56 protein-coding genes, 1 riboswitch and 1 other annotated feature are annotated in these 57,671 nt (G+C 28.2%); of the genes, 5 read left to right on the forward strand and 51 right to left on the reverse strand.

The annotated features are described in order from the left end of the window. Positions 1–56: 56 nt before the first annotated feature. The 17 genes from ABCM86_RS09960 to ABCM86_RS10040 form a co-directional block, all read right to left on the reverse strand. Entirely contained in the window at positions 57–1,124 is a 1,068-nt protein-coding gene (locus ABCM86_RS09960) for a P-loop NTPase fold protein (protein ID WP_343003933.1), read from the reverse strand. Between the two features lie 383 nt (positions 1,125–1,507). Beyond that, positions 1,508–1,996, reverse strand: coding sequence for a 2-amino-4-hydroxy-6-hydroxymethyldihydropteridine diphosphokinase (gene folK / locus ABCM86_RS09965; protein WP_343003934.1), 489 nt, complete (start codon positions 1,994–1,996; stop codon positions 1,508–1,510). Further along, positions 1,989–2,354, reverse strand: a complete 366-nt coding sequence (gene folB / locus ABCM86_RS09970; RefSeq protein WP_195929574.1) for a dihydroneopterin aldolase — start codon at positions 2,352–2,354, stop codon at positions 1,989–1,991. The genes folK and folB overlap by 8 nt, the downstream gene beginning before the upstream one ends. A 31-nt stretch (positions 2,355–2,385) precedes the next feature. Further along, on the reverse strand, positions 2,386–3,180 hold the full coding sequence (folP, locus tag ABCM86_RS09975; protein WP_195929573.1) for a dihydropteroate synthase: 795 nt from the start codon (positions 3,178–3,180) through the stop codon (positions 2,386–2,388). A gap of 163 nt (positions 3,181–3,343) precedes the next feature. After that, positions 3,344–3,910: a GTP cyclohydrolase I FolE gene (gene folE / locus ABCM86_RS09980; protein WP_195929572.1), complete on the reverse strand. Its 567-nt coding sequence runs from the start codon at positions 3,908–3,910 to the stop codon at positions 3,344–3,346. Positions 3,911–3,937: 27 nt separating this feature from the next. Further along, positions 3,938–4,591 carry a hypothetical protein gene (locus ABCM86_RS09985; protein WP_295575409.1) on the reverse strand — a complete coding sequence of 218 codons (654 nt, stop codon included), beginning with the start codon at positions 4,589–4,591 and terminating at the stop codon, positions 3,938–3,940. 14 nt (positions 4,592–4,605) lie between these two features. After that, the gene (locus ABCM86_RS09990; RefSeq protein ID WP_343003935.1) at positions 4,606–5,343 is read right to left on the reverse strand and encodes an aminotransferase class IV; all 738 of its coding nucleotides are present in this window, start codon (positions 5,341–5,343) and stop codon (positions 4,606–4,608) included. Continuing rightward, a complete protein-coding gene (pabB, locus tag ABCM86_RS09995; RefSeq protein WP_295762658.1) occupies positions 5,333–6,682 on the reverse strand; it encodes an aminodeoxychorismate synthase component I in 1,350 nt (449 codons plus the stop codon). Before pabB ends, ABCM86_RS09990 begins: the two co-directional genes overlap by 11 nt. Next, complete coding sequence (locus tag ABCM86_RS10000; protein WP_295762661.1) at positions 6,675–7,283, reverse strand: aminodeoxychorismate/anthranilate synthase component II; 609 nt, start codon at positions 7,281–7,283, stop codon at positions 6,675–6,677. Before ABCM86_RS10000 ends, pabB begins: the two co-directional genes overlap by 8 nt. Positions 7,284–7,511: 228 nt before the next feature. Then, a complete protein-coding gene (locus tag ABCM86_RS10005) occupies positions 7,512–8,261 on the reverse strand; it encodes a TIM barrel protein (protein ID WP_295575405.1) in 750 nt (249 codons plus the stop codon). Positions 8,262–8,429: 168 nt separating this feature from the next. Next, complete coding sequence (locus ABCM86_RS10010) at positions 8,430–9,047, reverse strand: sugar O-acetyltransferase (protein ID WP_195931072.1); 618 nt, start codon at positions 9,045–9,047, stop codon at positions 8,430–8,432. A 25-nt stretch (positions 9,048–9,072) separates the two neighbouring features. Then, complete coding sequence (locus tag ABCM86_RS10015; protein WP_343003936.1) at positions 9,073–10,035, reverse strand: carbohydrate kinase; 963 nt, start codon at positions 10,033–10,035, stop codon at positions 9,073–9,075. 21 nt (positions 10,036–10,056) lie between these two features. Continuing rightward, the gene (locus tag ABCM86_RS10020; protein ID WP_195931070.1) at positions 10,057–11,406 is read right to left on the reverse strand and encodes a glycoside hydrolase family 32 protein; all 1,350 of its coding nucleotides are present in this window, start codon (positions 11,404–11,406) and stop codon (positions 10,057–10,059) included. Next, on the reverse strand, positions 11,406–12,527 hold the full coding sequence (gene ugpC / locus ABCM86_RS10025; RefSeq protein WP_195931069.1) for a sn-glycerol-3-phosphate ABC transporter ATP-binding protein UgpC: 1,122 nt from the start codon (positions 12,525–12,527) through the stop codon (positions 11,406–11,408). The genes ABCM86_RS10020 and ugpC overlap by 1 nt, the downstream gene beginning before the upstream one ends. 3 nt (positions 12,528–12,530) lie before the next feature. Beyond that, positions 12,531–13,382, reverse strand: coding sequence for a carbohydrate ABC transporter permease (locus ABCM86_RS10030; protein WP_195931068.1), 852 nt, complete (start codon positions 13,380–13,382; stop codon positions 12,531–12,533). Between the two features lie 3 nt (positions 13,383–13,385). Further along, the gene (locus ABCM86_RS10035; protein WP_195931067.1) at positions 13,386–14,270 is read right to left on the reverse strand and encodes a sugar ABC transporter permease; all 885 of its coding nucleotides are present in this window, start codon (positions 14,268–14,270) and stop codon (positions 13,386–13,388) included. A gap of 5 nt (positions 14,271–14,275) precedes the next feature. Then, entirely contained in the window at positions 14,276–15,583 is a 1,308-nt protein-coding gene (locus ABCM86_RS10040) for a sugar ABC transporter substrate-binding protein (RefSeq protein ID WP_343003937.1), read from the reverse strand. A 200-nt stretch (positions 15,584–15,783) separates the two neighbouring features. Between ABCM86_RS10040 and ABCM86_RS10045 the strand changes: the two genes are divergently transcribed. Next, complete coding sequence (locus tag ABCM86_RS10045; RefSeq protein ID WP_343003938.1) at positions 15,784–16,806, forward strand: LacI family DNA-binding transcriptional regulator; 1,023 nt, start codon at positions 15,784–15,786, stop codon at positions 16,804–16,806. Between the two features lie 123 nt (positions 16,807–16,929). Here the strand turns inward: ABCM86_RS10045 and ABCM86_RS10050 are convergent, their stop codons facing one another. The 12 genes from ABCM86_RS10050 to ABCM86_RS10105 form a co-directional block, all read right to left on the reverse strand. Then, a complete protein-coding gene (locus tag ABCM86_RS10050) occupies positions 16,930–18,198 on the reverse strand; it encodes a dicarboxylate/amino acid:cation symporter (RefSeq protein ID WP_343003939.1) in 1,269 nt (422 codons plus the stop codon). A 374-nt stretch (positions 18,199–18,572) separates the two neighbouring features. Beyond that, complete coding sequence (locus ABCM86_RS10055; protein ID WP_195931870.1) at positions 18,573–19,571, reverse strand: isocitrate dehydrogenase (NAD(+)); 999 nt, start codon at positions 19,569–19,571, stop codon at positions 18,573–18,575. 36 nt (positions 19,572–19,607) lie between these two features. Beyond that, positions 19,608–20,765, reverse strand: coding sequence for a homocitrate synthase (gene nifV, locus ABCM86_RS10060; RefSeq protein WP_195931869.1), 1,158 nt, complete (start codon positions 20,763–20,765; stop codon positions 19,608–19,610). Between the two features lie 420 nt (positions 20,766–21,185). Next, entirely contained in the window at positions 21,186–22,211 is a 1,026-nt protein-coding gene (argF, locus tag ABCM86_RS10065; RefSeq protein ID WP_195931137.1) for an ornithine carbamoyltransferase, read from the reverse strand. A 148-nt stretch (positions 22,212–22,359) separates the two neighbouring features. Further along, positions 22,360–22,569: a binding site (T-box leader), on the reverse strand. Positions 22,570–22,821: 252 nt separating this feature from the next. Continuing rightward, the gene (locus ABCM86_RS10070; RefSeq protein WP_195931138.1) at positions 22,822–23,697 is read right to left on the reverse strand and encodes a MurR/RpiR family transcriptional regulator; all 876 of its coding nucleotides are present in this window, start codon (positions 23,695–23,697) and stop codon (positions 22,822–22,824) included. A gap of 96 nt (positions 23,698–23,793) precedes the next feature. Beyond that, a complete protein-coding gene (locus ABCM86_RS10075) occupies positions 23,794–24,366 on the reverse strand; it encodes a class I SAM-dependent methyltransferase (RefSeq protein WP_195931139.1) in 573 nt (190 codons plus the stop codon). Positions 24,367–24,380: 14 nt separating this feature from the next. Next, positions 24,381–25,094, reverse strand: a complete 714-nt coding sequence (locus ABCM86_RS10080; RefSeq protein ID WP_343003940.1) for a pseudouridine synthase — start codon at positions 25,092–25,094, stop codon at positions 24,381–24,383. Between the two features lie 157 nt (positions 25,095–25,251). Beyond that, entirely contained in the window at positions 25,252–25,821 is a 570-nt protein-coding gene (locus ABCM86_RS10085; RefSeq protein WP_343003941.1) for a hypothetical protein, read from the reverse strand. Positions 25,822–25,949: 128 nt separating this feature from the next. Continuing rightward, a complete protein-coding gene (gene lysA, locus ABCM86_RS10090) occupies positions 25,950–27,248 on the reverse strand; it encodes a diaminopimelate decarboxylase (RefSeq protein WP_195931142.1) in 1,299 nt (432 codons plus the stop codon). A gap of 56 nt (positions 27,249–27,304) precedes the next feature. After that, positions 27,305–28,498, reverse strand: a complete 1,194-nt coding sequence (locus tag ABCM86_RS10095) for an aspartate kinase (protein WP_195931143.1) — start codon at positions 28,496–28,498, stop codon at positions 27,305–27,307. Positions 28,499–28,572: 74 nt separating this feature from the next. Next, positions 28,573–28,741, reverse strand: a riboswitch (Lysine riboswitch). A 109-nt stretch (positions 28,742–28,850) separates the two neighbouring features. Further along, on the reverse strand, positions 28,851–29,462 hold the full coding sequence (locus tag ABCM86_RS10100) for a hypothetical protein (RefSeq protein WP_195931144.1): 612 nt from the start codon (positions 29,460–29,462) through the stop codon (positions 28,851–28,853). 179 nt (positions 29,463–29,641) lie between these two features. Continuing rightward, complete coding sequence (locus ABCM86_RS10105; RefSeq protein WP_295733683.1) at positions 29,642–31,339, reverse strand: hypothetical protein; 1,698 nt, start codon at positions 31,337–31,339, stop codon at positions 29,642–29,644. Positions 31,340–31,746: 407 nt separating this feature from the next. Between ABCM86_RS10105 and ABCM86_RS10110 the strand changes: the two genes are divergently transcribed. Beyond that, complete coding sequence (locus ABCM86_RS10110) at positions 31,747–33,414, forward strand: glutamine--tRNA ligase/YqeY domain fusion protein (protein ID WP_195930287.1); 1,668 nt, start codon at positions 31,747–31,749, stop codon at positions 33,412–33,414. 100 nt (positions 33,415–33,514) lie between these two features. Here ABCM86_RS10110 and ABCM86_RS10115 read toward each other — a convergent pair whose 3' ends face one another. From ABCM86_RS10115 to ABCM86_RS10130, 4 genes are all read right to left on the reverse strand, one after another. Beyond that, the gene (locus ABCM86_RS10115; RefSeq protein ID WP_307994148.1) at positions 33,515–34,402 is read right to left on the reverse strand and encodes a YegS/Rv2252/BmrU family lipid kinase; all 888 of its coding nucleotides are present in this window, start codon (positions 34,400–34,402) and stop codon (positions 33,515–33,517) included. Between the two features lie 101 nt (positions 34,403–34,503). Further along, positions 34,504–35,766, reverse strand: coding sequence for a 4Fe-4S dicluster domain-containing protein (locus ABCM86_RS10120; protein ID WP_343003942.1), 1,263 nt, complete (start codon positions 35,764–35,766; stop codon positions 34,504–34,506). A gap of 16 nt (positions 35,767–35,782) precedes the next feature. After that, positions 35,783–36,781, reverse strand: a complete 999-nt coding sequence (locus ABCM86_RS10125) for a homoserine dehydrogenase (protein WP_195930272.1) — start codon at positions 36,779–36,781, stop codon at positions 35,783–35,785. 167 nt (positions 36,782–36,948) lie between these two features. Further along, positions 36,949–37,101: a hypothetical protein gene (locus tag ABCM86_RS10130; RefSeq protein WP_295762700.1), complete on the reverse strand. Its 153-nt coding sequence runs from the start codon at positions 37,099–37,101 to the stop codon at positions 36,949–36,951. A 715-nt stretch (positions 37,102–37,816) separates the two neighbouring features. On the opposite strand from ABCM86_RS10130, the gene ABCM86_RS10135 reads away from it, so the two are divergent. Further along, positions 37,817–38,266, forward strand: a complete 450-nt coding sequence (locus ABCM86_RS10135) for a staygreen family protein (RefSeq protein ID WP_307994152.1) — start codon at positions 37,817–37,819, stop codon at positions 38,264–38,266. A 140-nt stretch (positions 38,267–38,406) separates the two neighbouring features. Here ABCM86_RS10135 and ABCM86_RS10140 read toward each other — a convergent pair whose 3' ends face one another. The 5 genes from ABCM86_RS10140 to ABCM86_RS10160 all read right to left on the reverse strand — a co-directional run bounded on the left by ABCM86_RS10140 (position 38,407) and on the right by ABCM86_RS10160 (position 42,602). After that, positions 38,407–39,240, reverse strand: coding sequence for a hypothetical protein (locus ABCM86_RS10140; protein ID WP_343003943.1), 834 nt, complete (start codon positions 39,238–39,240; stop codon positions 38,407–38,409). Positions 39,241–39,336: 96 nt separating this feature from the next. Further along, positions 39,337–39,459 (reverse strand): hypothetical protein, encoded by a 123-nt coding sequence (locus ABCM86_RS10145; RefSeq protein WP_343003944.1) that lies wholly within the window; start codon positions 39,457–39,459, stop codon positions 39,337–39,339. Positions 39,460–39,563: 104 nt separating this feature from the next. Next, positions 39,564–41,180, reverse strand: a complete 1,617-nt coding sequence (locus tag ABCM86_RS10150; protein WP_195930264.1) for an ATP-binding cassette domain-containing protein — start codon at positions 41,178–41,180, stop codon at positions 39,564–39,566. 158 nt (positions 41,181–41,338) lie between these two features. Further along, a complete protein-coding gene (locus tag ABCM86_RS10155) occupies positions 41,339–42,064 on the reverse strand; it encodes a hypothetical protein (protein ID WP_195930263.1) in 726 nt (241 codons plus the stop codon). Positions 42,065–42,068: 4 nt separating this feature from the next. Next, on the reverse strand, positions 42,069–42,602 hold the full coding sequence (locus ABCM86_RS10160; RefSeq protein WP_195930262.1) for a QueT transporter family protein: 534 nt from the start codon (positions 42,600–42,602) through the stop codon (positions 42,069–42,071). 188 nt (positions 42,603–42,790) lie between these two features. On the opposite strand from ABCM86_RS10160, the gene nhaA reads away from it, so the two are divergent. Together nhaA and metA are read left to right on the forward strand one after the other, a co-directional pair. Beyond that, positions 42,791–43,972 carry a Na+/H+ antiporter NhaA gene (gene nhaA / locus ABCM86_RS10165; protein WP_195930261.1) on the forward strand — a complete coding sequence of 394 codons (1,182 nt, stop codon included), beginning with the start codon at positions 42,791–42,793 and terminating at the stop codon, positions 43,970–43,972. A gap of 222 nt (positions 43,973–44,194) precedes the next feature. Next, on the forward strand, positions 44,195–45,154 hold the full coding sequence (metA, locus tag ABCM86_RS10170; RefSeq protein ID WP_195930260.1) for a homoserine O-succinyltransferase: 960 nt from the start codon (positions 44,195–44,197) through the stop codon (positions 45,152–45,154). Between the two features lie 91 nt (positions 45,155–45,245). Here the strand turns inward: metA and ABCM86_RS10175 are convergent, their stop codons facing one another. The 13 genes from ABCM86_RS10175 to ABCM86_RS10235 all read right to left on the reverse strand — a co-directional run bounded on the left by ABCM86_RS10175 (position 45,246) and on the right by ABCM86_RS10235 (position 57,397). After that, positions 45,246–45,839, reverse strand: a complete 594-nt coding sequence (locus ABCM86_RS10175; RefSeq protein WP_343003945.1) for an isoprenylcysteine carboxylmethyltransferase family protein — start codon at positions 45,837–45,839, stop codon at positions 45,246–45,248. Between the two features lie 276 nt (positions 45,840–46,115). Next, a complete protein-coding gene (locus tag ABCM86_RS10180; protein ID WP_343003946.1) occupies positions 46,116–46,508 on the reverse strand; it encodes a pyridoxamine 5'-phosphate oxidase family protein in 393 nt (130 codons plus the stop codon). 233 nt (positions 46,509–46,741) lie between these two features. Next, positions 46,742–47,698, reverse strand: a complete 957-nt coding sequence (locus ABCM86_RS10185; protein ID WP_343003947.1) for a hypothetical protein — start codon at positions 47,696–47,698, stop codon at positions 46,742–46,744. A 414-nt stretch (positions 47,699–48,112) separates the two neighbouring features. Next, positions 48,113–48,610, reverse strand: coding sequence for a dCMP deaminase family protein (locus ABCM86_RS10190; protein WP_195929763.1), 498 nt, complete (start codon positions 48,608–48,610; stop codon positions 48,113–48,115). A 174-nt stretch (positions 48,611–48,784) separates the two neighbouring features. Beyond that, the gene (locus tag ABCM86_RS10195; RefSeq protein ID WP_343003948.1) at positions 48,785–49,648 is read right to left on the reverse strand and encodes a YitT family protein; all 864 of its coding nucleotides are present in this window, start codon (positions 49,646–49,648) and stop codon (positions 48,785–48,787) included. 83 nt (positions 49,649–49,731) lie between these two features. Further along, positions 49,732–50,466 carry a hypothetical protein gene (locus tag ABCM86_RS10200; RefSeq protein ID WP_195929761.1) on the reverse strand — a complete coding sequence of 245 codons (735 nt, stop codon included), beginning with the start codon at positions 50,464–50,466 and terminating at the stop codon, positions 49,732–49,734. A gap of 183 nt (positions 50,467–50,649) precedes the next feature. Continuing rightward, positions 50,650–51,279, reverse strand: a complete 630-nt coding sequence (locus ABCM86_RS10205; protein WP_343003949.1) for a DUF3793 family protein — start codon at positions 51,277–51,279, stop codon at positions 50,650–50,652. 369 nt (positions 51,280–51,648) lie between these two features. Next, positions 51,649–52,587 (reverse strand): L-lactate dehydrogenase, encoded by a 939-nt coding sequence (locus tag ABCM86_RS10210; RefSeq protein WP_295677222.1) that lies wholly within the window; start codon positions 52,585–52,587, stop codon positions 51,649–51,651. 90 nt (positions 52,588–52,677) lie between these two features. Further along, on the reverse strand, positions 52,678–53,313 hold the full coding sequence (locus ABCM86_RS10215) for a YARHG domain-containing protein (RefSeq protein ID WP_295734990.1): 636 nt from the start codon (positions 53,311–53,313) through the stop codon (positions 52,678–52,680). 29 nt (positions 53,314–53,342) lie between these two features. Continuing rightward, positions 53,343–53,588 (reverse strand): zinc-ribbon domain-containing protein, encoded by a 246-nt coding sequence (locus ABCM86_RS10220; RefSeq protein WP_295778929.1) that lies wholly within the window; start codon positions 53,586–53,588, stop codon positions 53,343–53,345. 143 nt (positions 53,589–53,731) lie between these two features. Then, positions 53,732–54,601 carry a methionyl aminopeptidase gene (locus tag ABCM86_RS10225; RefSeq protein WP_195929757.1) on the reverse strand — a complete coding sequence of 290 codons (870 nt, stop codon included), beginning with the start codon at positions 54,599–54,601 and terminating at the stop codon, positions 53,732–53,734. Between the two features lie 11 nt (positions 54,602–54,612). After that, positions 54,613–55,839: a U32 family peptidase gene (locus tag ABCM86_RS10230; protein WP_343003951.1), complete on the reverse strand. Its 1,227-nt coding sequence runs from the start codon at positions 55,837–55,839 to the stop codon at positions 54,613–54,615. A 190-nt stretch (positions 55,840–56,029) separates the two neighbouring features. Then, positions 56,030–57,397 (reverse strand): NCS2 family permease, encoded by a 1,368-nt coding sequence (locus tag ABCM86_RS10235; protein ID WP_343003952.1) that lies wholly within the window; start codon positions 57,395–57,397, stop codon positions 56,030–56,032. Between the last annotated feature and the right edge of the window lie 274 nt (positions 57,398–57,671).

Raw genomic sequence — 57,671 nt, forward strand, 5'->3', positions numbered from 1 at the left:
TGTAACATGAACATAAACTTATGAGCTATTTTTTTATCCATTTTTAAGTGTTGCACTTAATATGATAATTCATCTTTTAAAATACTATTATTGTAAATAATACCTTTATCATCTATTAAACTAAATACTGCATTGAAATACCCTTCAATACTACTATCAGAACCTATATCTATACCTTGCTGTATAAATTGATTTTCTAAGTTACTAGCAAAATACTTTATTAGTCCTTCTTTTGTATCTGTTATCATTGGTTGTATATCAAGAATAATATAATCATTCTTCAACTCTTCCTTCAACACATTTGTAAAACTTGTTTTTCCTTCTCCCCATTTCCCAGAAATTGAAACAGCAAAGGGCTCTTTTATTTTATTTTTATAATCCCTAAAATATTTCAGTACATAATCTAATTCTTTTCTTCTTGTTTCAAACAATTGACCTCTTTTTACTATTTCTTTATCACTCAAGTCATCTATTTCAGAATTATCTTGTACCTTTAGTTTTAAATCCTTATGTAATAAATAACATACAATTAAACAAAGTACTAAAATGTTTAAAATACCTTTATCCCATAATTTATTTTCTAAACAATTAAACCCATAATAAATCACTATAAATAGCAAAATAGAATAAAAAATATATCCTTTTATACTAAATGATTCTTTTAAACCTTCATACTTATTGTCAATAATACATTTATAATCTAAAAGTTTACATACCATAAATACAATTATAGCTAAAATTATTTGTAAACTACTCTTCTCTAAAATTATAGCTAAATACATGTATATATTACTTAAAATTATAAAATATTTTATATAACTATTTAAACTTTTATCAATTAAGTATTTATCTATCAAACAAATTAACAATAACACTATAACTATAGATAAAAAATTATTATAAATAACCTCTATTATATTTATAACTTCATTGCTACTACTTATATTGATAACATTATGTATTATTATAGCAATACTAATATTTATTATTAATACTTTTAATATGTCTCCTGTATATTTTTTTAAAAATTTAAACTCTATTCCAATTACTCTGTTAATGAACAATACTATACAAATTGATATTATAAAATTCATAATAAAATTATTCTCAAGTAGATTACTCATAAATATTTTCCCCCTTAATATAAAACTATCCACAAGTCTATTTGTAGAGAGTTTTTAAAATTATATTCTAATATTTTCTAACACTTTATATTAAGTTATAACTCATAAGTTTTAGTATTAAGTTATATCTTACAGAGTCAATTATTTTTTTTGTTACTTATAAGTTCTATTTTTTATATTGTATGTATAAATGAGTTAAAGTTTTTAATAATATATATCTTCAATAATATTATCTAATTATTTATGTTTTCTTTATTTATTATATCATTTTTACATAAAAATAAAAATCTATGCAAAATATAATTCTTTTCTACTTTATAAAAATAGAGCCATTTATAATACAAAAAGATGCCTAGAAAATCAATTCCAGACATCTTTCCATATTACAATCTAAATTTCTTAACCTCGTCTCTTTCTTCCTGACTTAAATGTTCTAAATAAGCTTCTATAGTCTTACCATCTATACTAAGTTCTTTATTTAAATCCATAAGCGGAACAAGAACGAATGCTCTTTCTTTTATTCTTGGATGTGGTATTAGAAGTTTTTCGTCATCTGACACTATATCGTCGTAGAAAAGCACATCTACGTCTATTGTTCTAGGACCCCATCTTATAACTCTTACACGATCTAATTTATTTTCTATTTCTTGGCATAGACTTAGAAGGTCGTATGGAGCTAGGTTTGTTTCTATTTCGACACACATATTTAAAAAATCAGCTTGTTCTGTATATCCCCACGCTTTAGTTTCGTAAAGGTTTGATTTTTTAAGAGATATTATATTTTCGTTTTGCTCTAATAAATCGCATGCCTTATTTAGATAGTCAAGTCTATCTCCCATATTTGTCCCAAGTCCTAAGTAAGCTCTATTCATCTTTTGCCCTTTTTATCTCGACACCGAAGTAATCGTATATTCCAGGTACTGGAGCTTCTGGCTTTTTAACTCTGACCATTATTCCTTTTAAAAGGTCGAATTTATTTAAAACTTCTTCTGCTATATTTTCTGCTAATGCTTCTAATAAATTAAATCGTTTATTTTCTACTATTTCTTTTACTAATTCATAAACATCTGCATAGCTTACAGATTTGTTCATATCGTCAGTTTGACCAGCTTCTCTTGTATCTAGGTAAAGCTCCATATCTATAAAGAACTTTTGTCCTAAAGTAGCTTCTTCTTTTAAAACACCGTGATACCCGTAAAATCCTAAGTTATTCATCAATATTTTATCCATATTACACCTCGCTAATTATATTGATTGTTTGTTATTTTCTATACATTGCATCAGCTACCATTGCAGCTTCTTTGTTTTCTTTTACATCATGAACTCTTACTATATCAACACCATCTCTAACACCAAGCACAGTAGTCGCTACAGTTGCGTTTACTCTTTCTTTTGGAGTAGAACCTTCTAGTATCTTTCCTAAAACTGATTTTCTAGATGTTCCAAGTAATATTGGATATCCTAAATCTCTAAGTTCACCTAATCTATTTAAAACTTCTATATTTTGTTCATAAGTTTTACCAAATCCTATACCTGGATCTAGTACTATTTTTTCTTTTTTGACACCTGCTTCAAGCGCCATGTCTATGCTTTTTTGTAAAAACTCTTTTATTGATTCTATTATGTCTTTGTCGTATGTTGTTCCTTCTTGATTGTGCATTATACAAACTTCACCGTCGTATTTTGCAACTACGTCTGCCATTTTACCATCGTAAGTTAAGCCCCAAACGTCGTTTACCATGTCTACACCTAGTTTTAAAGCTTCTTCTGCAACTTCACTTTTATAAGTGTCTATTGATATTGGAACGTCTATCTCTTCTTTTAGTCTCTTTATAACTGGAACTATTCTAGATATTTCTTCTTCTGCTGATACAAATTTGTGACCCGGTCTTGTAGATTCTCCGCCTAAATCTATCATATCTGCACCTAAATTAATCATTTCTTTTGCGTGATTTACAGCTATGTCTACGTTTGTAAAATCTCCACCATCAGAAAAACTGTCTGGTGTTACATTTAATATTCCCATTATATATGTTTTTTTCCCGTAATCTAACATTTTTTTCTCCTCTTAAAAATTTCTATATATTTAATTGTAGTATTTTTCAAGTTAAATAGTATTATATAATTTAAAATTTCTATATATAATTTTATCTAAACTGCATTAAAAGTTATACCCACTAAAAAATAGTGAATATAACTTTTAAAAATGTAGTATTATCTTATAAGTTTATTAAAGCCATAGCTTCACTTCTAGCTAGTGCATCATTTTCAAATACACCTCTAACAGCAGAAGTTACAGTTTTTGAACCTGGTTTTTTAACTCCACGCATAGTCATACACATATGCTCAGCTTCTACAACTACCATAACTCCATAAGGTCTTAATTCTTCCATTATTATGTTTGCTGTATCTTTAGTTATTCTTTCTTGTAATTGTGGTCTTTTTGCTATTGTCTCTATAACTCTAGCTAATTTAGATAAACCAGTTAATCTTCCGTCTTTTGGTATATAAACCACGTGAGCTTTTCCGAAGAATGGTACTAAGTGATGTTCACAACTTGAATAGAATGGTATATCTTTTACTACAACCATTTCTTCATGTTTTTCATCTGCAAATAATACTTTTAGATGCTCTCTTGGATCTTGATGTAATCCACAGAATATTTCTTCGTACATTCTAGCAACTCTGTCAGGAGTCCCTACTAAGCCCTCTCTGTCTGGATCTTCTCCTATTGCCTCTAATATATCTCTAACTGCTTTTCTTATTTTTGCTTGATCTACTGCCATACTTCTACCTCCAAATTTCTAAGGGCATTATTTTATATACTTATATATTTTTAATAGCACTTCATATTTGTTAAAAGATTCATTTTTTAATATATCGTATATATTTTTATCATCTTTTTTTATGCTTTTTAATAATTTTTTGTCCTTAGGTACCCATTTATCATTTTTAATATAATACATTCTTATTAAATCTCTAAGAGCTATATTTATAAAAAAGTCGTATTCAAATTCTTCAAATTCGTCTTTTGATTCTAGTTTTTTAATTTCCGATTTAATTTCTAGCATCTTATCTCTTTTTTCTTCTTCACAAATCTTATCAGGACCGTTATCATAAATAGTTTTGCATTTTTGTAGTGTTTCTTTTGCAAAACCACAAGTATCATAAATTATCTTTCCATCATTTATTTTTAAAAAGAAGTATTCTTTAGTTTCTATAAAATGTTTGCACCCTTTTATAGATATGTAATTTAAATCAAACTCTATAGAAGAGATTTCTTTATTTATACGAATTTGGTTTTCATCTTGCTCTTTTGTAAATATAAAAAGATCTATATCATTTATTTTTATATCTTTTTCAAAATCTAAATCTTTACTAGAACCTACAAGAACTATACCTAACGTATTTTCGTCTTTTTTTATCAAATCTATTTCTCTATTGAATATCTCGCTTAGTTTTGACATAGACTCACTTCCTTTTATAGATTCTTTTGTAATTTTTTTATTAAGTCGTAATTTTTATCGTAATTTACATCACATATATTTGTAACTGGCATAATTCCCATTAAGCTATTTGTCACAAATACGGCATCGTATTCATCTATACATGAAATATTTATATCGCACTCTACTAAGTTTATATCTAAGTTTTTACAAATACTCTTAACATTAGACTTCATTATCCCATTTAAAATTGGAGATGAACTCTTTGGTGTATATATAGTATTTGATTTTATAAAGAATATATTACTCATTGAACATTCAAGAATATTGCTTAAGCTATCTAGAAAAATAGCATCATTGAAATTTCTATCAGTTGCATAATGTTTAGAGTAAATACTTTCAAAGTAATTAGTTGTCTTATGTCTGTATATTATGCTGTCTCCTCTTTTAATTGGAGATATACATAGACTAAACCCTTTTTTATAAGTATCTTCGTTATAAGTTATATCTCTCAAACTTATATTATATCCTTCGTCAAATACTGTAAGTCTCAGTGCTTTATTTTTCACGTTGTTTTCTTTTATATATTTTAAAATTGTTTCTTTATAAAACTCTTTATCATTTTCAATACTTAAATTTAATTCTTTTATCGAATTAAATAATCTATTCATATGTAAATCTAAATCTAGAGGATAATCTGTAACTTTTATAGTTTCAAATAAACCTATACCAAATTTTGTAAGGGTTGAATTAAAAGAAACATTACTCTTCATAGTAACCTCTAAGTGCTTTCATTATAGAAGCAGCTTTGTCTAGTGTTTCTTGATATTCATCACTAGGATTAGAACCCCATGTCATACCTCCACCAACTTGGAAGTAAACATCTTCATTTTCTTTTACTATAGTTCTTATAGCTATATTTAAGTCCATATTTCCATCAAATCCTATATACCCAATAGAACCTGTGTAAACATTTCTCTTAGTTGGCTCTAACTCTTCTATAATTTCCATAGATCTAATTTTTGGCGCACCTGTTATTGACCCCCCAGGAAAAGTGGCCTTTATTACATCTACTGCATTATACTCGTCTTTTAAAGTTCCTACTACTGTTGAAACTAAGTGATTTACATTTGCATAAGGTTCAATTACAAATAGCTCAGGAACTTTTACAGTACCTACTTTTGATACTCTAGATAAGTCATTTCTTTCTAAGTCTACTATCATAAGTAATTCTGCTCTGTCTTTTTCACTATTTACTAATTCTTCTCTTAATCTTAAATCATCAGCTTCATCCTTACCTCTAGGTCTAGTACCTTTTATCGGTCTAGTTTCTAGTTTTCTATCTACACACTTTATAAATCTTTCTGGTGAATTAGATAGTATATGGAATTTATCGAAGTTTAAGAATGCTCCAAATGGTGCTGGAGAGAATCTTCTTAAATCTCTATATAATTCGTAACTAGATAAAGTGGTTTTTCCACTAAAACGTTGAGTTAAATTTGCTTGATATATATCCCCGCTTCTTATGTAGTCTCTTACTTTTTGAACGGCATCTTCAAATCCTTTTTTTGTGAAATTCGATTTAAGTTTTATAGGTTTAATGTTTTTAGTTTCATAACAAATTAGGTCTATCCCATTTTGTTCTGCATTTTTTATTTTTCTCTCAATTTCATCAATTAAAGATTCCTCTTTTTGTCTGTCTAAATTCGGTGTTGCTATGTAGGTTTTGTTTTCTAGATGGTCAACTACAACTACCCAATTGTAAAACCCAAAATATAAATCATATACATTCATATCATCCTCTGCAATTTTAGGTAGTTTTTCCATATAGTTTCCTAAGTCATAAGATAAATAACCTACCGCGCCACCTACAAATGGCAAATGTGTATCATTTTCGCCCTGATAATTTTTAAGTTCTTCCTCTAAATCATCAAGAGGATTTGTTTTAGAATCTTTTGCTTTTATTTTTTTAAATGGATTACTGCTTATAAAAGAGTATCTCCCCAGTTTTTCAGGATCCATTGCGCTGTCTAGTATAAAGCTGTCATTTTCATCTTTAAATATTGTATAGATTTCAAAAGCATTTAATTTAGTATTAATTTCTCTAAGCATTTTGTTCTTCCCTTTCTGAGCTTTTTGCTTTTTCTCTAGCTAAAGTAATAAAGTTTTGTAAAAGTTCATGTCCACATTCAGTAAGCACTGCTTCTGGGTGGAATTGCACACCTTCTATCATGTACTTTTTATGTCTAAGTCCCATGATTTCTCCTTCTTTAGTCTCTGCAGTTATTTCTAACTCGTCTGATAAAGTATCTCTATCTACTACTAAAGAGTGGTATCTTGTGACATTTAAAGGATTTTTTAAATTTGTGAAAACTCCTTTATTGTCGTGAGTTATATTGTGTACTTTTCCATGAACAGGCTCTATAGCTTTAACTATTTTAGAGTCAAATACCTGCCCTATAGTTTGATGTCCTAAACATATACCAAGTATAGGTATTACGCCTTTAAAATGTTTTACAACATCCATACAAATTCCAGCTTCATTTGGACTGCAAGGTCCTGGTGATAAGACGATAATTTCAGGGTTTAATGTTTTTATATCGTCTATCGTAATTTCGTCGTTTCTTTTCACTACCATGTCTTCGTTTAGTTCACCAAAATATTGAACTAAGTTATATACGAAAGAATCATAGTTATCTATCATTAGAATCATGTTTTTTCTCCCTTTTTTTAATTTTTCCTATAAAACTCTAAATTTCTACATAAAAGGGGATATTTAATTTAACTACGTAGTTAGATTATAGCACACTTTAGTGTTATTACATTAATATATACAAAATAAAAAATCTTTTTTTAATTTACTATATAATAAACGTAAAATTCCATTATACACAATTTTGTCTAGATTTAAAATATTTTTAAATATATTTTAAATTTTAATTTAAAAATATCTTAGTGTATTTTCTATATCATCAAAGTTTATTTCTAAAATTAAATAATCTGGATTTACATTTTCTATCTTTTCAAATATACTAGAATCTAAAATCCCCTTTGTATATCCGATATGTAAATCTTCTTTTCCATTATTATCGCTAAAATGTATTATTTTTATTTTATCAAAAATCTGTTCATAATCACTATTATCTATTAAATCATGTCCTGTATCATAGCAAAAATACACATTATCGTTTTCAATTTTGTCAAATATATATTTAAAATCATAGACAGAGTTTCCTACATTCGAAAAATCACCTTTTTTAGAATATGTATTTTCTATAGATATAATTTTATTTTGTAAATTATTTTTTAATTTCTCATCATTTAAAAACTCTACTGTATTTTGTAAATACCTTTGTCTATTTTTGTCTAATCGAGTGCTCATAATATAACCCAAATGAGCATTATAGTATTTTATATCAAAGTCTAAACTCAAAATTTTATCCATCTCGCATATAAAATCTACCCATGAATTTCTTATAAATTTTATATCTTCACAAGTATTTAATTCCATCGGAAGGTGAATTGATATACTTAAATTCAATTTATTTATCTCGTCTTTGTATTTTTTTAAAGATTCTACATCTTCTAAGTTGTCAATTCCCATCTCGATATGGCTTATTTTTTTATTTTTCTTACATATATTTAACGCATCTTCTAAATTAAATTTTAATGCTGAAATTCCTATTTTCATAAACTCACCCTTTCCATAAATTAAAACTTTTTTAATCTTTTATTCTATTTTATCTATTATATCAAAATAATAATATAACCTAAAAAAGAAAATATCCAAAACCATATTAAGTTGGTTTCAGATATTTTCAATTTAACAAATAAATCTATATTTTCTAATTATATCTTTTTAATCTTGAAAGTACTCTTCTTTCTTTTTATTCCAATATATCTTATCCTTCTCTGTTATTTTCCTTAAAATCTTGCAAGGATTACCTACAGCTATTACATTGTCTTCTATATCCTTTGTAACTACTGATGCAGCACCTATAATTACATTGTCCCCTATTTTGACTCCTGGGGTTATAACAGTATTCCCACCTATCCATACATTATTTCCTATTTTTATTTCTTTTCCAAATTCAAGACCTGTAATTCTTACATCTGCATCTATTGGATGACCTGCTGTAAATACAGATACTCTTGGTCCAAACATGACATTATTTCCTATTTCAACTTTACAAACGTCTAATATAATACAATCGTAATTTGCAACAAAATTGTCTCCAATATAGATATTCTTTCCATAATCACATCTAAATGTAGGCTCTATAAATATATTTTTACCAACTTTCCCAAATAAATCTTTTAATAATTTACTTCTATACTCAATATCTTCTTCAGTTGAATTATTAAACAATCTAGTTAATTTCCTACATCTTTTCAGTTCTTTTTGAAGCTCTGCATCACTTGCATTGTATAATTTCCCCAGTAACATTTTTTCTTTTTCTGTCACAATTACCTCCATTTCCCATTACAAACAATTATATAAATTACTCATATTTTTTTCTCAATTTTTCTACTTCTTCAATTTCTGGCATAGAACAAATTGCACCTTTTTTTGTAGTTACTATAGATGCTGCTGCACTAGCAAAAGAAATCATATCTTTTATTTTTTCTTCATTTAAATTATCTATATCATTTTCTATTATATAACCTAAACAACTTCCACAAAAAGTATCCCCTGCTCCAGTTGTATCTATAGTATTTGATTGTAAATAAGCTTCTTGTTTTACAACTAAATCCTTATAATATGTTGTACTTCCTTTACTTCCAGCAGTTAATAAAATAATCTTTATGTTGTATTTATTTTTTAATATTTCCACAGCTTCTTCTATATTATCACAATTAGTTAAAAACTTAGCTTCTTCATCTTCTATTTTTAAAATATCGCATACAGAACATCCAAAGTCGATTTGTTCTCTTGCTAAATTTAAATCTTCCCATAATAATGGTCTTAAATTAGGATCAAAAGATATTAATATATTTCGTTTTTTCGCTTCATCTATTGCCCTTTTTGTAGCCATTCTGACTTTTTTATGTGTCATTGATAATGTTCCAAAATGGAATATTTTTGCGTTTTTTATAATTTCAAAATCTACTTCTTCTTCTGTTAGCATCATATCTGCTCCAGGATTTCTATAAAATGAAAAGCTTCTTTCTCCATTTTCATCAATATTTACAAAAGCTAATGTAGTATTAACATGTTCATCAAACATTAAACCCTTAGAATCTATACCTACATCATCGATTGTCTTTTTTAGTATTTGGCCAAAAGCATCGTTTCCTACTTTTCCTATAAAAGCAGTTTTTTTATTCATCTTATTTAACATAGCTAATACATTACAAGGAGCACCTCCTGGATTAGCTTCATAAGTGTTATTGCCCTGATTACTTTTACCATCAATGGTAAAATCAATTAATAATTCCCCGAGAGCTACTACATCGTATTTCATAGTTATAAGTTCCTTTCCTTACTAGTTAATAGTATATACTTTAAAATCACTTAAATTACTTGCTTCTAATTTACCTTCTAATGGGTTTACAATATGGGTCATTACATATTGTCCATTATTTATATAAACTTCTACTACTCCATAGTCAATATATACCTCTATATAGCAATTATCTTCTAATACTTTAGTTGATGATTTTAAAGCTACATTTTCTTGATTACAAACTTTAGTTCTATCACCAGTTATAGTATTATTTTCAAATGATATTTCATATCCTCCGATATTTATTTTTGAATTATTTTTTAAAGTAGCTTTTATACATATACTGTTTTTTAAATCTACATGGTCTATATCTACTTCTTTTGTAAACAAAGATGATATATTTGGATGAACATTAGTAATAATTTGTCCATTTTTAACTTCTACAACTCTTGGTAAACTCATCATACCTAACCATGTATGATTTTCAAAAGGTTTATTCATTCTTATCCAACCAATTTGAACTCGTCTACCTTCTTTATCTATAAATGACTGTGGAGCATAGTAATCTAATCCTAAATCTACTACTCTAAAGTCATCCTTTTTAAATTTTGTATTACAAGTTTCTTCTTCAAAATCTACAATTCCAAATACTGCATTATTAGTTGGATTTATTCCATCAGTATAATAATTTTCTGGCGAAAGTGTTAATACATATTTTCCATCTACAGAAAATATATCAGGGCACTCCCACATATCTCCTAATCCATGTAATTCAAATGAATTTATATATTCCCATTTCTTCGCATCTTTACTTTTATAATATAATAACTTTCCTGTATATTTTTCATTATCGTCTTTTTTTACCTTAGTCCCAAGAATTATATAATAATTATCTTTATATTCCCATACTTTAGGATCCCTAGTATGTGTGTAATGACCTAAATCTTTATCTTCAATAGCAGGTATTATCAAAGATTTATCATTGAAATTATCAAAATTAAATCCATCTTTAGATATAAGCATAGCTTGTGATGCTTCAAATACATCATCTTTTGGTACTGTTATATTATCTTCAGGTGTATCTAGATATTTAACAGAAGTATAATATAAATATAAATCTCCATTTACCTCTATTGCACTACCTGAAAAGCACCCATTTCTATCATATAATTTTGTTGGAAATAGTGCTATTGGTTCATAAGTCCAATTTACCATATCATCACTTATAGCATGTCCCCAGTGCATAGTTCCCCATTGAGGTGCATAAGGAAAATGTTGATAAAACATATGATACTTTTCTTTATAGTATATCAATCCATTCGGATCATTAATCCAATTTCTTTTTCCTGTTAGATGTAACTTTGGTTTATTTATTGCTTTATTTTTCATTATATTGCTGTCTCACTTTCATTTAAATAGTTAAGTATACTTTCTTCAGTTTCTATATCGAAAAAGTGTAATCTATTTGAGTCTATTACAAATTCAATTTCTTCTCCTATACTTTTTAAATCATATTTAGATGCTCTTGCTATTATTGTTTCCCCTCCTAATGTGAAGTATATATTATTTTCATTTCCCATAACTTCAACATTGCTTACAGTAGCTTTTAATATATCGTCTTTTCTAAGTTCCATATTTAAAGAGTCGAATTTAATATCTTCTCCTCTAACACCTAAAATCATTTTTCCTGATTTTTGTAATCTATCTCTCATTCCTTTAGTTAGATGTATTTTTTTGCCGTCGTTAAATTCTACTACATCATCTTTTACATTTACTTCTATAAAATTCATTTGTGGAGATCCAATAAATCCTGCAACAAATTTATTTACAGGTTCATTGTAAAGCTTAATTGGTGAACCTATTTGTTGAATAACTCCATCTTTCATTACTACTATTCTGTCTGCCATAGTCATAGCTTCTACTTGGTCATGCGTTACATAAATAGTAGTTGCTCCTAATTCTCTATGTAATTTTGTTATTTCATTTCTCATACTTACACGTAATTTGGCATCTAAGTTTGATAGTGGTTCATCCATTAAAAATACCTTTTGATTACGAACTATAGCTCTTCCAAGTGCAACCCTTTGACGTTGACCACCTGATAGATTTTTAGGTTTTCTTTTTCTATATTCTTCAAGTCCTAAAACATCTATCGCCCAATCCACTTTTTTATTGATTTCTTCTTGTGGAGTTTTTATATTTTTAAGTCCAAAAGCTATATTTTTTTCTACTGTCATATGAGGATATAGAGCATAATTTTGGAAAACCATAGCTATCCCTCTATCTCTTGGTAATAAATCATTTACAACTTTGTCGTCTATTTCTATTTGTCCCTCTGTCACTTCTTCAAATCCTGCTATCATTCTAAGTGTAGTAGACTTACCGCATCCAGATGGACCGACAAATGCTATAAATTCTCCTTTTTCTATATCTAAATTAAAATCTGTAACTGATTTTTTCTTATTTCCTTTATATTGTTTATTTACATTTTTTAAAGATACAAAGCTCATATCTTACCCCTCCTTAGTTCCTGTTGTCGTAACTCCCTCAACAATTTGTTTAGAGAATAATGAATAAATAATTATTACTGGTATTGTTATTAATGAAATTGTAGCTAATACTTGTCCTGTAGTTGTATTATCGTTAGCTGTTATAGAGTTTAATCCTATTTGAACTGTTAATAAATCATTAGATGTAAATATTAAAGATGGCCATATAAAGTCATTCCATACATTTAAGAAAGTAAATACACTAACTGTAGCAACAACTGACTTTGACATTGGAAGTACTATTTTTAAAAAGTATTTTAAAGTTCCACAGTGATCCATTTCTGCAGCTTCTCTAAGCTCATCAGGTAGTTGTACAAACACCTGTCTAAATAAGAATATATTAAATGGATTGACTATCAATGGTAAAATATATCCTATTATATTATTTAATAAGCCAGCTTTTGCAATCATCATGTAGTTAATTGTTATTATAGTTTCAGCTGGTACTATCATAAGTAAAGTTATTACTAATACCCAACCTTCTCTAAATGGGAATTTAATTTTAGCAAGTGCATATCCTGCTAAACCATTTACTAAAACACTTAACACGATAAGTATAGCTGCATAAAAAACTGTATTACACATATACTTCATTAAATCAGAATTTTGAATTATAGTTATATAGTTACTAAAGAAATTTCCATCTAAAGTAGGTGGTATAAATGCTCCAAATGTATTCATATCTTTTATGATTTGAGCATCTCCTTTAAATGAATTTGCTATCATCCATATTATAGGGAATAAGAATAATAATGAAACTCCTATCATAATTACACATACAATTATTTCAATAATTTTACGTTTCTGACTCTTCATATCCTATTCCTCCTTGTCCTTTGTTATTTTATTTTGTATTATTGTTAGAATTATTACAAATATTGCAAATACTATAGACATAGCAGATGCAGTTCCTATTTCCCAGTTTACTGTACCAGTTTGGTATATGTCATATACTAATGTGTATGTAGAATATGAAGGTCCACCACCTGTCATAACCATAGGTTGAACAACCATTTTAAATGCACCAATTGTTATTGTTATAAATACAAATATCAAAATTGGTTTTAATGATGGTAAAGTTATGTATCTAAATTTAGCCCATGCAGATGCATTGTCTATTTCCGCTGCTTCATATAAACTAGGTGATATCGCTTGTAATCCTCCTAAGAAAATTAGCATTTGATATCCTGCCCCTTGCCATATACTCATAAATGCAATTGAAGGAAGTGCTTGTTTTGCACTATATATGAATGGTTGTGGATCTATTCCTATCCATCCTAAAAGAGTATTTAAAATACCTTCTGCATTGTATATTTGCATCCATAAAGTAGAAACTACAGCTAGCGACATTACTACTGGGATAAAAAATGATATTTTAAAATAAGTTTTACAATATGATATTTTATCTATAAACAATGCAAGTCCAAAAGCAAGTCCCATTTGAAAAGGAACTATTATAATTACAAATAAAATTGTATTTCCAAAAGCTTGAACAAATAATCTATCTCTAAATAATGCTACATAATTGTCTAATCCAACAAAGCTTGTCAAGCTTGGATTTAATGCAAAGAAATCCGTAAAACTAAACACAAGTGTTAAAATCATTGGTATGAATAGAAATAGTGCCATAAGTACTAACGCTGGTCCAAAGAATGACATACCAAGAATAGAGTTTCTTTTTTCTACTGTATTATTTTTAGCCATTTCATCTATCTATAACGCTTTAATTTTGCGTCTATCCTTTCCACAGAGTATTCGATTGTATCTTTTTTATCTTTATTATTTAAAACTATATCTTCTAGTGATCTTTGATATTGCTCGCTCACTTGAGGATAAACTGGTGTTTTAGGTCTTGGATGACCATAAGTTATTAATTGTTCTTTTAAAAATGCATATAATCCATCTTTAAATTGAGGTAATTTATCATATGCCTCATATGTAGAAGGCATATTTCCAGTTAATTCACTTAGAATGACACCACTTTCAACACCACTTAACCATTTAACAGCTTCTGTAGCTGCACTTACATTAGTACAATTAGTACTTACTGCATATGTCCATGAACCTGTTGGTGTATATTTTTCTTGGTTCCAATCATTTCCTACAGGATAAGGTGCAATGCCTAGATTAAAATCTGGATAACTAGTTTTCATATTATTAACTAGCCAAGCACCATCAAATTTAAATGCTGCTCTTTCAAGTTCAAATAAATTCTCTATCTTAGTTTTTGAAAACATCTTATTGTCTAGTAATTTTTTGAAATAATCCACTGTTTCATAAGTCTTTTCTGAATTAAAATATCCATCAACCGTTAATCCATCTTCACTCACAAAATTTCCCCCATTAGACCATATAAAAGGTGCATAGTAGTAAATTGTTGTTTCTCCTGAAGGGAATGTCATATCAATTGGATAATCGTTTTCCGGAATGACATTTTTTATTTTTTCGCATACTTCATAAAATTCATCCCAAGTCCATGGATCATCCATACTAGGAATTTCAATACCAGCCTTTTCTATTATATCTTTGTTATAATATAATCCAACGCTTGATTCCATAGCACCTAGCGCGTAAAGCTTATTATTAACTGTTCCTTGTTCTATTATAGAATCTAAATATACAGATTTGTCTTTTTCTGATACACCTTCTAGAGGCTGTATTATATTATTAGCTACATATGCTGAAACATTTGGTCCATCAACTGTTATAATATCAGGTAAGTCTCCTGACATAACACCAGCATTAATTTTATCTGAGTATCCCCCTCCGTTTTCATTACGTGGAATAAACTCTATGTCTAAAAAATATTTTCCATCATATTTTTTATTAAAAAGTTCTACACTTTTTTTGTATGCTTCCCCTTCTGGAGTATTTTCTATTGTATGTATCCACATAGAAATGTACTCCTCATTCTCATCAAAGCCACTAATACTTCCAGTTTCTATTTTCTTTTCACATCCAACCAAACTTATTATCAATATGAAAATTAATAGAATACTCCCAATTTTTTTTGTCATTTAAATTAATTCCCCCTTAATTTTGTTATGTAATCGATTACATTTTTGATTATATTTTTATAATATCATATTTTTTCCAATTAGGTCAACTATAATTTTTTCTATTTCCAATTGTTTTTTCTTTATTTCCTATAATGTTGATAAACACTTATTTATTTGATAAACTTAATATTAATTATTTATTATAAAGAGGTGTTATTTTGAAAAAAAATATTACATATAGCGATATAGCTAAGTATACAAACTTATCTACTGCTACAATTTCTAGATATTTTAATTCTCCAGAAAACATTACTAAAGAGACAAGTCTATTAATAGAAAATGCCCTAAAAGAATTGAATTATAAAAAAAATAAGGTTGCTAAAATATTTTCTAATGGGAAAACAGAATTTATAGGAATAATTGCACCAAAACTAGAATTACACTTTTATTCATATTTACTAAATTCTATATTAAACACTTATTCTAGATATGGTTATAAATTTTTAGTTTTTACTAGTAATGGAAATATCGATGAAGAAAAAGAGTATATAGATGAGTTATTAGCATATCAAATTGAAGGCTTAATTATGATTAGTTCCTGTATCCCTTCTATACAATTAAAAGATTATAATATACCTATTGTGGGAATCGAAAGGGAATCTAAATATATTTCAAGCGTCGATACAAATAACTACTTGGGTGCATCTTTAGCTACAAACACCCTTATTGAAAATAATTGTGATGTGTTAATACATATAAATAGTCCTATATCAGAGGAAATTCCATCAATCGATAGAATTAAGGCCTTTGAAAATATCTGTTTAGATAAAAATATTGAACATATGGTGTTTTATGAAGTTTTCAATAACGATATAAGCGATACTACAAGTAAATTATTTAATATTTTTAAAAAAATAGAAGCTAAATATAACGGCAAAAAAATCGGGGTATTTTTAAGTAATGATACTTTAGCCAATTATTTTATCAAAATACTTGTAAAAAACAATAAATCTATTCCTGATGATTATGAGGTAATTGGCTTTGATGATTCTCCAGCTGCAATAGAGTCATTTATCCCATTAACTTCAATTAAACAAGATGTTAATAAAATTACCCAAAATACTTTATCTATATTAACAGAGGGAATAAAAATAAATCGTAAAAATAAAAAAGGCTGTCTAAGAGTTAATAAACACGTAGTCATAGACCCTACTATTGTAAAAAGAGAATCAACATTATAATTTTTTATAGTTTATACTTTGAAAATATAAGTTGTTTTTAGCATACAAATATCATTTTCTATTTAATATAAAAGGGATATAATGCAAATCTTACTTGCTTTATATCCCTTTTGTATCTTTAAATTAAGCTAATTGTTCTTCTTTTTCTCCATAGAACATATCTTTATCAAAGTCATTTTCACTATTTGCAATTATAAGTGTACAGATATTGTCACCCATTACATTTACAGTAGTTCTAAACATGTCTATTATTCTTTCAACACCCATTATAAGCCCTATTCCTTCAAGTGGAAGATTTACAGATGTTAATACCATAGATAACATTATCATTCCGACACCTGGAACACCTGCTGTTCCGATTGATGCTAAAGTCGCTGTTAAAATTATTGTAATCATTTGATTTATACTTAAGTCAATTCCGTATATTTGAGCTATAAATAATGCTGCAACACCTTGCATTATAGCAGTTCCATCCATATTTATAGTTGCTCCCATTGGTATAGTAAATGATCTAGTAGTTTTACCTACCCCTAATTCTTCAAGTATTTCCATACTTGCTGGTACAGATGCATTACTTGATGCTGTTGAGAATGTTATAGCTGCTACTGATGTAAATTTCTTTAAAAATGGCATTATTTTTTCTTTTGTAAATAATTTAAACATTCCTCCATATACACAAGTTATATGTATTCCCATACCTAATAAAACTACTGCTATATATTTAATAAGTACAAGGATTGCATCTTGTCCTACTGATGAGAATGTATCACAAACTAAAGCAAATACACCGTATGGAGCAAATAACATTATTATTCCTACCATTTTCATGCATATTTCGTTTAAACTTTCAAATATCACTCTAACAGGTTCAGCTTTTTTCCCAACAATACTCATTGCTATCCCTGTAATCATTGCAAAGAATATTATTTGTAACATTTCTCCATCCGCAAATGCTTTTATTGGATTCGATGGTATTATTCCTAATATTATATCTACTAGTGATTTAGATTCACCAATTGATACTTCGCCACTTACCATATGACTCATATCAAGTCCTGCACCTGGTTTTAATACACTTCCTAAAATTAATGCTATTATTATTGCTACTGCTGTTGTAGATAAGTAAAACGCCATAGTTTTTGTACCTATTCTACCTAATTTTTTTACATCTCCCATAGATGATGTTCCACATACTAATGATACAAACACTAGAGGTACAACCATCATTTTAATTGCAGTTGTAAATCCTGTTCCGAATATTTTTAAAATTCCGCCTACAATAATTGTATCTTTTATATAATTATCTGGAACAGATTTTAATATAAGTCCACAGACAAATCCTAAAAACAATCCTAATAAAATTTTTGTCGTCAAGCTAAGTTTCTTTTTCATTTAACCATCTCCCTTTATATAAAAAATATTTTGTCATCTCTTGCCACTTCTTAAGTATACAATAAAAAATATATATTTGCATTATTTTTTTAAGTGTCAACATATTTTTCACTTATATTTTCTTATTTTTTAAAGTTAAATACAATTAAAATTTATTTTTTTAATATTATTTGCTTTTTAGATATATTTTATAAGGACAAGGTGGTTAAATTTGTTAATATGGTGTATTTTACAGAATATTCAGATATAAAATACAAGTATTTAAGCATATTTAATATAAAAATTAAAAAATACATCTTTTATACTGTGCTAAAGTACACAAATATAAAAGATGTATTTTTGTTTTAATAATTTAAATATAGATTTATTTTAAATTATTTTATATATTTTAATATTTCATTTGTAAATTCGTCAGTTGTTGCACTTCCACCTAAGTCACATGTTAAATTTTCGCCTTTTTCAAAGACTTTTACTAGTGCATCTTCTATTTTTTGAGCTGCTTGTTGCTCTCCTATATATCTAAGCATCATAACTGATGATTGAATTATTGCAGTTGGATTAGCTATATTTTTTCCCGCAATATCTGGAGCACTACCGTGAACTGCTTCAAATACTGCGTAATCTTTACCTATATTTGCTCCTGGTATCATTCCAAGGCCACCTACAAGACCTGAACATAAATCAGATATTATATCCCCGTATAAATTCGGCATAACCATTACATCGTATTTTTGAGGATTTATAACTAAGTTCATACAAGCTGCATCGACTATCAAATCATCACTTATTATATCTGGGTATTTTGATGCTATTTCTTTAAATGTATTTAGAAATAAACCATCGCTTAGCTTCATTATATTTGCCTTGTGGACGCCAGTTACTTTTTTTCTGTTGTTTTCTTTTGCATAATTAAATGCAAAGGAACAAATTCTCTCACAAGCCGGCTTAGTTATTATTTTTATTGTTTCTGCTCCATAGTCTCCAATTTTATGTTCTATTCCCGAATATAACCCCTCTGTATTTTCTCTAACTATTACTAAATCTATGTCTTCATATCTAGATTTAATTCCTCTAAAGCTCTTTACAGGTCTTAAATTTACATATAGATCTAGAGTCTGTCTAAGTGTTACATTAACGCTTTTAAATCCTTTTCCTACTGGAGTAGTTACAGGCCCCTTTATAGCTATTTTATTTCTTTTTATTGAGTCGATTACATGTTGTGGAAGAGGAGTTTTATATTTATCTATAACACCTGCTCCTGCGTCTACTATTTCCCAATTTATATCTACACCAGTAGCCTTCACAACTTTAACCATTGCATCTGCGACTTCTGGACCTATTCCATCTCCTGGTATTAATGTTACATTATACATTTTCTATCCCCCTGTAAGTTTTAATTTTTATATATATTAAAATATTTTATAATTATTTTTTATATCATGATATATTTGAACTAATTCTTTATCAAATAGTTCTCTTTTTAGACCTACAGATACTTTACGAACTTCTTCTAATATTTGATTTGCTTCTTCATTTGTAAGTTCTATAGAGTATTCTTTAAATTTATTTACTATTGCAGCTTTTCCTGAGTGTTTTCCTATTACTATTTGTCTTTGAAGACCTACTTCAGCTGGGTCAAAGGCTTCATAATTTTTAGGATCTTTTAAAGCACCATCAGCATGTATTCCTGATTCATGTCTAAACATATTAGTACCTACTATTGCCTTCCATGGTGGTAGACGTCTACCTGATGCTTGTGATACATATTTGCATAGTTCAACAAATTTAGTTGTATCTACATCAGTTTCATATCCATATACAAATTTAAGTGCCATCAATACTTCTTCAAGAGCCGCATTACCAGCTCTTTCGCCTAAGCCATTAACTGTGCAACCTATATAATTTGCTCCACCTATAACTCCTGCTATTGCATTTGCAGTAGCCATACCAAAATCATTATGAGTGTGCATCTCTATATCAAAATTAGTTGCCTTATATATCTTCTCTATTTTATCTCTAGTTGAAAAAGGCTCCATAACTCCTACTGTGTCACAAAATCTAAATCTATCTGCTCCTGCTTGTTTTGCAACATTTATAAATTCAATTAAAAAGTCTGTATCTGCTCTTGATGCATCTTCACCATTTACTGAAATATATAATCCATTTTTGTGGGCGAAAGTAACTGCGTTAAACATATTTTCTAAAACCCATTGTCTAGATTTTTTTAATTTATGTTGAATATGAATATCTGATACTGATAAAGAAATTGCAACTGCATCGACTCCACAATCTATAGATTGCTCTATATCAGAGACAACTGCTCTGTTCCACGCCATTATACTGGCTTTTAAATTTCTTTTACAAATTGCTTTTATTGTGGCTTTTTCGTCACCGCCCATAGTGGGTATACCGACTTCTAATTGGTCTATACCTATATCACTTAGTGCTTGGGCTATTGCTATTTTTTCGTGGTTGGCAAAGGCAACACCTGCTGTTTGTTCCCCATCTCTTAAAGTTGTATCAACTATTTTTATTTCTTTATTTCTTATATTATCTTTAACACACATATTTTCATCCCCCTAAACATATTCTATATTTAAATATTAAATGTGTATACATGATGTATTAACCTCTTAAAATGAATTATTTTTTTTTAAAATTTCATTTATTTTACAAAGTGCAATATATTTTAAATACTAAAGTATAGTTATAAATGTCTATATATCTTATTATATAACCATTTATTAGAAATTGCATTATAATTTTAGTCTTTTTTAAAACTTATTAATTATGAAAGTTTTTTTATCAAAATTGCAATTTTCACTATATAAATTTTATTATATTTTATTTTTTCTATATTTTTTTAGTAAGGAATAAAACTTTTTAAACTTAATATAAATACAAATTAATAGAGTTTTTCTTTAAAAATATGTATTATTTAAAAAGGCTTATATCAATATAATTATTAATATAAGCCCTTTGATTTATTATTTATGGTTAACAGAAATATCTACATCTGCTAATGTAGCAACCATTATTGCTTTTATTGTGTGCATTCTATTTTCAGCCTCATCAAATACTTTTGAATACTTAGATCTAAAAACTTCATCTGTAACTTCTAATTCAGCCAAATTATATTTTTCATATATTTCTCTTGCCACTACTGTTTCTAAATCGTGAAATGATGGAAGACAGTGTAAAAATATAACATTTTCATTTTTAGTTTTATTTATCATATCCATATTTACTTGGTAGTCTTTTAATAAGTTTATTCTTTGTTCGTATTGTTCTTCTTCTCCCATAGAAACCCAAACATCAGTATATATAACATCTGCACCTTCTACATCATCTATATCTTCTGTTAGATGAATACTTCCCTTAGTTACTTTTGCTACTTCTTGCATTTCGTTTACTAATTCGTCATTTGGCCACAATTCTTTTGGTGCAAGTGATACAAATTTCATACCCATTTTTACGCATCCTATCATAAGCGAATTGCCCATGTTGTTTCTCGCATCTCCAATATATACAAATTTTATCTTGTCAAAAGGTTTATCTACATGTTCTGAAACTGTCAACAAATCTGCTAAGATTTGAGTTGGGTGGTATTCATCAGTAAGACCATTCCAAACAGGTACTCCTGAATATTTAGATAAACATTCTACTGTTTCTTGTTTATATCCTCTAAATTCTATACCGTCAAAAAATCTTCCCAATACTTTTGCTGTATCTTCCATCGACTCTTTTTTGCCCATATGACAATCTTTTGGACCTAAATAAGTCACATTAGCTCCCTCATCATGTGCAGCTACTTCAAACGAACATCTAGTTCTTGTAGATGCTTTTTCAAATATTAAAGCTATGTTTTTACCTTCTAATAAATTATCTTTTATTCCTATTTTCTTTTTAGTTTTTAGATAACTTGCAAGTGATAAAAAATATTTTATTTCTTCTTTTGAAAAATCTTTTAGTGTTAAGAAACTTTTCCCCTTTAATTCTATTTTTTGCGCCATACTATTCTCTCCTTTTATTTATATTATTTATTAGTAAAAAAGCCCCTCAGTTTTAAAAACTAAGAGGCGATTATTCGCTGTACCACTCTTATTGATAAATTATAGTTATAATTAGATTCATATATGCAAAAAATCTCTTAGTTAAAAACTAAGAGACGAAATCTTCCGCGGTACCACTCTATTTAATAAAATAATTTATCCACTCTGACCTTTAAGGCAGGTATACCGACTATCATACTAAAATTTCAGATAATCTTCTCAAAAGCTCTATTCACAATAAACTAAGCTATCGGGCTTCCACCATCCCCAACTCTCTATAAATAAATTTAAAGCTACTCTTCTTTTTCATTGAATTTTAAATATTAAAAATCTTTTTATTAATAAAATAGTAGTTAATTTAGTATGTAATGTCAATTATTATTTTTAAAAATTCACTTTGTTTATGGCGCCAACGACTTCGTCCGTTGCTTAAAATTCACTTTGTTCATGCGCCAACGAATCAAAGATTCCGTTGCTTAAAATTCACTCTAATTTTATTAGAATTAAAAAATGTCGTAACTTGATATTTGTATATCAAATTACGACATTTAATTATCTTAGATTATTATTTTTATTCATATACTACATATTGTTCCCAAATTTGCTCTAAATCGTGGAAATACTTTTTAATATCGTCTGTTTCTTTCATGGCAACTGATATTATAAGTGCATTAGCAACACTCATAGGTGCTACTAATGAATCTACAAATGATGCCATATTGCTTTTTGCAAGTAGTATATTATCTGATAGTGATGCAATAGGAGCAAAAGCACTATCTGTTATAGATACTATGTATGCACCTTTACTTTTAGCGTATTTTGCAACTTGATGCGATTGTTTTGAATATCTAGGGAAACTAAATACTATAAGGATATCATCTTCGTTCATTCTCACTATTTGTTGATAAGGATCTCCCATATCTATTCTTATTAATTGTACATTATCTAGTATTACATTTAAATAAAATGCTAGATATTGTGCTACTGTAAATGAGCTTCTCATTCCTAATATATAAATTTTTCTAGATTTTAATATTTTATTAGATGCCTCTTCAAATGCCTTTTCATCTATGTCTTCTGATGTAGCTTTTATATTATCTATATCACTTTTTAAAACTTTATTAAGAATTGTTGAATCATCTGAATAGTCTTCATTTGCCATTTCGACTCTTTGAACAGTCGTTAATTTGTTTTTTATTAGTTCTTGTAGCCCTTCTTGTAATTTAGGATATCCAGCATAACCTAGTGCGTTTGCAAATCTAACTACTGTAGATTCACTAACACCTACAGTATCACCTAGTTTGCTAGCTGTCATAAAAGCAACTTTATCGTAGTTATTTATTATATATTGTGCTATTAATTTTTGACCTTTACTAAGCCTTGGATATTGTGCTTGTATTATGTTTATTAATTGTTTATTGTCATTTTGTAACTTTTTCTCATCCATATATTTCCCTCTTTCCTATTCAATAGCTACAAACTTTTTAATTTATTATATCACTATTCTTTCTTTATTTATCTGTATTCTTTAATTTATATATATTTATCCTTTTTTCTCTATTAATAAAAGTTCTGGTGGATTATTTATTTGGTTTATAAATTTAGTGCATAATACATTGAAGTAATTTTGATCTAGAGTTTGTGTAAATTCATAAACTGCATTTTTTTCTTCCATTCCACCTTCGTGTCCGCTATAGATTGCAATACTCATAACTCCATTTGGCTTAAGTAAGTCTAGACCTTTTTTTATAGCTTCTAATGTCGTATCTGATTTTGTTATTATTTGATGTTTAGCCCTTGGAAGATAACCTAAGTTAAATACTATACAAGATACTTCTTCTTGTACATATTTGTCCATATTTTGGTGTCCATCTAATATAAGTTCTACATTTTCAAGTTCTTCTCTAGCTACTTTTTTTGATGTAGATTTTATAGCTTCTTCTTGTACATCAAAAGCATATACTTTTCCTTTTGGTCCTACTTTTTTTGCAAGATAAACAGTATCGTATCCATTACCCATAGTAGCATCAATTACTACATCATCTTCATTTATTATATTTTCTAAGTAAATCTTATTTACTTCTGTTACTTTATTTATATATTTAGCTCTTAACATATACTACCTCTTCTTTAAATACTTTTTAAATATTTAACTTCATCTTCTGTTAAATATCTGTATTTACCTATTTCACATTCACCTATTCTTATTTTACCCATTGCAGTTCTTTTAAGTCTAAGTACAGGATGGTTTATAGCTTTACACATCTTTCTAACTTGACGATTTTTACCTTCATGTATTTTTATTTCTAAAAGAGATACATTTGTTTTTTCGTCGTATCTTATAACTTTTAGTTTTGCCGGTGCTGTAACATAGTCTTCTATTTTTAGACCGCTTTTAAACATTTTTATTTCATCAGGAGTTAACTTACCTTTAACTCTCGCTACATAAGTTTTGTCTACTTCGTGTTTTGGGTGGGTAAGTTTATAAGTTAAATCACCGTCATTAGTTAAAAGTAATAATCCACTAGTTTCATAATCTAGTCTTCCTATTGGATAAACTCTTTCTTTTATGTCTGTAACTAAATCTAATACACTTTCTCTATCGAATTGGTCTTTTACAGTAGTTATATATCCTTCTGGTTTATTTAAAAGTATATATACAAGTTTATTTTCTTCTTTTATAATTTTATCATCTACTTTTACTACATCATTTTCTTCATCTACTTGATAAGAAAGTTCTGTAACTATATTATCATTTACTTTTACTTTGCCTGCTAATATTAATTCTTCGGCTTTTCTTCTCGATGCAACTCCGCAAAGTGCAATATATTTATTGATTCTCATTTTTTCTCCTTTAATCTATTTAAACTTTGTTCATCTTCAGTTCATATCATATTTAGCAAACTTATTGTAATATAAGTTTGATTAATTAACAAGATGAAATGAAAAAAAAGTTGCTATATTAAGCAACTTTTCCTTCATTTGTTTGATTTATAAGTTTTTAAAATTTAAATATTTCACCTAATTTATTTTTTATACTATCAATTATATTTGTATCATCAGACTCTTCTTGTTTGTTTTCATCTTGATTTTTATTAGGTTTTTCAGTTTTTTGTTGATTTTGTTGCCAAATGTAAAATTCTTCTTCTGATTTTTTTACACCTTTTTTGGCAGCTTCTTTTGCATTTTCTTTTCTTATATTAGATGCCTCTTCAAATTCACTTTGTGACTTTTCTAGTTCGTTTTTTAAACTAGCTGACTCGACTTTTATCTTTTGTGAACCATTATTTAAATTTACTATTGATTCTAAAGATTCAATCCCCTTATTGTAAAGCCCTTTTTCTTTGTAGTATTCAGCTTCAGGCATCTTTATAGATTGCATATACATAGCCCTTGCAGTTTCGTTTTTAGAATCCTGCTCAAGAGCTTCAGATAAATACTTTTGAGCCTTTACATATTCGTGACTTTCAAGTGCAGTTTGTCCATTTTTAAGCGCTGATGATTTTTTATTTTCACATCCTACAGAAAAAATCATCAGTACAATTAATATAATTAAATATTTTTTATTCATAGTTATACCTCCGCAAACGCCAGAAAACTTATTTAAACTTTCTAAATGTATAGATTAATTATATAACTACAAAATATAAAATATCAAACGTCATAATTGTAACTTGTGTTATCATAATTGTAACTATTTTATACTTCTAATGCCAATAAATCTTCGTAACTTTGTCTTTTGCATGATAATTCATCTTGACCATGTTTTACAAATACAACAGGATTTTTCGGTATTTTATTATAATTTGAGGCCATAGAATATCCATAAGCCCCAGTATTTGTAGTTATAAGAATATCTCCACTTTCTATATCGCCTATTTCTGTATCTGATATTAATATATCTCCACTTTCACAACATTTTCCAGCTATAGTTACTTTATGATTATTACCAATTTTATTTATTTTATTCACTACAGCACATTCATATCCTGCTTGATATAAAGACGGTCTTATATTGTCAGTCATTCCCCCGTCTACACTTACATAAGTTCTGACATTTTTTATTTCTTTTATTGAGCCTATTGTATATATTGTACTTCCGGCATTTGCTACAAGAGATCTACCTGGTTCTATTATAAGTTTTGGTCTTTTTATATTTAATTCTTCACAAACCTCATCAGCTTTATTTATTATAGCCTCACAAAACTCAGTTATCGTCTTAGGTTTATCGTCTTTTGTATAATAAACACCTATTCCGCCGCCCAAATCGACTTCTGTAAGGTTTATATCAATGTTATTTTCGTTTACTTCTTTTACTAATTTAAGCATTATCTCAACTTCATCTAAGAACGGTTTTATTTCAAAGATTTGTGAACCTATATGAGCGTGTATTCCCACTAGCTCTATATTTTTGTATTCTTTTACCTTCTCTATTGCTTTATAAAAATCTCCATTTATAAGTGCAAAACCGAATTTAGAATCGATTTGTCCTGTTCTTATATATTTATGAGTGTGAGCATCGATTCCCGGAGTTACTCTAAAATAAATCTTTTGTGTTTTGTCGTTTTCTAAGCAGAACTTTTCGATTAAATCAAGTTCATAGAAATTATCGACTACAAATCTTCCAACGCCTAATTCTATCCCTAACTTTACTTCATCTATTGTTTTATTATTTCCATGAAATAATATATTTTCCATAGGCATACCGGCTTTATATGCAGTGTATAATTCTCCGCCAGATACTACATCTAAATAAAGACCTTCTTCTTTTATAAGCTTGCACATATATTTAGTTAAAAATGCCTTCCCTGCATAAGCGACACTATTTCCGTTTTCTTTTACTTTAAAAGATTTAGTGTATTCTCTACAATTATTTCTTATTAATTCTTCATCAAATACATAAAGTGGAGTTTGATATTTTTTCACAAGATCAAGTGTACTTACTCCACCGATATAAAGTACATTATCTTTTATTTCCATAGTTCCTTGAAGTCTCATGTTTATCCTCCCAAATAGACTCTTTTTATATAAAATTAACTAATATTTTTTATTATTTATACATTAAACTCTTTTGCTATTTCGCTTATAGCGATATCTGTATATTCAGAGCTTATAGCACAAGTTATTCTTATTTCTGATGTTGTTATTAATTTTACTTTTATTCCGTTTTTTCTTAATATACTGAATACTTTAGATGCAACACCGCTAGTATGCTTCATCCCTAATCCAACTAAAGATAATTTTGTTATATTTTCATCTATTATAACTTCATCTTGTGGTGCATAAGTTGATACTATTTCTTTTGCAATAGCTAAATCTTCTTTTGGTATTGTAAATGAAACAGTTATTTTTGAATTCATTGGAGCAGTTTGACTTATCATATCCATACTTATATTTTTGTTTGCTATATTTTCAAATAAATCTACTACTTTTTCTTCATCTATATCTAGAGTTATTGCAACATCATCATCACTTGTTGCAAGACCTGTTATTACTTTATCTTCTAATTTCATGTTTTTTATCCCCCTTATATATGTTCCTTTTATATCACTACATGATAAACCTACGTATAATTCTATTTGATATTTTTGAGCAAGCTCTATACTTCTTGAGTGCATAACTTGTGCACCTAAGCTAGCAAGCTCTAACATCTCTTCATATTCAATTTCTTCTAATTTTTTAGCTTCTTTAAATTTTCTTGGGTCAGTAAAATAAATTCCATCTACATCTGTATATATCTCACATTTACCGTTTAATTTTACAGCAAGCGCAACTGCAGATGTATCAGATCCACCTCTCCCTAATGTAGTTATGTCTCCTCTTTCGTCTAATCCCTGAAATCCTGTAACTATTACTATTTTATCTTCTTCTAAAGACTCTTTTATCTTACTTACATTTATATCATCAATTAAAGATTTTCCATGAGTTCCACTTGTGTGAATTTCTAATTGATAAGCATTGTAACTTACTGCATCACATCCCATAGATTTTAAACTCATAGCTAAAAGAGATGCAGATATCATCTCTCCAGTAGACATAAGAACGTCTAACTCTCTTTTATCTGGATTTTTAGTTATATCCTTTGCAAGGCTTATATAATCGTCTGTAGTATCTCCCATTGCTGAAACTACGACTACTATTTTAGAATCTGTTTTTTTTCTTTCTATTAATCTCTTTGCAATATTTGTTATTTTTTCAGTTGTTGCAACTGAACTCCCACCGTATTTTTGTACTATTATATCACCCATTATTTAATCCCCCTTAATCTTTTTGGGTATGAAAAACGCCCAAAGGAATACTTTGGACGTTTAAGAAACAAAGTAAACCTTGTAGCTCATCACAGATATGTGACAGACTCATACATATTATGCATAAATCCAGCAGCAGACTTCGCCAAGTCTACAACTTCGGCTCTAAAATCCTTTCTTTATAAATCGTAACTTGCCAGCTCCTTATAAATACTTTTATTTTAAAGCGCCTCTACCCTAGGCTTAAAAATTAAATTAATAATATAATTTAATCATATTATTTAATATTTTGCAACCATTATTTTGGCAATTTTTAGTATTTATTGCGCAATTAAACGGATTTTTCTATATATTATAAATATTTAAACAAAGAATGTAAAGCAATATCAATAAAAAAAACATTCTTAGGCTTATCTTCTAGAAAATTATATTCATCTGCATTATTTGTAACAACTATTATATTGGGTACCATAAAAAACGGTATAGTTGTTTTCGATAAGTCAAATTTCAAACTACTGTATTTTGAAAAATCAATTTTGTCATTCAGAGGTATATCAAATAAAACCTGTTTTCGTCTGTAAAAATTATCTATATATTCAATATATAGATGATAATTATGCTCTCCAATATTTATATTCCTATAAAATCTTACTATTTCAAACTTAGCTAGTTTTAATTTTACTGCTATATCAGATCCTATTAATGTCTTTACTAAATCCTCTCCTTCATAGTATTCGCAGCTTCCATTAATATAATATAAATAAGAATTTTCCCTATACCCTCTATAGTTGATATTGCATGGAAATTTAACTAAAATATAATCATTGCACATTCTTCGAAGCGTTTTTCTAAGTGTTTTCTTTTTAGAATCTCTTTTATAGTTGTATAGTTTATTAAATTGATTTTCAGTTAAACATCTTAGCCTACTAATTATAAAGAGTATTTCCTTTTCAAGTACATTCATACAAACCTCTCCATAAGATGATATATTGTTGTTTAATATATTATATTAATATTGGAAAAAAACTCTACTATTTTAAAAGACCTAACTATATTATATTTATTAAACTTAAAAAATATGTGTTGTATATAAAAAAAGTGTACTTACAAATAAGTACACTTTTTATTGGTTTTATAAATTAATTAATTTTTAGTAGAACTATTTTCTTTATTATCTTTACTTTCTTGTGTAGAGTTATCTTCTTTATCTTTATTGGATGATTTATCTAAGATACTGTTATTTATGAATTTTGTTATGTTTATTGTAGTTGCATCTGTCTTTGTATAAGTTATAGTTACATTATCACCTATATTTGTAATAGGAAGTTCATTAGATATTTTTGAAGTTCCTTTAAATATAAATTTATTGTTGTCTTTTAAAGTAAAGTAGTAAGTAGTTGAGCCACTTTGGACATCTGCATTAATTCTCTCTATAGTATCTGTAAGTTCTATATTATCTACATCAGTTTCAAATTTTAAATCATCACCCTCAGCTTCTAATGCGTCTTTATAAGCAGCTAGTGCTTCTTTTTTATTATCTCCAACACCTAATACACTGTAGTCTTCTACTGATATAAATGCTACACTCTTGACAAGTCCTGCTTTGTCTTTTAGTGCGCATACATATGTAGGTGTTCCGTATATGTTGTACATAACAGGGAAGGTAGCATCGTAATTTTTTTCTTGTACTTTACCTTCTGCCGATGTCATGGCTGCTGTTTCTGTTGCACCTGTCTGCATATAAAGTTTGGCTTCTTTTGTTCTAGAGTCGACTAACATAAATCCTACTGTAGATTCATCTCCTCCTGAAGAAGTTATTCCTGTATACCAATATGACTTGCCGTCATCGCCATATACTAAAGATGCTCCCTCTGTAGGAACTAATACTCCTTCTTCAGAAAATACTGAGTTTATAAATCCTTTTACATATAATCCCCAATCTTTTATTTGGTTTATTACTAGAGATTCTGGTTGTATTCTATCTACCCATTTTGGAGTGTTTTCTATATCATATACGTTTAAGTCACCTGTCTGTGCATCTAATATAGCTACTCCTACTGCGTCAGAACCCGAAAATCCTACTTTGTGGTCATATAATGTTACAACCCAATAAGGTCTACCATTGTCATCTACTTCTAGTGTAAATTCTGTCATACCGTAGTTTACAATACCTTTTACGTATAGATATCTGTGTAGGTCTTGTAAGAAGTAAGCTTCTGGTTGATATTTTATTTTTATAGGTTTTCCGTCTAGTGATTGAACTAATCTGACATCTTGTGGATCTGTAGCAGAAACCATTACATATCCATCAGTACCGTCTAAGTTAGTAATCCATTTTATTATATCTCTATGTACTAGAGGTGCTATCCAATAAAGTTCTCCATTTACACTTTGAATGTGGAAAGTACCAAGTTGTGAAACACTACCTATTGCTGGTATTTCACCAATTTTCTTTTCGCCAAGTTTCATAGCCATATCTTCATCTACTATACGTATATCGTTTACATTTACAGGACTTACATCTTCTGTAAATTCACTTTCAGATACTTCACCTATTAAGTTTCTATATGCATTTGCATGTAAGATAGGTGTAGTTATGAAAAATGGAACGATTACAACTAAAGCTAGTAAAATTAAGGCTATTATAAAGTTGTTTTTTGCAAGTTTTGAAGTATTAGAACTTCTATCAAACATCATGTCAATTATGCCAGCTAATACAAAGAATAATATTAATGTTGTAAAGCCTGATGTAAAATCAAGTCGAAGTACTGGTAACTTGATAAACGCATATATTAAAACTATGATAAATGCAATTCCATAAGATTTTAAATATTTTTTCATTCTTCCTCCTCGTAAATATTTTTACTTTTTTTTAATTTATGATATACTAGACAGGCAATATATCAGAATAACTTTATTAATATTAGACAATTATATAATATAATTATATATTATTAAATACAAATTCTATTTTATATGTATATAATTATACTTAAATACAGAAAAACCTGTTTTTTACTATGTTAATTATTTTTTCCATTAATACTTAGTTTTAAACGATTTTTCACAATATATTAATATTTTACAATTTTAAATATTAATTTTAAAATTTATTTAATTCTTTATTTTACTTAATTTAATTAAATATACTTTATTTTTTTTTAATATTGAATTAAAATTAATAATATGAATTATAATAAATTTATACATATTAAATTAAATAATAGAAAAAATGTGAGGTAATTATTATGTCAAGCGAAAATAATCGTACTAACTTTATAAAAAACATAATTAAAGACGACTTAGCTTCTGGAAAGCACGATTCTATAATAACTCGTTTCCCACCAGAGCCAAACGGATATTTACATATAGGTCATGCTAAGTCAATATGCTTAAACTTTGGATTAGCAGAAGAATTTAACGGAAAAGTAAACATGAGATTCGACGATACTAATCCACTAAAAGAAGATGAAGAATACGTAAATTCAATAAAAGAAGACGTTAAATGGTTAGGATTTAACTGGGATAATCTATTCTTTGCCTCTGACTATTTCGACGAAATGTACAAAAGAGCTATTGTCTTAATCAAAAAAGGTAAAGCATACGTATGTGATTTATCTCAAGAAGAAATAAGAGAAACTCGTGGTACATTAACAGAACCAGGTAAAGAAAGTCCATACAGAAATAGATCTGTAGAAGAAAACTTAGATTTATTCGAAAGAATGAAAAACGGTGAATTCAAAGATGGAGAAAAAGTTTTAAGAGCTAAAATAGATATGGCTTCTCCAAACTTAAACTTCAGAGACCCTGTTATATACAGAATATCTCATAGTACTCACCACAACACTGGAGATAAATGGTGTATATACCCAATGTACTCATTTGCTCATCCTCTAGAAGATGCTATAGAAGGAATAACTCACTCTATATGTACTTTAGAGTTCGAAGATCAAAGACCACTTTACGATTGGGTTGTTAGAGAATGCGAAATGGAAAGTGTTCCAAGACAAATTGAGTTTGCTAGACTTAACTTAACAAACACTGTTATGAGTAAAAGAAAATTAAAATTATTAGTTGACGAAGGTGTAACTGATGGATGGGATGACCCTCGTATGCCTACTATATCAGGTGTTAGACGTAGAGGTTTCACTCCAGAAGCTATAAGAGCTTTCTGTAACGAAATAGGTGTTGCAAAAGCTGATTCTACAGTTGACTCTAGACTTTTAGACCACTTCTTAAGAGAAGACTTACAACAAAAAGCTCCTCTTGCTATGGGAGTTTTAAAACCTTTAAAATTAGTTATAACTAACTATCCAGAAGGTCAAACTGAAATGCTAGAAGTTGAAAATATGGCTAAAAACGAAGAAGCTGGTACAAGAATGGTTCCATTCAGTAGAGAACTTTATATAGAAAGAGACGACTTTATGGAAGAACCAGTTAAAAAATATAGACGTTTCTTCGTTGGAAACGAAGTTAGATTAAAAGGTGCATACTTCGTTAAATGTACTGACTTTGTAAAAGACGAAAATGGAGAAATAGTTGAAATCCACGGTACTTACGACCCTGAAACTAAGAGTGGTTCTGGATTTACTGGAAGAAAAGTAAAAGGAACTGTTCACTGGGTAGATGCAAATAACTGTGTACCATGTGAATTTAGATTATTTGAGCCATTAATATTAGATAATGATCCAGAAAATGAAGGTAAACACTTCTTAGATCAAATAAACCCTAATTCACTAGAAATATTACAAGGTTATGTTGAGCCAACTCAAATAAAAGACGCTAAACCACTTGACAAATTCCAATTTGTTAGAAATGGATTCTACAGTGTTGATACTAAATACACTACTGATGATAAATTAGTATTCAATAGAATAGTTCCATTAAAAAGCTCTTTCAAATTAGAAAGTAAATAAGTTTAAATAAATAAAAAAGGAATCGATATAAAGTCGATTCCTTTTTTATATTTCTTTGACAAAATAGTCAATCTTTATGTACTCTGCTTTGTCAATTATTTTATTCGTATCCTAAAAGCTGTATACCATCTTTAATACATTCTATTGTAAGAGGGAAATCAGGCCCTTTTTCACCGTCTATATCGGTTCCAAGTTTGTCTTCACATTCAATAGTTACTTTCTTTGTCTTGAAAAATAGTATCTCATTTTCATTATATCCTTCAAGATGTTCACCTTTTAATATATTTATTAAAAGCGGCAATGTCTTTGGTATTGGCATTCCCTTTACAATAATTACATCTAAGTATCCATCATCTATCTCTGCTTTATAAGCTAGATTTATATTTCCAGCACTTTTTCCATTAAATACAAGCATAAGATACATATCGCCATCATAATTCATCTCGTCTGAGGTTACTTTAATTTTAAATTGTCTCATATTTAAAGCTTCTTCAATTCCCTTTATATAATAAGAGACTTTTCCGATAGTGTTTTTAAAATCTGGATTAATTTTTTGTGAAACATCAGTAAACATACCGGCACTAGCTACATTTATAAAATATCTATCGTTTATTTTTCCTATATCGACGTATTTAGGTTTTGATGAAATTATTTTTTCAATACACTTTTTAACATCGTGTGGGTAATTTATAGCATTTGCAAAGTCGTTTGCAGTCCCTGAAGGTAGTATTGCTATAGGAATATCTATACCTAATTCTTTAATTGTATTTATAAGTAAATCTATTGTTCCATCTCCACCAGACAATAATATATGGTCGTAGTTATCTTCTATATCCCAAAATGCCTCGCTATTTGGGCGAGCTTTTGTCAATCTATACGGAACAACACTATAACCATTTTTTTGATATATTCGAATTATATTATCTATTTCATTTTTTATTCTTTTATCTCCTGAGTTTGGATTATATATAAATTTTACTTTTTTCATAATTCCTCATAGTGTCTCCTTTTTTCATAGTTTATTTACATATTATAATCTATTTATTAAATTTATATGAATAGTAATAATATCTTAAAATTCAATATTTTTTATTTTACTCTAAGTAGCCTATCAAGATAAATCGATTTTACTTGCTCCTTTGCTAAAAGCTGTTTTACTGGAGACATTTTCAAAATTGCAGAAAGTATAGATGCCATAACTCTGTGGTTTTTAAATGCTTCTGTTTCTGAAATAAGATCGACTAAAGTACCTTTTTCAATAGCTTGAAGAACTACTCTATGTACAGAACTAGATGGAGTTATTATTTTTTCTTTTCTTCGTTTTAAAATTATACTTCCTTTATGACAATTTCTAGCACAAACACCACATCCTAAACATACATCATAATCTATTTCTACTTTTTTATTATTATTTTCGTCTTTAATTAAACTTATAGCATCTATAGGACATGCTTTCTCACATTTTCCGCATTTTACACAAGAGTTTTCGCTTATCGATGGATAAAAAGCTGTTGTCTGGACTGGATGCATATTGCCGAATTTTTTAGCTGCTAAAAGTGCCTCACAACAACATCCACAACAGTTACAAATAAATGTAACGCCTTCTCTTACATTCTCACCACATTGAACAAGATTATGTTCATAAGCTTGATGTAAAAGCTCTTTACATTCAACAGAATCAACTCGCCTTGCATAGTTATTTTGTATTAGAGAGTTTGCAGTATTTCCAAAAGTCATACATATATCCATAGGTGCATCACAAGCCATACCCATATGCTGCATCTTGTGTCTACAATAACACATTCCAACTGCTATGTGCTCTGATGTTTCAATTATATGTGTTGCCCTTTCAAAATCTAGTATATCTACTTGATTTTCATTACTCAATACTTCTTCTTGCACATATACTCTTCCTAATTTTGTTTCTGCTGAATAAAATAAATCTTTTATAAAATCTTCTTCTACATTTAAATATTGATAATAAAGTTCTGCTAATAATTTTTGGTCTATATCCCCTCTAGTCCTCATAAGAGCAAATTCTATAAATCCCGCCATTGGTGGAGGTAGAATATATTTTTTACCTTTTTCATCTTCAATATCCAAAAGAAGTGCCCTTGACGCTAATGTATCTAAGACTTTTAGCGCTTCATCATACGTCATTGTCCAAATTCTAGCTGCTGTTTTAACTCTAAAAGCTCCAATTGGAAGTTGTGATACTAAGTAAGCTTCTCTTTCTGTAAATAAAACATTAAGTATTTCATATAATGTCTTAGATTCTGGTGCCCCTTGTGGAAATTTATTTAATCTATCTACTAAATTTTTATACTCTTTTTTTGCTACTATATGCGACATCTTATATTCTCCTATTCTAAATTATATACAGTAAATCCCTAAATATTGCAGCTGCTGCATTTAGTGGTGATGATGCCCCTCCAATTACAGTCATATCACCTAAAATATCTGTCTTATAATATACCCCTTTATTTTTTCCATCTACAAAATATAGTGGATGGTCTTTATCTATTACCATAGGACCTACTTCAAATTCAAAATTTCCATTTAAATAGAAAGCTCTCCCTATTAATTTTGTCTTTTTGCCAGAAAAATTTTCTAATAATAGATTATTTAATTTAATATCTGTTATGCCTTTTATATTTAGTTTTTGAAAATCAAAATCTATATCCCATATAACTTTACTTAAAATGGCCATTTTAATTGCTGTATCAATTCCCAAAACATCTAGTGATGGATCTTTCTCTGCAATTTTTAAACTTTGTGCCCTTTTTAGCGCTTCTTTATACGTTATATTGGCTTTTACCATTTCGCCTAATATAAAGTTCGTCGTTCCGTTTAAAACCCCTATAATTTCCGTTATTTGAGCTCCTAGCACATCAATCGTACCCATATTGATTGATGGAAGTGCTCCCCCTGTTGTGCACCCTATTTTTAGGTGAAGATTATTTTTATTTGCTATATTTTTTAATTCGTTATAATAAAGCAAAATAGGACCTTTATTTCCAGTTATAACATTTATATTGTTTTCTAACGCAGATTTTATATGTGTGTATCCAGGTTGTCCATTTATTATATTTGTAGCTGTAAGCTCAATTAATATATCTACGTCTTTGTTTTTTAATATATCCTTAAATGTAATATTAGACCATAGAGGATATTTTTCTATACTATTATTTGAGCTAGTATATTTTACAATTTCATCTATGTTTAAACCTTCTTTATTATAGATACCCCCATTTGATTTTATTATATATTTTAATTTTATATTTTTAGGCAGTAAGTGTTTTTTTATTTGCAATAGCTTTACAAAAGACTTACCTACTTCCCCAAAACCAATTAAAGCAATATTCAATAGAAGCCCTCCTTTTAATTTTCACAAGTATTATTTTATACATTTTTCCATAAAATTTCTATATTTTTCTAATAATAAGATTGCATTTTAATAAATAAAAAATCCCCCAGTTATTATAAATCTAGGGGAATGAATTTTATTTTTATAAAATATTTAATCAAATACTTTTATTCTTTATATGTGTCTTTTATCTCAACCTCTTCACAATCAACTTCGAAATCGTTTTCTTCATATGTATCTAAAGACCATTCATCACAATATGTGTCGTGTATTTCTATATATTCATTTTCATCAACTTCATAGTTTTCAAAATTTCTCATAACTATACCTCCATCTTATTTTTTAATATAATTATACTATGTTTTTATTAATAAGATTGTGTTTTTTATGTATAAAATTTATTTTTTTCGTAAAATTAACAATACCATACTTGATTTATATACTTGTAGTACTTATTCATATAATAAAAGAAGGTATAAATCTAAAATATAAGATTTATACCCTCTTTAAATTTTATTTAACACTTGTACGTGTTTGGATGGTGAATTACAAATTAAAAATTACTCTTAATTGAATTTCATATAAGTCTTTTATTGATTACCGACAATTGTTTTTAATGCCAAACATGCAGTAACTATAATAATTGCAAAAACTACGATCATAAATCCCCAAGCTATACCAGTCATAATCTTTCCCTCCTATATAACTTTTATACTGTTTATTAGACCTTCAATTTGTTAATTAAATTTTATATTGTTAACTAAATTATACACCAATTGTCAGTAAATTCAATATATTCTGATTAGTTTTTACCTACCCTTAACACATGGAATAGTTTTTTACATGTTCTTAACAAAATAACCTGTCTTTCTTTACATGAATTTAACATTTATTTTAGACATAATCTTATAAGTTGCTACATAATCATATACAACGATTCCTAGTGTCTTTATATTCATAGATCTAACCTTTTAGAACATATTCTTACGTTAAGTTATATAATAAATTAATGAAAAATTAAAGGTTGGTGATACTATGGAATTTACTCCAGACAAACTTGAAACAACGCTTATGTCTCCAACGACAGAAGATGGGGCAATTGAAGATAGAAAATATACTCTTACACATTCAGATGAAACGGGTATGCTTTTTTTAGATATAGGTGAGGTTTATAACTATTCTGCAATAAATCAAGATTTACGTGATGAAGTTTTAGGGAAATGGATTTGTCCTGAAAATGAGCCACCTATACTTCTTTTTTATGTATATGTAGGGGATTGTGACTTTGAAGAATGTGCTAATCGATATAAAATATTTAAATCTCATATTGAAATGGCTATAATGGCTGTTATTTATGGTGATAGTGTGTTATTTGATAATAATCCTGAGCTTGTTAACTCTTCTATATATATTAAATTCGACTCTGTTGTTCCTGCTTTTGATAGTTATGAATACTATGGGTGTGTTAGTGATTATTTGATGTAGATTATACTTAGTTAAAGATATATTTAAATTTCTTTAAATCTCTCTTTAAGTTGAGAGATTTCTAATTAAATAGCTTTTATTTATAAAAAAGAAGATACAAAAATATCTTCTTTTTTATAAATATTATTCAATATATAGTCTTATAAATTTATTATATTTTCACTTACATAACCACTATCAAAATATCTTCCATTACTAGTCGAAACTTCACTTGTATCTAATAATGCTCTTATAGTTCCATTTGTAGTTTTAACAGTAAAATCTATAGTTTTTATATCTGATTTTATATTATCTAAACACCAATCTGTATATGCCGTAATATTTAATTCATTAACTTCAAATATTGACTCTTCTGTCTCTATTATACTTATAATCAATTTATCATTTTGCTTAGTTACACTTACATTTAATTCATTCCCTAGATTTTCAATATCTGCTTTTACTAAATTTATGTCTGTTTCACCTATATCTTCAGTTATAGGAGTTCCTTTTGTGAAATATTGCGACCTCGATTCACATAAATAATTTACAAATTCAAAATTAGAATAATCTCCAGTTTTAACATCTAGAGCTCTTCCCCAATCTCCATAAGGTACATATTCTACTCTTCCCATATCATATCCCTTACCAATGTTTTTTTCATCTTCATAAAATCCTATAGCTAGGGCATTGACTTTATTATTTTTAACATATTCTAACGCTTCTTTTTCTGCTATAGCATTTAATTGTTCTAAATTGTACTCCCCTTCAACTACTATATGTAAAGTTTCTCTTATTGCATTAGCAATATTAGAATCATCTATTAATGCAATCTTATAATTTGGTAATTCCATATCTTCTTGATCTAAATTCATCTGTTCTATACTCGTATTATTATCAAGATTTTCATTACTATCTTGGTTACTACACCCTGTAAGTGATAGCGTTATTGTTGTTATTAAAATTAGTGATTTTATACTTTTCTTTATTTTCATTCTTTACTCCCCTGTAATAATTTTTATATTAATTTTTTTATTTAATCATATACTTCTTAATAGCACATGCTTTTCTATTATACACTATATCTATTGTCATTTTTTGTAATATTTAGTCGATATACAAAATAATTCTTGGAATTTTATAATTATTTTACTGCTTATGTTAGTTATTTCTAATTCGTCTAAATATTCTATTATAGCATCATTTATTGGCATAAAAAAATACCTCCTATATTTGAAAAAGTAGAACGTTGACGTTCTTTATCTTATCGAATATAGAAGGCATTCTGAAACCTATAATATTTAATTATACTTATATATTAAGCGTACATTTTCTTTAATTGAGCTTGTATATCTTTATTTTCTAAATAATCTTCTAAAGTAGTTTTTCTATCCATTATTCCGTTTGGAGTTATTTCTATTATTCTGTTTGCAAGAGTTTGTATCATCTCGTGGTCATGAGAAGAGAATAATAATACTCCAGGGAATTTTTCTAACCCTTTATTTACTGATGTTATAGACTCTAAGTCTAAGTGGTTAGTTGGGTCGTCTAAAACTAATACGTTAGCGTTAGAAAGCATCAGTCTAGAGAACATACATCTAACTTTTTCTCCTCCTGATAAAACATGAGCTTGTTTTAATGCTTCTTCTCCACCGAATAGCATTCTACCTAAGAATCCTCTTATGAAACTTTCACTTTTTTCTTCAGAGTATTGTCTTAACCAGTCAACTAGTGAATATTCTACACCGTCAAAGAAGTCATTGTGGTTTTTAGGAAGATAACTTTGAGAAGTTGTAACACCCCATTTGAATGTACCACTATCTGGAGTATCAACACCCATTATTATGTTGAATAATGCAGTTATAGCCATTTCATCTCCCATGAAAGCAACTTTATCATCTCTATCTAATCTGAAAGTTACGTTGTCTAAAACTTTAACACCGTCTATAGTTTTAGTTAATCCTTCAACTTCTAATACTTCGTTTCCTATTTCACGTTCTGGAGTAAATCCAACGTATGGATATCTTCTTCTTGAAGGTTGTATTTCTGTTACTTCTAATTTTTCAAGTTGTTTCTTTCTTGAAGTCGCTTGTTTTGCTTTAGAAGCATTTGAGCTGAATCTTGCGATGAACTCTTTTAATTGAGCTATTTTTTCTTCAGCTTTTTTGTTTTGATCTTTCATAAGTTGTAGTGCTAATTGACTTGATTCATACCAGAAATCGTAGTTACCTACGTATATTTTGATTTGTCCGAAGTCAACGTCAACTATATGAGTACATATTTGGTTTAAGAAGTGTCTATCATGTGATACAACTATTACGATAGAATCTTCAAGTTCCATTATGAAGTTGTTTAACCATTCGATTGATTTGAAATCTAAGTGGTTAGTAGGTTCGTCAAGAAGTAGTATTTCTGGCTTACCAAATAATGCTTGAGCAAGTAATACTTTAACTTTTTCTCCACCTTCTAATTCTTTCATTTGTTTGTAGTGTAAGTCTTTGTCTATTCCAAGACCCATTAATATTTTTTCTGCATTAGTTTCTGCATCCCATCCATCAAGTTCAGCGAACTCTCCTTCAAGTTCTGCAGCTTTTATACCATCTTCTTCTGTGAAGTCTTCTTTCATGTATAATGCGTCTTTTTCTCTCATTATTTCATATAATCTAGCGTGACCCATCATAACAACATCTAAAACAGTATCTTCATCGTATTTGAAGTGGTCCTGTCTAAGAACTGACATTCTTTCTTTTTCAGTTATGCTTACGCTTCCTGTGTTTGGTTCTATATCTCCAGCTAATATTTTAAGGAAAGTAGTTTTTCCTGCACCATTAGCACCTATTATTCCATAACAATTTCCTTTAGTAAACTTTAAATTTACGTCTTTATATAATTCTTTATCTCCAAATCTAAGTCCTACATTAGTTACTTGTAACATTTAGTTTATTTCCTCTCTTTAATATATATTTAAATTTAACACAATAAAATTAATATTATAATAAAACTATTTATAAGTCAATAATATCTTCATGGAAAAATCCCACACCATAATATTTTTTTGGTGCGGGATTTATATTTTAAATAATTATCTAATTATTAGTTTCTTAAATAAGCAATTTTCATAGTTTTTGTGTCTTTTTGTTTTTCGTTATATGAAAATACTACGTCTATATTTGACTCATTTAAATCTTGTAGAGCATTTATTACTTGATGTAAGTAAATTAAAGTATCATTTCCAGCTGCTTGACTACTTTCTGCTAGTAAAAGACCTTTTTTAGATGTAAGTTCACCTTCACTTTTGTAGAAGTCTTCTTCTAGCATTTTTGCAAGGTCAGCAGGGTTTTGATTAAGTTCAATTTCTTCAACTGAATAAGCAACTGCCCCTTCACCTTGGAATAATTCTTTTAAGTCACTTAAATCTACATAGATTAAAGTATCTTCATGCATAGCTTCACATATAATGTTTATCATGTCTATAGTAGTATTTAAGTTGTATTTGTTTAGTTTAAATTCTTTATCAACACCTAAATCTTCTTTGTTTTCTTTTAGGCATATATCAAGACCTATACATAATACTTTTCTTTCTTTAGCCATAAAAGATATCGCTTTAGTTATATTAGCTATATCTTTATCTGAACTATCGTATAACATATATAAAACTTCTATTCCATCTAGTAAACCTCTTACGAATTCTTTGTCTACATCTTTACTTACTTTTATATTTTCAAAGCTCGTATTGTTTTCTAAATCTTGTTTTATATTTTCTAGATAATTTATTGCTTCGTCACCTACTGAAATTACTTTTGTGTATTTTTCTTCCATATCATTAAGCCTCCTTTATATTAAAAATAGATGGGTATTTAGAACTTATAATTTTAAATAAAGGAACACCAATAATAGTTACAACTCCAAATTCACCTATTCCAACTTGTAGCATACTAAGTATAAGTGGGTATTTAAGGAATACATTTAACATAAGTCCTATTATAAGTGCATTAATAAGTACTGGCCATAAAGATGCTACCCAAATAGCATATTTGCTTTTTATAAACTTAGGCGTAATGTAGATTAAATAAGCACTTACAAATGTTGCAAAAGTACCACATATTATATCAGCAAGACCATTAGGTCCTAATGCATTTGCTATTAAACACCCTACTGTTAAACCAATTATATAGTCAGAGTTTACAAATGCTAAAAGCACAAGTACTTCTGATAATCTGAATTGAATTGGACCATAGCTAAGTGGACTTAATCCAACTGTTAAAGCTGCATAAATTGATGCAACTATCGCTGTCTTTACTATTCTATTAGTTGTCAAAAAATCTCCTCCTTCATATATAGTCTTAAATGAATACATTTCATTAATAATCTTATATTATTTAAATATTACGTATATGAATTATATTACAAAAAAGATAATAACTCAATATTTAAATACTTAGTTATTTATTTCCAATTTTTATGATTTTATTCACAATATTCTTGTCATATAATACTACACTTTATCATAAATTTGAATAGATATCTTATAAGAAGGTGTTATTTATGAAAAATTTAGAACGTTATAAAAGAAGTATGAAGTCAGAAGCCCTCAGCAGTGTGTTGCTTTTAGTTTGTACTATAAGTGCTCTCAGCATCGCCAATAGCTCATTTGAAGGTGTTTATAATAATATTATTTTTGATAATCATTTTTTTAAATTTCCCTTAAATGAATTTATAAACGACTTTTTGATGTTTTTCTTCTTTTTAAATGTAGGACTAGAAATCAAAGAAAATATTTTATTTGGGAATTTATCTTCTATAAAGAAGGCATCTTTTCCCGTAATTGGCTCAATTGGTGGAGTAATAGTTCCTGCTATAATATTTATACTATTTAATCACAATACAAATTATTTAAACGGATTTTGTATACCAATTTCAACTGACATAGCTTTTGCTGTCGGTATATTTTACATATTTAAAAATCACATAAACCCTCAAGCTAGATTGTTTTTACTTACATTAGCAGTAGTTGATGATCTTATCTCAATAGTAGTCATAGCTGTTTTCTTTACACAAAATATCAACACAACCTACTTATTTATAGCTATACTTGTTATGCTTTTATTAATTATTGCAAATAAGGTATTTCATATCGAAAATATACCTTATTATATATTCAGCGGGCTTATACTATGGTATTTGATTAATTGTAGCAATGTCCATCCAACCATAAGCGGTATATTACTTGCTATATGTGTACCTGCTAAACCTTATAAAAATAAAAAGAGCGTATTAGAAATACTACAAGAAAATCTCTCTCCTTTTACTAACTTTATAGTTATACCTCTTTTTGCCTTTGTAAATAGCGGAGTATCTTTAGACATAACTACTAATTTAAATAATAGCCAAAGGTTGTACTACGGAATATTATTTGGACTTTCTATAGGAAAACCACTCGGTATAACTTTATTTACATATGTATTTTCAAAATTAAAATTAGTAAATAAACCTAAGGGCTTAGATTTTTATTCAATATTTTTAGTTTCATTAATAGCTGGAATAGGATTTACAATGTCGATATTTATGTGTGAGCTGACTTTCTCATATGATTTTGAGCTTATAAACCTCTGTAAATTCGCAATACTCAGTGCTTGTTTGTTTTCTGTTGTTTTGACTTCTATTTTTATATTTATAAAGGAGTTTTTCGGCTCTAAAAAACATAGCTTAAAACTTGTTCAAAAATAAATAAATCTTTATTTGGAATTTAATTAAACTATATTTACCTTGTATGTAAGATAAATATAGTTTCTTATTTGTTGTAAATAAAAGTCTGGATATAAATAATTGTATCTAGGCTTTTATTTTTCTAATTTTATGAATATACAAATTTATTTTTATGCAAAATATGGAATTATTTTGCTATTTTTCGTATAATATACCTGTCAAACAAAAAAGGGGGAAGATGATATGCCACTTAAAATACCAAAAGAGTTACCAGCATATTCAGTATTATCAAACGAAAATATTTTCGTTATGGACATAGAAAGATCTATGCAACAGGATATAAGACCATTAAAAATAGCAATCCTAAATTTAATGCCTCTTAAAATCCAAACAGAAAACCAATTACTTAGATATTTATCTAATTCACCTATACAAGTAGAAATCACTTTGATTAATGTAAAAAGCCATGAGTGTAAAAATACTTCAAACGAGCATTTAGATAAATTCTATACTTATTTTGAAAATATTAAAGATGAAAAATTCGACGGTTTAATAATAACAGGGGCACCAGTTGAACTTTTAGAATTTGAAAAGGTCGATTATTGGGACGAATTAGTTCAAATTATGGAGTGGAGCAAGAAAAATGTATTCTCAACTATACATATCTGCTGGGCTGCACAAGCTGCATTATACCACTACTATAATATCCCAAAATACGAATTAAAAGATAAATTATCAGGTGTATTTGCACATACTGTAAATAATCCAGATGCAACTTTGACAAGAGGTCTAAACGATATGTTCTACGCACCTCACTCTAGACATACAGAAGTCAAAAAAGAAGATGTCTTAAAAATTGATGAGCTAGAAATATTAGCTGAATCAGAAAAAGCAGGCCCATTTATAATGTCTACAAAAGATGGAAGAAGAATATTTGTAACAGGCCATTTAGAATATGATACAGATACATTAAAACAAGAATATATAAGAGATTACAATAAAGGTATGAATCCTCTTATACCAGAAAATTATTACCCTAATGGCGATATAAAAAGCGAACCGATAAATACATGGAGATCAAACGCCAATTTATTTTATGGAAATTGGTTGAATTATCAAGTTTATCAAAATACACCATATGATATTGATAAGATTGGCGAGAAAATGAGCTTGCGTAGAAATTCATATGAAGCTGATGAATAGGAGCGTGGAAGTGGAGATGTTTTCTTCACTTCTTTTTTTGACTTAATTTTTTGTTTACTTTATTTTTATTTATGGATTTTATTGTGATTTTTTAATTATATATTTCACTACAATTTTTTAATTTATCTATAGCATTTAAAATATCAGTATTTAATTCAATATTTGGGTAAGAGTTTATGTATACACAACCTTCATCTAAATTTAAATTTTTAGCATTTTTTATATTTGTACTAATGAAAAATACTTTTTTAAATTGTACATTTTCAAAATTAGCATTCTTATAAATTAAATTATGTATATTACTTTTATATTCCAAATATCCATCTAAATCTCGTTCTAGCACCTCTTCCTCATTTTTAATTCTTTTTACTACAATAACTGGGTAGATAAGAAAAATTATAAACGAAAATAAAGAACCAAGCACTAATGGCATAGACAAGAATAATAAAATAGTTGATAAATACATAGGATACCTTACAACCTTATACAATCCTGTATCTATTACTTTTTGATTTTCTTGTATTTCTACAATTCTCGATAAGTACGCATTCTCTCTTAAAACCTCTGCATATAATACATAAGCAAATAAAAATATAATCGTTGAAATAACAATAATCCATCTAGGTAAGATAAGCCACTTAAATCTATAGTTTAGCCCTGCAACTATAAAACCACTTATAAACATTACTAAACTCACTCTAATTAGTATTTCTTGCTTAGATTCCTTTTATAAAATTATAAAAAATTCGCTTCGCTCATGTCGCCAACGACTTCGTCCGTTGCTTTAGTTAATAGGTTGGAAATTATATATTATCCACAAATCAAATAATATATAATTTCCTTAGAATTTTAAAAAACTCCCTATATAAAATAAGGAGTTTTTATTGTAAAAAAGTTGTTATTTTTAATCCTTTTGAAATTTATATTCTAGTAAAACAATAAAAATACTAAAAAGATTTAATTAAAATTTTATAACTTTAGGTTCTTCAGTAAATGAAGATATTGTAGCAGTTACATTTTTCAAATAAAGAACTTCGGTATTATCGTCATCAGCTCTATAAAGAGTTTTTAAATTTGGATAGCTATCTAACATATGTTCTTTAGCTTCCACTCTGTCATCTCTTACTACTTCTCCTGCTACACGAATCCATTTTTCGCCGTTAAAAGCGCATATTTCTACTTTAGGATTTGCCTGCATTTCTTTTGATACATCTTTTACTTTACCTGTTTGAATGTATAGTTTCCCCTCAAATATGTCTACTGTTCCAAAAGGACGAACTCTTGGTTGATCTCCTTCTACAGTTGCTAGATAATATGTATTACAAGCTTTTAAAAAATCATATACTTCTTGCATTTTTTTACCCCCTGATATTATTGTACACTTTCATTATAGTATTTTTTTCGCCATTTTGTCCTTATTTTATACTTATTTTACTTTTTAATTATAAAAATCACCCCTATCATCAGACATAATCCAACAATAGGGGTGCACTTTCCTTTTTATTTATATTTATTTATATATCTATCTATATCTATATCTATATTTATATTTATCTATCTATATTTATATTTATCTATCTATATTTATTAATAGTTAGCTATTTCTTCTTTTGCATTTTCAATAGCTTCTAATATATCTTTTTGGTCTTGGTTTGCTTTTTTAATTTCTGCATTAGCTTTATTTAATAAAGTATTAGATTCATTTTGAGAATCATTCATTTCTGATCTTAAGTCGTTTAATTCTTGTTGTGAAGCATTATATTTTTCTGACATGTTTGCGTAATCTGATTTTAATTGTGAAACAATTGTGTTTAATGTCTCAATAGTAGATTCAAGTTGTGATTTTTCTCTATTTAAGGCATTTATTTGTTCATTTAAATTCTCTATTTGAGATTTTAATGTTGAATTTTCACTGTCTATATTGCTGTTATTTGATTGTAATTTGTCTAATTCTGATTGTAATCTTTCAATTACTTTATCTTTAGAATTTATAATTTCTCTCAAATCTTCAATCTGCTCTTCATATTCTATAGCTTTCATATATGTTTGTACATAAAGTTTATCTTTAAACGCTATTAAATCATTTAATCTATCTATTTCATTTTGTTTAGTTTCTATAGAATTTGTTAAATCAGATATTAATATCTCTTGAGCATTTATCTTTGCATCGAGTCCTTCAACAATAGATGTAAATTTTTTTATTTCATTTTTTAAATCTTCTTTACTACCTTCAGCAAGCAAGCTATTTACTTCTGCCTCTAATCTTTCGATTCTTTCTTTGTATGAATCTCTTTCTGTAGTTAGTACTTCTATTTTTTCTCTAGCATTTTCTAAATTTGTAGTTAAATCAGTTAAACTTTGCTCTAATTTTTTCTTTTGTTCAAGTATTTTCGCTTCATTACTCTTAGCTTCTATTGCTGAAGTTTTTAAAGATTCTATACCGCTAAATATTTCTGTTTTTTCAGAATTGTAAGACAATAAACTTCCTAATAAAACACCTGATGCAACTAAGCCTCCTGATCTAATTATTTTTCCTAATATCATTATTTTATTTTCCTCTTTTCTATGTCATCCCCTTTGCATTTTTTTATTTTTCTTTCCCTAATTTACTTTATTTTAATATGTTTTTGCACTACTTTCAATAAGTTTTTGCACTTAGTAATCAATTTACATTAATGTATAGTTTTTCAATAATTTAAATTCATAACCATTTACATTTCCGAACAATACCATATTTTTAACTTTATTTTTATACATAACGTTCGTTAAAGTCTCAAAATTCTCGGAGGTTATAATTTTGACTACTTAAAAATAATTCATGCAGTCACGTACATTATATACAAATCAAAAACACCACAACATGATATCCATCATCCATATTGTGGTGTTTTTAATGAGTTTTATAAAAAGTTTATACATATTTATGTAAAATATCTATTATATAATACTTAGTTTAAACTATTCTTGATCTTGTGTCTTAAAAGAAATCTCAATCTTATCTGTTCTAGGTTTTAATCTAATACACTCAACTTTTGCTTTTTCAAACATGAATTTTGATGCTTTTATCGAATCTGTATCTTTGTATTTATCTTCTAAGTAATAAACCTTTTTAATTCCAGATTGAATAATATTTCTTGCGCAGTCATGACATGGGAATAGATTTACATAAATTCTACATCCTTCTAGGTTTTTACCGCGAGCATTTAAGATAGCATTTTGTTCAGCATGAACGACATAAGGATATTTAGTATTTAAAAAGTCACCTTCTCTTTCCCAAGGGAAATCCTCATCACTACATCCATTTAAAAATCCGTTGTATCCTATTGATACTATTCTATTGTCGCTGTCTACTATACAAGCCCCAACTTGTGTAGATGGGTCTTTACTTCTCATCCCTGATAATAATGATATTCCCATAAAATATTCGTCCCATGAGATATAATCTGTTCTTTTCATATTGCCTCCGATTTTACTTATTAAAATTATTTTGAATAATTTACTTTTTATTTTGTATATATTAGTATAACCTTATTATGGTGATTTATCTATACCTAAATTACATATAATTAAAGTTGTATCGCTTTTATATTAAAAAAGGCTATACAGAGAATTCTCCATACAGCCTTAATCTTAAACATCAATCGATTTAAATCCTTTACCAAGCACTTCATAAACATCAGTAACTATAATAAATGATTTTTCATCTAATTCTTTAACCATTTTTTTAAGCGCAACTTCTTGCTTTTTGTGATTAACAACAACTAGCATAACGTTTTTATCTTGATTAGTATAACCACCTTTTGCATCTAATATAGTAGCACCTCTACTTAAATCTCTTATAATAGCCTCTTGTAAGATATCTTTTTTCTCAGTTATTATAAAGAACGCCTTTGCATAGTCAAATCCCGAAGTAATAGTATCTATCATCTTTACTATTATGTAAAGTGCAATTGCAGAATAAATACCTGTTTCAAAATTCTTATTAGCAATTCCCGCTAAAATTACAACTGTACCGTCTATCATAGTTAAACATTTTGATACCGGTATACTTGGTATAACTCTATTTAGCATAAGCGCTATAAGATCTGTTCCTCCAGTTGATGCATCTATTCTAAATAATATTCCAAGAGATATCCCAAGAAGTATTGCCCCTGAAATAGCTGCTAAAAGCGTATTATTAGTAGGTGTTACTGCTGATAATGGCTCAGTTATCTTAAGCATAATTGTAAGAATAGCCATTCCTATAAATGTCTTTATTGCATCTTTTTTACCTAAAATTTTTACAGAGAAAAGTAAAAGTGGTGTACTTATTGTAAATAAAATATTAGATACTGAAAATCCAGTAAGTTTTGATATTACAACAGATAAACCACTAAGCCCCCCTGGTGCAATAGTGTGTGGTACTAAAAACATATTCAGCCCTACAGACATTATTATACATGCTGTGATTAGTCCTATGTATTCTACTAAAATACTTTTGTAATTATGTTTCATGATATAATACCTCCCTTTGTAGTTACAAATAGATATTATACCATATTATAACTATTTTTTAATTGTGCCTTTAAAAGTTAAAATTAGTATTTTTTTACAATTGAATCTATCGTGAATACATATCTTATGAAATCCTGGATAAAATCATGAAGTATAGTAGTTGCCTTTTCTTTATTGTATAAATCTTGTTTTTTTATTTCATTTATAACAATCCATTCTTCATTTAAATAATTTATTATTTTACCATCAAATTCTGTTATCAATCGTTTCTTTCTTTCAAGTATGTCTTTGTTATTTTCTATATTTCTATATAATCTATATATATAACCATCTTGTCCTATTTTTGATATTTTATTTACTATGTATATTGTTTCATTATCTTCTATACAATCAGATAAGTCGACAAATTCTAAAACACTTCCCCATCTCTGCATATAAATGCACGCAGATTTTATTCTGCTTTTTAGATTTAAATTAGATACTCCTAATACTAATGGACTATCACAATTAGGAATTAGACACACATTGTTATTTTTACCAGTGATAAGCGAACAACAATACCCCTCTTCTCCAACTTCTGCAATTTCTCCTAAAAGTTTTACAGATTGCTTTTCATTTAAAACTATTTCTTCTTCAAGTTGACAAGTTTTTAATATTTGTTTTATTTTGTATGCATCTTCAACTTCAATAGGCAAGTATTTATTCTTTTTAGTTAAATAGTGTTGTTGAATAACCCCTGAAACATAATCCAACAACTCATTTTTTTCTAGCTTTTGTAATGTAGTTTGTAACTCATAATCTACAGCTACTGAATCCATCGCATTACCCCCTTTTCTCATTATTAATTGTTATAAATTCTACATGAATATCCAAATTTCCTTTTATTTTTTATTCATATAATTATTATTTTTTATTATATAAAAAACTAGCAAATATCGTCTATTTGCTAGTTTTCATAATAAGTCTTTTAAATTTACCCCTGATGATTTCATAATTTCTCCCTATATAACAGCCTTTAACTCGCTAACAGACATTTTTTCAACAAGATCATGCATCTTCATTTTATCTCTCATAAAGCTATTGTAGACTTTGTAAGAAGGTTCTTTATCCCCGTAGATTCTCCAACTACAAACTTCTACAAATTCTTTTCTACCATATCCCATAAATCCAAGTACATCTTTTAACGGATATCCAAGGAAAATCCCTATTTCGTGTGGGAATTCTTCTGATTCTAATCTAAGCACAAGCTCTTTCATATAATCTTCAAAAGTGTATTCTTTAGCATATCCTAAAAATCTTAAAAAGTTTCTACATTTTTTGTCATTTAAGCATCTATTCATAGATTTTTCATTTATAAATAGTACTCTTTTACTGTTATCACTTACGTTTATAATTTCATATTTTACCTTTTTGCATCCTTCAAAAAACTCTTTTATCTCTTTTAATTTTCTCTCCTTATCTTCAGCCCCTCCTGGTATATTTACTATCTCAGCTGGCTTAGACCCTAATATTACAGGGCCAATCAATCTTATAATTCTTTTTATATATGATGAATTTGTTTTATTTTCACAACTTTTACTACCACAACTTACGTTATCACAATCGTTTATACATTTATTGTTCATGCTCATATTAATAATCTCCTTATTGATAATCATTATCACTTTATTTTTATTATATCACCATTGATATTAATTATCAACTAATTACCAAAATCATTATCAACTTATATTTTTCCATATTATTAATTTTTTGGTTTTACAATTATTTTTTATTTTATGTATTTTTTATTTTTATATTAGGGGTTATATCATGTAGTTTTAGTTTAGTTATAATTTTTAATATTACTCCCTACTCGGAATTATTTTTTTTAAATAAAAATTAGCGCTACTTATCTTATAAATCTAATAAATATAAAAAGTGTTACAAATACATTAAATAAAATATATTTGTAACACTTTTTAAACTAAGCTTCTTATTATAAACTTATAAATTATTTTTTATAAATCAAGTTTCGCTATATTTTCTTTCATTATTTTAACCGAACTATCGAATTTTGCCTTGTCGTCTTTGTCTAAGCTAAGTTCTACAACTTCTCTTACACCATTTTCATTTATAACACTTGGTACTGATATGTATACGTCGTCATGACCGTATTCGCCATCTAAATATGAAGATACACTCAGTATACTGTTTTCGTTGTCTAGTATAGCTTTAGTTATTCTTGCAAGAGACATACCTATTCCATAGTAAGTTGCTCTTTTTGCTTTTATTATTTTATATGCTATATTTCTAACTTCGTCTTCTATTTCAGTAAGTTCATCGAAAGTTATACCTCTATTTTTAGCTGCAAAGTGGTAAATTGGTTTTGGTCCACAAAGAGCATAACTCCAAGGTACGAATTGTGAGTCTCCGTGTTCTCCTATTACGTAAGCATGGATATTTTTTTCGTTTACATTTAGCTTTTCACTAAGTGCTGATCTAAGTCTAGCAGTGTCTAAAGTTGTTCCTGAACCGATTACTCTTGATTTATCAAAGCCTGATAGTTTCCAAGCTGCATAAGTCATAATATCTACTGGATTTGTAGCTATTAGTATGATGCCTTTAAATTCTGATTGTTTTAAGTTAGATATTATATTTTTCATTACTGCAATACTTTTATGTATTGTATCTAGTCTTGTTTCACCTTCTAGTGGTGGTGGTCCTGCTGTTATACAAACTAATGATGCGTCTGATAAATCGCTATAATCTCCAGAATATATTTTCATTTTACGTGGGGCAAAACTAAGACCATGGTTTAAGTCTATCGCTTCACCTTCTGTTTTTTCTTTATTTATGTCTATTAAAACTAGCTCTTCGCATGTACCTTGGTTTACCATTGAGTATGCGTAACTCATTCCAACCATTCCAGTACCGATAATTCCTACTTTTGACTTCATATTTCCCTCCGATGTAGTTTTCTTTTTATTTTACCACATTTATCTTATTTTTATTCATTTTTGCATCTCATGGAAATTATTACCTAATAGTTATTTTTCTAATTCTTTTATCAAATCTACATTTGCCTTTTCAATACTATTTAAATCATATTCATAATTAAAACTGTAATCTGGTGTGTACCATGATTTTGCTGAAAAATAATTTCTGTATTTAGCTTTTTCAAATACATAACCATGTCTTGCAAATATTTCATTTCTTATATAAGCTAGCTGTTCTTTAGTGTATCCATAAAGTTCGCTTCTAGATAAGTATCTTACATTACTATCTGGTATAATATATCCACTATTATAACTGCTACTTGAATTATTATTAGAGTTATTATTTGAATAATTTCTAGAATTATTAACTGATTTAGTATTATCTCTATTTACAGAGTTACTACTATTATTTTTATCATTTAAATTATTACTTTCACTATTTGATACATTTCCCGAATTTACTTGTTGATTTACAGATGCTGTAGCGTTTTTTGTAGAACTAAACCCGTCTTGACTTAAAAATATTCCGCCTACAATTAGTGCAATACTAGCAATTAATACTGGGATTGCAATTTTTAAATTATTGTTTGTTGGCTCTTTGATAGGCTCCCCTAGACTATTCCCACAATTTTTACAATAATACAAATCATTTGAATTTGTAGCCCCACATTTTTCACAAATTTTCATTTTTTATCATTCTCCCCGATTTTTTAAATTTAATATAATTTATATCCACATCGACTGCAAAAAAGTATATCACCTTCTATTATTTGCCCACAATTTGGGCAAGTTCTCTGCAGATTTGTTTGTCTTGGTATATTAGATGTATTTGCTTGATTTCTATATAAGTACTCATTATTAGAATTATATGTTACTTCTTTCTTTCCTATTATAATTAAAACTATCGATACTACTGCACCAATTATTCCTAAAACTATCATTACAATCCCTATTTCAAACATCTAAAATCCCCCTTTTCTGTTAATTTTAGTTTTAAGTTTATATTATATAGTATAGCAAAATATATATCAAAATCTATCTTTAATATAATAAAAACCCAGTAAAATTTAAATTCACTGGGTTTTTATTATATTTCATATTATTATTAGTAAGTTAATATTTCACAACCGTCTTCTGTTACTAATATCATGTTTTCCCATTGAGCAGATAATTTACCATCTTCTGTATAAGATGTCCATTCGTTATCTTGGTCTATATAAAGTTCATATCCACCTTGGTTTATCATCGGTTCTATAGTAAACATCATTCCTGGAACCATAAGAACTCCTTCGTCTGCATTTCCATAGTGGAATACAAATGGATCTTCGTGGAACTCAAGACCTATACCATGACCTCCGAAATCTCTAACTACTGTGTAGCCGTTTTTGTGAGCATGTTCTTGTATAGTCGCTCCAATTACTCCAAGTGGTGTCCAAGGTTTAACTTTTGCTATAGCCATTTCCATACACTCTTTAGTTACTTCAACAAGTCTTTTTGCTTCTTCGCTAACTTCGCCTATCATAAACATTCTAGATGCATCTGAATAGTATCCGTCTAATATTGTCGATACGTCTACGTTTACTATATCTCCTTCTTTAAGTACATCATTTTCTGATGGTATACCGTGGCATATTTGGTCGTTTATTGATGTACAAACACTTTTAGGGAATCCGCTGTATCCAAGTGGAGCAGGTATTGCACCATGTTTAACAGTAAAATCGTGAACTATTGTGTTTATTTCATCTGTAGTCATTCCCGCTTTTATGTTTTTTGCAACTTCGTCAAGTACTGCCGTATTTATTTTAGCACTTTCTTTTATCTTTGCAATTTGTTCTTCATTTTTTATCATATCTCTAGTAGGAACTTGGTAACCAGCTTTAGCGTATTCTTTTAATTTTTCATCAAATTCCATATGGCATTTTTTATATTTTTCGCCACTGCCACACCAGCATTTACTATTTCTTCCTAATAACATATTTTGCCTCCCTAACCCTTAATTATAGGTTTTCTAAGTATATAATTTTTATCAACTTCAATTCCTAATTTCATCTTAACTATTTGTCTAGCATGTGGAGCTGATTCTATTGGCTCGCCATCTTCGTTGTACATTTCTAAAATAGTTGTAAACATAGTTTCTTTGTAAGGCCCTATTACTTCTATATCGTCATTTACAGACATTTTATTTCTTTGTTCTACGATTATATATCCATCATCAAGAACATCTCTTACAATTCCTATAAAGTCGTAATTTCTTATATATGAAGCTGATTCGTAGTTGTTTGAATTTTTACCTGGTCTATCTAGGAAAAATCCTGTTGAGAAATCTCTGTGACTTCCTTTTTTAAGTTCGTCTAACCACATTGGATCGAACTTCCAGTTTTCTGGATCTTTATAATAAGCATCAATCGCCATTCTATAAGCTCTTACAGTTGTAGCAACATAGTAAGCTGTTTTCATACGACCTTCTATTTTTAAACTTGTTATACCACTTTCAAATATCTCTGGTATATATTCAATCATGCATAAATCTTTTGTATTGAAGAAGAATTGATAATCTTCATCGTCTAATACATTTTCATATTGTCCGTCTTTTTCTTCAACTAAGTTGTATTTCCATCTACAAGATTGCGCACAAGAACCTTTATTGGCATCTCTTCCTGTAGTGTAGTTACTTATTACGCATTTTCCAGAATAACTCATACACATAGCTCCGTGTATAAATGATTCTATATCCATATCTTCTGGAGTGTTTTCTCTAAGTTCTTTAGTTTCTTCAAAAGACATCTCCCTTGCAGTTACTATTCTTTTAGCACCTTGATTGTACCAGAAGTTTGCAGCTACGTAATTTGATGTACTCGCTTGAGTACTTATGTGTATTTCCATATTTGGAGCTGCTTTTTTTACTATGTTAAATACACCGGCGTCACTTACTATAACAGCGTCGACACCTATTTCATCTAATTCTTTTATATAATCAGCTAAACTAATTAAATCCTCGCTTCTAGGGATTATATTAACTGTTACAAATACTTTTTTACCCATGCTGTGTGCAAATTCTACACCTTCTATCATGTCCTCTTTTGAGAAATTCTTAGCAGCAGAACGCATACCAAATATTTCTCCACCTATATAAACGGCATCGGCACCATAGATAAAAGCTATTTTTAATTTTTCTAAATCACCAGCAGGAGCTAATAATTCTACTTCTCTCATGAATTCTCCTTTACCTATATAAAATTTTATATATTTAATTATTACCAATTTTTCTAGTTTAATTTCATATATTATAAATCTCCTAATAGATTATAACATAAAAATGGCGCTTCTATACAGTAATTATCTACTGGTATAAAAGCACCACTTATTTTTATACTATTATACTAGAAGCTCTAGTATTATTATACTACATAAACCATAATTTTAGTATAAATAAAATAGCTAAAGTTATCATAACACCTGATACATGTTTTCTTTCTTCTTTTTTAGCTATTAAATTGTATAATAAATTTATAAATACATAAGATAATACACCTAATGTTAAACCATCACCTATTGAGTAAGTTAAAGCCATTCCAGCTATTGTTATAAATGCAGGAACACCTTCAGTTATATTATCAAATTCTATATGCTTAACTTCACTTAGCATTAAGTATCCAACATAAATTAATGCTGGAGCTGTAGCACAAGAAGGTATAGCTATAAATATTGGCGAGAAGAACATAGCAATTAAGAATAATACACCTGTAGTTAAAGCAGTATATCCAGTTCTTCCTCCTTCTAAAACACCTGTAGAACTTTCAACAAATGTTGTTACAGTAGTAACACCTAACCAAGCACCTATAGTAGTAGCAAAAGCATCTGCAAGTAAAGCTCTACCTACATTTTTAACTTTTCCATCTTCATCAACCATATTTGCTTTTGAAGCAACCCCAACTACAGTACCTACAGTATCAAAGAAATCTACAAATAAGAATGTACATAATATAGTTATAAAGTTAAATGCAGTTTCTGGATTAGTTATATAGCTGAAGTCTAATTTATTTATTATTGGAGCTGGTGATTCAAATTTAAATACTCCATTTGGTAAATATATTTTTAAAGCAGCCGCTGCTTCTGGGTTTATTAATGCAAATCCCCAAGCAAGTAATGAAGAAATTACTATACCTATTAATATAGATCCCTTTACATTTTTCTTACTTAAAACTGCTGTAACAATAAAACCTATACAAGTTATTATAATCGCTACATTAAACTCACCCATTTCTATTAATGTTGAGTCGTTGTTTACTACTAAACCACAATTTATTAATCCTATAAAAGCTATAAATAATCCTATACCACCTGAAACTGCTATTTTTAAGTTTTTAGGTATAGCATTAACTACAGCTTCACGAACTTTAAATAATGATAAAATTATAAATATTATACCTTCAACAAATACTGCTGTTAAAGCTATGTGCCAACTTACACCCATACCAATTACTACAGTATAAGCAAAATAAGCATTAAGACCCATACCTGATGCAAGTGCAAACGGCATGTTTGCTAATATAGCCATTAAAAAACACCCTATCGCAGCACCTAGACAAGTAGATGTTACAAGAGCCCCAGCTGGCATCCCAGTTTCTGATAATATACTTGGATTGACAGCTATTATGTATGCCATTGTTAAAAATGTAGTTAACCCTGCCATCATCTCTGTTTTCTTGTCAATCTCTTTATTCGTTAATATTGGAAACAACTTCTGCATGAATGTTCCATTTTGGTTCATAAAATGATACCTCCTATGATGTTAATTTTCGTCAGTCGTATTTACGAATATTATTTTAAATTATTTAATAAAAAAAGTCAATAAGACAAATAAAATTAATATATTTTTATTTTTCATTCGGATATATTTCGTATTTTTGACTTAAATAAACCTATACTTTTGTATATGATATCTATTGTTCCCTATTTATTATTGCTTATTTATTAATGCTTATTGAAAATTTTTATAAACATAAAAAATAGGGACTATAGTCCCTATTTTCATTTAAATAATT

This window comes from Clostridium sp. 2218st1_F5_2218SCRN_220325 (assembly GCF_039062665.1).
In the GTDB taxonomy this organism is placed as follows: Bacteria; Bacillota; Clostridia; order Peptostreptococcales; family Peptostreptococcaceae; genus Intestinibacter.

Coding starts and splice junctions, on each gene's coding strand:
- ABCM86_RS10030 (WP_195931068.1), bottom strand. CDS start 13,382: ATGAAGAGTCAGAAACGTAAAATTATTGAAATAATTGTATGTGTAATT.
- ABCM86_RS10190 (WP_195929763.1), bottom strand. CDS start 48,610: ATGAAAAGAACAGATTATATCTCATGGGACGAATATTTTATGGGAATA.
- ABCM86_RS10210 (WP_295677222.1), bottom strand. CDS start 52,587: ATGAAGTCAAAAGTAGGAATTATCGGTACTGGAATGGTTGGAATGAGT.
- ABCM86_RS10070 (WP_195931138.1), bottom strand. CDS start 23,697: ATGGATGAGAAAAAGTTACAAAATGACAATAAACAATTAATAAACATA.
- lysA (WP_195931142.1), bottom strand. CDS start 27,248: ATGAGACTTCAAGGAACTATGGAAATAAAAGATAATGTACTTTATATC.
- ABCM86_RS10215 (WP_295734990.1), bottom strand. CDS start 53,313: ATGAAAATTTGTGAAAAATGTGGGGCTACAAATTCAAATGATTTGTAT.
- ugpC (WP_195931069.1), bottom strand. CDS start 12,527: ATGAGCTTTGTATCTTTAAAAAATGTAAATAAACAATATAAAGGAAAT.
- ABCM86_RS10220 (WP_295778929.1), bottom strand. CDS start 53,588: ATGTTTGAAATAGGGATTGTAATGATAGTTTTAGGAATAATTGGTGCA.
- ABCM86_RS10180 (WP_343003946.1), bottom strand. CDS start 46,508: ATGCAAGAAGTATATGATTTTTTAAAAGCTTGTAATACATATTATCTA.
- nifV (WP_195931869.1), bottom strand. CDS start 20,765: ATGTGTGTTAAAGATAATATAAGAAATAAAGAAATAAAAATAGTTGAT.
- ABCM86_RS10040 (WP_343003937.1), bottom strand. CDS start 15,583: ATGACAAAAAAAATTGGGAGTATTCTATTAATTTTCATATTGATAATA.
- ABCM86_RS10185 (WP_343003947.1), bottom strand. CDS start 47,698: ATGATATTAGGAAAAATAATTAGATCAGGAGGCTTAGTTGCATCAGGT.
- argF (WP_195931137.1), bottom strand. CDS start 22,211: ATGGCGCAAAAAATAGAATTAAAGGGGAAAAGTTTCTTAACACTAAAA.
- ABCM86_RS10200 (WP_195929761.1), bottom strand. CDS start 50,466: ATGGATTCAGTAGCTGTAGATTATGAGTTACAAACTACATTACAAAAG.
- folB (WP_195929574.1), bottom strand. CDS start 2,354: ATGGATAAAATATTGATGAATAACTTAGGATTTTACGGGTATCACGGT.
- ABCM86_RS10150 (WP_195930264.1), bottom strand. CDS start 41,180: ATGTTACAAGTAACTAATGTAGGACTTAGATTTGGAGATAAAGAATTA.
- ABCM86_RS10115 (WP_307994148.1), bottom strand. CDS start 34,402: ATGAAAAAAGTAAAATTTATATATAATCCAAACTCAGGAGATAAAAGA.
- ABCM86_RS10135 (WP_307994152.1), top strand. CDS start 37,817: ATGGAATTTACTCCAGACAAACTTGAAACAACGCTTATGTCTCCAACG.
- ABCM86_RS10155 (WP_195930263.1), bottom strand. CDS start 42,064: ATGGAAGAAAAATACACAAAAGTAATTTCAGTAGGTGACGAAGCAATA.
- ABCM86_RS10130 (WP_295762700.1), bottom strand. CDS start 37,101: ATGAGAAATTTTGAAAACTATGAAGTTGATGAAAATGAATATATAGAA.
- ABCM86_RS10160 (WP_195930262.1), bottom strand. CDS start 42,602: ATGTATTCATTTAAGACTATATATGAAGGAGGAGATTTTTTGACAACT.
- ABCM86_RS09960 (WP_343003933.1), bottom strand. CDS start 1,124: ATGAGTAATCTACTTGAGAATAATTTTATTATGAATTTTATAATATCA.
- ABCM86_RS10095 (WP_195931143.1), bottom strand. CDS start 28,498: ATGGGTGATATAATAGTACAAAAATACGGTGGGAGTTCAGTTGCAACA.
- ABCM86_RS10005 (WP_295575405.1), bottom strand. CDS start 8,261: ATGAAAATAGGAATTTCAGCATTAAAATTTAATTTAGAAGATGCGTTA.
- ABCM86_RS10235 (WP_343003952.1), bottom strand. CDS start 57,397: ATGAACCAAAATGGAACATTCATGCAGAAGTTGTTTCCAATATTAACG.
- ABCM86_RS09985 (WP_295575409.1), bottom strand. CDS start 4,591: ATGTCAAAACTAAGCGAGATATTCAATAGAGAAATAGATTTGATAAAA.
- ABCM86_RS10120 (WP_343003942.1), bottom strand. CDS start 35,766: ATGTCGCATATAGTAGCAAAAAAAGAGTATAAAAATTTAGTAGATAGA.
- ABCM86_RS10080 (WP_343003940.1), bottom strand. CDS start 25,094: ATGAGAATCAATAAATATATTGCACTTTGCGGAGTTGCATCGAGAAGA.
- ABCM86_RS10020 (WP_195931070.1), bottom strand. CDS start 11,406: ATGAAAAATAAAGCAATAAATAAACCAAAGTTACATCTAACAGGAAAA.
- ABCM86_RS10100 (WP_195931144.1), bottom strand. CDS start 29,462: ATGAATGTACTTGAAAAGGAAATACTCTTTATAATTAGTAGGCTAAGA.
- folP (WP_195929573.1), bottom strand. CDS start 3,180: ATGTTAGATTACGGGAAAAAAACATATATAATGGGAATATTAAATGTA.
- ABCM86_RS10050 (WP_343003939.1), bottom strand. CDS start 18,198: ATGAAAAAGAAACTTAGCTTGACGACAAAAATTTTATTAGGATTGTTT.
- metA (WP_195930260.1), top strand. CDS start 44,195: ATGCCACTTAAAATACCAAAAGAGTTACCAGCATATTCAGTATTATCA.
- ABCM86_RS10175 (WP_343003945.1), bottom strand. CDS start 45,839: ATGTTTATAAGTGGTTTTATAGTTGCAGGGCTAAACTATAGATTTAAG.
- ABCM86_RS10035 (WP_195931067.1), bottom strand. CDS start 14,270: ATGGCTAAAAATAATACAGTAGAAAAAAGAAACTCTATTCTTGGTATG.
- ABCM86_RS10075 (WP_195931139.1), bottom strand. CDS start 24,366: ATGTTAAGAGCTAAATATATAAATAAAGTAACAGAAGTAAATAAGATT.
- ABCM86_RS10195 (WP_343003948.1), bottom strand. CDS start 49,648: ATGAAACATAATTACAAAAGTATTTTAGTAGAATACATAGGACTAATC.
- ABCM86_RS10015 (WP_343003936.1), bottom strand. CDS start 10,035: ATGAAATACGATGTAGTAGCTCTCGGGGAATTATTAATTGATTTTACC.
- ABCM86_RS10145 (WP_343003944.1), bottom strand. CDS start 39,459: ATGCCAATAAATGATGCTATAATAGAATATTTAGACGAATTAGAAATA.
- ABCM86_RS10085 (WP_343003941.1), bottom strand. CDS start 25,821: ATGAATAAAAAATATTTAATTATATTAATTGTACTGATGATTTTTTCT.
- ABCM86_RS09990 (WP_343003935.1), bottom strand. CDS start 5,343: ATGAAGAGTAATGTTTCTTTTAATTCAACCCTTACAAAATTTGGTATA.
- ABCM86_RS10205 (WP_343003949.1), bottom strand. CDS start 51,279: ATGAGCATGAACAATAAATGTATAAACGATTGTGATAACGTAAGTTGT.
- ABCM86_RS10000 (WP_295762661.1), bottom strand. CDS start 7,283: ATGATTCTAATGATAGATAACTATGATTCTTTCGTATATAACTTAGTT.
- folK (WP_343003934.1), bottom strand. CDS start 1,996: ATGAATAGAGCTTACTTAGGACTTGGGACAAATATGGGAGATAGACTT.
- folE (WP_195929572.1), bottom strand. CDS start 3,910: ATGGCAGTAGATCAAGCAAAAATAAGAAAAGCAGTTAGAGATATATTA.
- ABCM86_RS10225 (WP_195929757.1), bottom strand. CDS start 54,601: ATGTTATTAGGAAGAAATAGTAAATGCTGGTGTGGCAGTGGCGAAAAA.
- ABCM86_RS10110 (WP_195930287.1), top strand. CDS start 31,747: ATGTCAAGCGAAAATAATCGTACTAACTTTATAAAAAACATAATTAAA.
- pabB (WP_295762658.1), bottom strand. CDS start 6,682: ATGCTTAGAGAAATTAATACTAAATTAAATGCTTTTGAAATCTATACA.
- ABCM86_RS10055 (WP_195931870.1), bottom strand. CDS start 19,571: ATGTATAATGTAACATTAATACCAGGAGATGGAATAGGTCCAGAAGTC.
- nhaA (WP_195930261.1), top strand. CDS start 42,791: ATGAAAAATTTAGAACGTTATAAAAGAAGTATGAAGTCAGAAGCCCTC.
- ABCM86_RS10010 (WP_195931072.1), bottom strand. CDS start 9,047: ATGGAGGTAATTGTGACAGAAAAAGAAAAAATGTTACTGGGGAAATTA.
- ABCM86_RS10230 (WP_343003951.1), bottom strand. CDS start 55,839: ATGAGAGAAGTAGAATTATTAGCTCCTGCTGGTGATTTAGAAAAATTA.
- ABCM86_RS10105 (WP_295733683.1), bottom strand. CDS start 31,339: ATGAAAAAATATTTAAAATCTTATGGAATTGCATTTATCATAGTTTTA.
- ABCM86_RS10140 (WP_343003943.1), bottom strand. CDS start 39,240: ATGAAAATAAAGAAAAGTATAAAATCACTAATTTTAATAACAACAATA.